At 66.7% G+C, this 57,671-nt stretch carries 48 protein-coding genes (1 of these 48 only partly in view); 22 read left to right on the top strand and 26 right to left on the bottom strand.

Features of this window, described 5'->3' with window-relative positions; genetic code table 11:
• From AC1DX5_RS10095 to AC1DX5_RS10075, 5 genes are all read left to right on the top strand, one after another.
• On the top strand, nucleotides 1-795 hold the 3' portion of the coding sequence (locus AC1DX5_RS10095) for an FAD-binding oxidoreductase (RefSeq protein WP_478015212.1). Its footprint begins 288 nt before the window's first position; 795 of the gene's 1,083 nt are visible here — the last part of the coding sequence; its start codon lies beyond the left edge, outside the window; it ends in the stop codon at nucleotides 793-795.
• A gap of 96 nt (nucleotides 796-891) precedes the next feature.
• On the top strand, nucleotides 892-1,152 hold the full coding sequence (locus tag AC1DX5_RS10090) for a hypothetical protein (protein ID WP_478015210.1): 261 nt from the start codon (nucleotides 892-894) through the stop codon (nucleotides 1,150-1,152).
• Nucleotides 1,153-1,244: 92 nt separating this feature from the next.
• Nucleotides 1,245-2,318, top strand: coding sequence for a winged helix-turn-helix domain-containing protein (locus tag AC1DX5_RS10085; protein ID WP_478015208.1), 1,074 nt, complete (start codon nucleotides 1,245-1,247; stop codon nucleotides 2,316-2,318).
• Between the two features lie 170 nt (nucleotides 2,319-2,488).
• Nucleotides 2,489-2,779 (top strand): UvrB/UvrC motif-containing protein, encoded by a 291-nt coding sequence (locus AC1DX5_RS10080; protein WP_465170767.1) that lies wholly within the window; start codon nucleotides 2,489-2,491, stop codon nucleotides 2,777-2,779.
• Nucleotides 2,776-4,038 (top strand): NRAMP family divalent metal transporter, encoded by a 1,263-nt coding sequence (locus tag AC1DX5_RS10075; protein ID WP_465174918.1) that lies wholly within the window; start codon nucleotides 2,776-2,778, stop codon nucleotides 4,036-4,038. The genes AC1DX5_RS10080 and AC1DX5_RS10075 overlap by 4 nt, the downstream gene beginning before the upstream one ends.
• A 3-nt stretch (nucleotides 4,039-4,041) precedes the next feature.
• On the opposite strand, the gene AC1DX5_RS10070 is transcribed toward AC1DX5_RS10075, so the two are convergent.
• The 3 genes from AC1DX5_RS10070 to AC1DX5_RS10060 all read right to left on the bottom strand — a co-directional run bounded on the left by AC1DX5_RS10070 (nucleotide 4,042) and on the right by AC1DX5_RS10060 (nucleotide 6,648).
• A complete protein-coding gene (locus AC1DX5_RS10070) occupies nucleotides 4,042-5,145 on the bottom strand; it encodes an NADH:flavin oxidoreductase/NADH oxidase (protein ID WP_478015226.1) in 1,104 nt (367 codons plus the stop codon).
• A 253-nt stretch (nucleotides 5,146-5,398) separates the two neighbouring features.
• Nucleotides 5,399-6,220, bottom strand: coding sequence for a ferredoxin--NADP reductase (locus AC1DX5_RS10065; RefSeq protein ID WP_478015224.1), 822 nt, complete (start codon nucleotides 6,218-6,220; stop codon nucleotides 5,399-5,401).
• Between the two features lie 2 nt (nucleotides 6,221-6,222).
• Entirely contained in the window at nucleotides 6,223-6,648 is a 426-nt protein-coding gene (locus AC1DX5_RS10060; protein ID WP_478015206.1) for a hypothetical protein, read from the bottom strand.
• 147 nt (nucleotides 6,649-6,795) lie between these two features.
• On the opposite strand from AC1DX5_RS10060, the gene AC1DX5_RS10055 reads away from it, so the two are divergent.
• The 4 genes from AC1DX5_RS10055 (at nucleotide 6,796) to AC1DX5_RS10040 (ending at nucleotide 9,947) form a co-directional block, all read left to right on the top strand.
• Nucleotides 6,796-7,842: an acyltransferase family protein gene (locus AC1DX5_RS10055; RefSeq protein WP_478015204.1), complete on the top strand. Its 1,047-nt coding sequence runs from the start codon at nucleotides 6,796-6,798 to the stop codon at nucleotides 7,840-7,842.
• A 63-nt stretch (nucleotides 7,843-7,905) separates the two neighbouring features.
• Complete coding sequence (locus AC1DX5_RS10050; RefSeq protein ID WP_478015202.1) at nucleotides 7,906-8,628, top strand: hypothetical protein; 723 nt, start codon at nucleotides 7,906-7,908, stop codon at nucleotides 8,626-8,628.
• A 39-nt stretch (nucleotides 8,629-8,667) separates the two neighbouring features.
• A complete protein-coding gene (trxC, locus tag AC1DX5_RS10045) occupies nucleotides 8,668-9,111 on the top strand; it encodes a thioredoxin TrxC (RefSeq protein WP_478015200.1) in 444 nt (147 codons plus the stop codon).
• Between the two features lie 2 nt (nucleotides 9,112-9,113).
• The gene (locus tag AC1DX5_RS10040) at nucleotides 9,114-9,947 is read left to right on the top strand and encodes an aldo/keto reductase (RefSeq protein WP_478015198.1); all 834 of its coding nucleotides are present in this window, start codon (nucleotides 9,114-9,116) and stop codon (nucleotides 9,945-9,947) included.
• A gap of 4 nt (nucleotides 9,948-9,951) precedes the next feature.
• On the opposite strand, the gene AC1DX5_RS10035 is transcribed toward AC1DX5_RS10040, so the two are convergent.
• Complete coding sequence (locus tag AC1DX5_RS10035) at nucleotides 9,952-10,359, bottom strand: MerR family transcriptional regulator (protein ID WP_478015197.1); 408 nt, start codon at nucleotides 10,357-10,359, stop codon at nucleotides 9,952-9,954.
• 68 nt (nucleotides 10,360-10,427) lie between these two features.
• On the opposite strand from AC1DX5_RS10035, the gene AC1DX5_RS10030 reads away from it, so the two are divergent.
• Nucleotides 10,428-11,069, top strand: a complete 642-nt coding sequence (locus AC1DX5_RS10030) for a cation efflux transmembrane domain-containing protein (protein ID WP_478015195.1) — start codon at nucleotides 10,428-10,430, stop codon at nucleotides 11,067-11,069.
• Nucleotides 11,070-11,117: 48 nt separating this feature from the next.
• Nucleotides 11,118-11,504, top strand: coding sequence for a VOC family protein (locus AC1DX5_RS10025; protein ID WP_465174913.1), 387 nt, complete (start codon nucleotides 11,118-11,120; stop codon nucleotides 11,502-11,504).
• Between the two features lie 151 nt (nucleotides 11,505-11,655).
• On the opposite strand, the gene AC1DX5_RS10020 is transcribed toward AC1DX5_RS10025, so the two are convergent.
• The 7 genes from AC1DX5_RS10020 to AC1DX5_RS09990 form a co-directional block, all read right to left on the bottom strand.
• Entirely contained in the window at nucleotides 11,656-12,699 is a 1,044-nt protein-coding gene (locus AC1DX5_RS10020) for a rod shape-determining protein (RefSeq protein WP_465170756.1), read from the bottom strand.
• 535 nt (nucleotides 12,700-13,234) lie between these two features.
• Nucleotides 13,235-15,841: a glycoside hydrolase family 3 C-terminal domain-containing protein gene (locus AC1DX5_RS10015; RefSeq protein ID WP_478015193.1), complete on the bottom strand. Its 2,607-nt coding sequence runs from the start codon at nucleotides 15,839-15,841 to the stop codon at nucleotides 13,235-13,237.
• Nucleotides 15,842-15,972: 131 nt separating this feature from the next.
• Nucleotides 15,973-16,926, bottom strand: a complete 954-nt coding sequence (locus AC1DX5_RS10010; protein ID WP_478015190.1) for an alpha/beta hydrolase — start codon at nucleotides 16,924-16,926, stop codon at nucleotides 15,973-15,975.
• 234 nt (nucleotides 16,927-17,160) lie between these two features.
• On the bottom strand, nucleotides 17,161-18,534 hold the full coding sequence (locus AC1DX5_RS10005) for a Gfo/Idh/MocA family protein (protein WP_478015189.1): 1,374 nt from the start codon (nucleotides 18,532-18,534) through the stop codon (nucleotides 17,161-17,163).
• Between the two features lie 15 nt (nucleotides 18,535-18,549).
• Nucleotides 18,550-19,713, bottom strand: a complete 1,164-nt coding sequence (locus tag AC1DX5_RS10000) for a Gfo/Idh/MocA family protein (protein WP_478015187.1) — start codon at nucleotides 19,711-19,713, stop codon at nucleotides 18,550-18,552.
• Nucleotides 19,714-19,737: 24 nt separating this feature from the next.
• Entirely contained in the window at nucleotides 19,738-20,187 is a 450-nt protein-coding gene (locus AC1DX5_RS09995) for a cupin domain-containing protein (RefSeq protein ID WP_478015185.1), read from the bottom strand.
• A gap of 105 nt (nucleotides 20,188-20,292) precedes the next feature.
• Nucleotides 20,293-21,663 (bottom strand): MFS transporter, encoded by a 1,371-nt coding sequence (locus tag AC1DX5_RS09990; protein WP_465174907.1) that lies wholly within the window; start codon nucleotides 21,661-21,663, stop codon nucleotides 20,293-20,295.
• 145 nt (nucleotides 21,664-21,808) lie between these two features.
• Here AC1DX5_RS09990 and AC1DX5_RS09985 point away from each other — a divergent pair, with 145 nt between their 5' ends.
• Nucleotides 21,809-23,413 (top strand): alpha-glucosidase family protein, encoded by a 1,605-nt coding sequence (locus tag AC1DX5_RS09985; RefSeq protein WP_465174906.1) that lies wholly within the window; start codon nucleotides 21,809-21,811, stop codon nucleotides 23,411-23,413.
• Nucleotides 23,414-23,534: 121 nt separating this feature from the next.
• Here the strand turns inward: AC1DX5_RS09985 and AC1DX5_RS09980 are convergent, their stop codons facing one another.
• On the bottom strand, nucleotides 23,535-24,452 hold the full coding sequence (locus AC1DX5_RS09980) for a Gfo/Idh/MocA family protein (protein WP_478015183.1): 918 nt from the start codon (nucleotides 24,450-24,452) through the stop codon (nucleotides 23,535-23,537).
• Nucleotides 24,453-24,461: 9 nt separating this feature from the next.
• Nucleotides 24,462-26,024, bottom strand: coding sequence for an alpha-N-arabinofuranosidase (locus AC1DX5_RS09975; RefSeq protein ID WP_478015181.1), 1,563 nt, complete (start codon nucleotides 26,022-26,024; stop codon nucleotides 24,462-24,464).
• Nucleotides 26,025-26,117: 93 nt separating this feature from the next.
• On the opposite strand from AC1DX5_RS09975, the gene araD1 reads away from it, so the two are divergent.
• The 4 genes from araD1 (at nucleotide 26,118) to AC1DX5_RS09955 (ending at nucleotide 34,004) form a co-directional block, all read left to right on the top strand.
• Entirely contained in the window at nucleotides 26,118-27,101 is a 984-nt protein-coding gene (gene araD1, locus AC1DX5_RS09970; RefSeq protein ID WP_478015180.1) for an AraD1 family protein, read from the top strand.
• 68 nt (nucleotides 27,102-27,169) lie between these two features.
• The gene (locus tag AC1DX5_RS09965; RefSeq protein WP_465174902.1) at nucleotides 27,170-27,892 is read left to right on the top strand and encodes a FadR/GntR family transcriptional regulator; all 723 of its coding nucleotides are present in this window, start codon (nucleotides 27,170-27,172) and stop codon (nucleotides 27,890-27,892) included.
• 244 nt (nucleotides 27,893-28,136) lie between these two features.
• Complete coding sequence (galB, locus tag AC1DX5_RS09960; RefSeq protein ID WP_478015178.1) at nucleotides 28,137-30,836, top strand: beta-galactosidase GalB; 2,700 nt, start codon at nucleotides 28,137-28,139, stop codon at nucleotides 30,834-30,836.
• Between the two features lie 222 nt (nucleotides 30,837-31,058).
• Entirely contained in the window at nucleotides 31,059-34,004 is a 2,946-nt protein-coding gene (locus AC1DX5_RS09955; RefSeq protein WP_478015176.1) for a TonB-dependent receptor, read from the top strand.
• A 312-nt stretch (nucleotides 34,005-34,316) separates the two neighbouring features.
• Here AC1DX5_RS09955 and AC1DX5_RS09950 read toward each other — a convergent pair whose 3' ends face one another.
• A complete protein-coding gene (locus tag AC1DX5_RS09950; RefSeq protein ID WP_465170741.1) occupies nucleotides 34,317-36,113 on the bottom strand; it encodes an IlvD/Edd family dehydratase in 1,797 nt (598 codons plus the stop codon).
• Nucleotides 36,113-37,249 carry an aldose epimerase family protein gene (locus AC1DX5_RS09945; RefSeq protein ID WP_478015174.1) on the bottom strand — a complete coding sequence of 379 codons (1,137 nt, stop codon included), beginning with the start codon at nucleotides 37,247-37,249 and terminating at the stop codon, nucleotides 36,113-36,115. The genes AC1DX5_RS09950 and AC1DX5_RS09945 overlap by 1 nt, the downstream gene beginning before the upstream one ends.
• A 104-nt stretch (nucleotides 37,250-37,353) precedes the next feature.
• Between AC1DX5_RS09945 and AC1DX5_RS09940 the strand changes: the two genes are divergently transcribed.
• The gene (locus AC1DX5_RS09940) at nucleotides 37,354-38,649 is read left to right on the top strand and encodes a sugar MFS transporter (protein ID WP_478015172.1); all 1,296 of its coding nucleotides are present in this window, start codon (nucleotides 37,354-37,356) and stop codon (nucleotides 38,647-38,649) included.
• Between the two features lie 222 nt (nucleotides 38,650-38,871).
• On the opposite strand, the gene AC1DX5_RS09935 is transcribed toward AC1DX5_RS09940, so the two are convergent.
• The 7 genes from AC1DX5_RS09935 to AC1DX5_RS09905 all read right to left on the bottom strand — a co-directional run bounded on the left by AC1DX5_RS09935 (nucleotide 38,872) and on the right by AC1DX5_RS09905 (nucleotide 46,416).
• Nucleotides 38,872-40,590 carry a cation acetate symporter gene (locus AC1DX5_RS09935; protein ID WP_478015171.1) on the bottom strand — a complete coding sequence of 573 codons (1,719 nt, stop codon included), beginning with the start codon at nucleotides 40,588-40,590 and terminating at the stop codon, nucleotides 38,872-38,874.
• On the bottom strand, nucleotides 40,587-40,898 hold the full coding sequence (locus tag AC1DX5_RS09930; protein WP_465170737.1) for a DUF485 domain-containing protein: 312 nt from the start codon (nucleotides 40,896-40,898) through the stop codon (nucleotides 40,587-40,589). The genes AC1DX5_RS09935 and AC1DX5_RS09930 overlap by 4 nt, the downstream gene beginning before the upstream one ends.
• A 230-nt stretch (nucleotides 40,899-41,128) precedes the next feature.
• Nucleotides 41,129-42,022: a hypothetical protein gene (locus tag AC1DX5_RS09925; protein WP_478015169.1), complete on the bottom strand. Its 894-nt coding sequence runs from the start codon at nucleotides 42,020-42,022 to the stop codon at nucleotides 41,129-41,131.
• 21 nt (nucleotides 42,023-42,043) lie between these two features.
• Nucleotides 42,044-43,081: a DUF1176 domain-containing protein gene (locus tag AC1DX5_RS09920; RefSeq protein ID WP_478015167.1), complete on the bottom strand. Its 1,038-nt coding sequence runs from the start codon at nucleotides 43,079-43,081 to the stop codon at nucleotides 42,044-42,046.
• A gap of 78 nt (nucleotides 43,082-43,159) precedes the next feature.
• On the bottom strand, nucleotides 43,160-44,038 hold the full coding sequence (locus AC1DX5_RS09915; RefSeq protein ID WP_478015166.1) for a Nif3-like dinuclear metal center hexameric protein: 879 nt from the start codon (nucleotides 44,036-44,038) through the stop codon (nucleotides 43,160-43,162).
• A 6-nt stretch (nucleotides 44,039-44,044) separates the two neighbouring features.
• Nucleotides 44,045-44,962 carry a Nif3-like dinuclear metal center hexameric protein gene (locus AC1DX5_RS09910; RefSeq protein WP_478015164.1) on the bottom strand — a complete coding sequence of 306 codons (918 nt, stop codon included), beginning with the start codon at nucleotides 44,960-44,962 and terminating at the stop codon, nucleotides 44,045-44,047.
• Nucleotides 44,959-46,416, bottom strand: a complete 1,458-nt coding sequence (locus AC1DX5_RS09905) for an alpha/beta hydrolase family protein (protein ID WP_478015162.1) — start codon at nucleotides 46,414-46,416, stop codon at nucleotides 44,959-44,961. The genes AC1DX5_RS09910 and AC1DX5_RS09905 overlap by 4 nt, the downstream gene beginning before the upstream one ends.
• 234 nt (nucleotides 46,417-46,650) lie before the next feature.
• On the opposite strand from AC1DX5_RS09905, the gene AC1DX5_RS09900 reads away from it, so the two are divergent.
• The 4 genes from AC1DX5_RS09900 to AC1DX5_RS09885 all read left to right on the top strand — a co-directional run bounded on the left by AC1DX5_RS09900 (nucleotide 46,651) and on the right by AC1DX5_RS09885 (nucleotide 51,232).
• Nucleotides 46,651-47,916 (top strand): SGNH/GDSL hydrolase family protein, encoded by a 1,266-nt coding sequence (locus AC1DX5_RS09900; protein WP_478015160.1) that lies wholly within the window; start codon nucleotides 46,651-46,653, stop codon nucleotides 47,914-47,916.
• A gap of 8 nt (nucleotides 47,917-47,924) precedes the next feature.
• Nucleotides 47,925-48,836: a polysaccharide deacetylase family protein gene (locus AC1DX5_RS09895; protein ID WP_478015159.1), complete on the top strand. Its 912-nt coding sequence runs from the start codon at nucleotides 47,925-47,927 to the stop codon at nucleotides 48,834-48,836.
• A gap of 232 nt (nucleotides 48,837-49,068) precedes the next feature.
• Nucleotides 49,069-51,015: a sialate O-acetylesterase gene (locus AC1DX5_RS09890; protein WP_478015157.1), complete on the top strand. Its 1,947-nt coding sequence runs from the start codon at nucleotides 49,069-49,071 to the stop codon at nucleotides 51,013-51,015.
• A gap of 28 nt (nucleotides 51,016-51,043) precedes the next feature.
• A complete protein-coding gene (locus AC1DX5_RS09885; RefSeq protein WP_465170728.1) occupies nucleotides 51,044-51,232 on the top strand; it encodes a hypothetical protein in 189 nt (62 codons plus the stop codon).
• Between the two features lie 21 nt (nucleotides 51,233-51,253).
• On the opposite strand, the gene AC1DX5_RS09880 is transcribed toward AC1DX5_RS09885, so the two are convergent.
• From AC1DX5_RS09880 to AC1DX5_RS09865, 4 genes are all read right to left on the bottom strand, one after another.
• Complete coding sequence (locus AC1DX5_RS09880; RefSeq protein WP_478015155.1) at nucleotides 51,254-52,333, bottom strand: sensor histidine kinase; 1,080 nt, start codon at nucleotides 52,331-52,333, stop codon at nucleotides 51,254-51,256.
• Between the two features lie 74 nt (nucleotides 52,334-52,407).
• On the bottom strand, nucleotides 52,408-52,557 hold the full coding sequence (locus tag AC1DX5_RS09875) for a lmo0937 family membrane protein (RefSeq protein ID WP_465170726.1): 150 nt from the start codon (nucleotides 52,555-52,557) through the stop codon (nucleotides 52,408-52,410).
• Between the two features lie 62 nt (nucleotides 52,558-52,619).
• Nucleotides 52,620-54,704 carry a catalase gene (locus AC1DX5_RS09870; RefSeq protein ID WP_478015153.1) on the bottom strand — a complete coding sequence of 695 codons (2,085 nt, stop codon included), beginning with the start codon at nucleotides 54,702-54,704 and terminating at the stop codon, nucleotides 52,620-52,622.
• Between the two features lie 588 nt (nucleotides 54,705-55,292).
• Entirely contained in the window at nucleotides 55,293-56,261 is a 969-nt protein-coding gene (locus AC1DX5_RS09865; RefSeq protein WP_478015151.1) for an SDR family oxidoreductase, read from the bottom strand.
• A gap of 117 nt (nucleotides 56,262-56,378) precedes the next feature.
• On the opposite strand from AC1DX5_RS09865, the gene AC1DX5_RS09860 reads away from it, so the two are divergent.
• Nucleotides 56,379-57,644, top strand: a complete 1,266-nt coding sequence (locus tag AC1DX5_RS09860) for a DUF763 domain-containing protein (RefSeq protein ID WP_478015149.1) — start codon at nucleotides 56,379-56,381, stop codon at nucleotides 57,642-57,644.
• Nucleotides 57,645-57,671 lie beyond the last annotated feature (27 nt).

Raw genomic sequence — 57,671 nt, 5'->3', positions numbered from 1 at the left:
CAGCGGCTGCTCGCGCCGCTCGGCTATGAGCTGCCTGTCCTGAACGACGGCAATGCGCCTTCCTCCACCGTGGGCGGCTTTGTTTCGGCCGGGGGCTTCGGTGCGGAAAGCCGGCGGCATGGCGGCTTCTGGGAATGCGTCGAGAGTATCGACGTGGTGACGCTCGACGGCGCGGTGCGCACGGTCGGCCGGTCCGATCCGCTCTTTCCCTGGCTGTTCGGGTCGATGGGGCAGCTCTGCATCATCGTCGCGGTGACCATGGCCGTGCGGCCGCGCGACGGGGAAGATGCGGCCTTGCCGCTCGGCAAGCGGGGCCGCGTGCCGGCGAGCCGCCACCATTGGGAAAAGGCGATCTGGTTCTGCGCCTTCGTGCCGCGCCCTGCCTGGAGCCAGGCCCGGCGCGAGCTCGTAGCGATCGCCGAACGGCACCAGCATGCCTGGCAGGCGCGGCCGGCCTATGCCTATTCCCTGCCGTTCGGGCGCTTCACGCCGCCGCTGATCCATCCCGCCCAGCAGGATCTGGTCGCGGTCGGCATCTGGGGCGAGGAGCCTGAGGCGGGCTTCGATCACGCGGCGATCCGTGCGCTCGAAGCGGATTTCACCCTGTGGCTGCGCGCCCATCCGGACTTCCGCCGCTATGCCCAGGCCGAGCTTCTCTATCCCGGCTTCGATATCGCCGCCCATTTCGGCGCCGAATGCTTTGCCGGCTTTCGCAAATGGAAGCAGCAGCTCGATCCCTCGGGTCGGCTCGCGCCGGGCCTGCTCGATCTGCCGGCCCGCCGGGCAAGTGCGTGACGGGCTGATCGGATCGGCCGAAGCACGCTTGGCGGCGCGCCCGGAGCAGGGCATGGTTTACCCGCCGCCGCTCCGGCGGTGCTGAGGGGAACGGGTTTGGATCTCGACGCGCTGCTCCATCATTATTTCGGCACGACGGCGATCGAGACGCTCGACGACGCGGCGATCGAGCTGGGCATCGAGAGGCTCGGCACGGCCTTCTGGACCGAGGCCGAGCCCGGCCGCCGCTTCGCGCTCTGGGCGTTGCTGCACTCGCTCGGCGACGCGCCCGATCCGGAGACTGCGTTCAAGACGGCGCGCGAGCGCGAGGCGGCCCATGCCTATGCCCGCGCCGCCTATCGGGCCGAACAGCCCTGACCGAGAGTCTTTCGCTCGCACAGGCGCGGCGGATCGCGCTCGCCGCGCAGGGTTTCGGCGCCGCGCATCCCGCGCGCGCCGATCAGGGTCATTTGCGCCGCACGCTCGACCGGCTCGCGCTGCACCAGATCGACAGCGTCAACGTGCTGGTCCGCGCGCATTATCTGCCTGCCTTCTCCCGGCTCGGCGGCTATGACCGCACCCTGCTCGACGCCGCCGCCTGGGGCCGCAAGGCGGAACGGCGGCTGTTCGAATATTGGGCGCACGAGGCGTCGCTGCTGCCGCTGTCGCTTCACCCCCTGCTGCGCTGGCGCATGGCGCGCGCGGATTCGGGCGTGGCCGGCTGGAAGAGCATGCGCGCCTTTGCCGGGGAGCGCCGGGCCGAGGCCGAGGCGATCCTTGCCCGCATCCGCGCCGAAGGGCCGCTCGCCGCCTCGGATTTCGAGGAGGGCAGGAGCAGCACCGGCTGGTGGGCATGGGGCGCGACCAAGCATGCGCTCGAATGGCTGTTCTGGGCCGGGCACATCACCACCGCGACCCGGCGGCGCAGCTTCGAGCGCGTCTATGACCTGACCGAGCGCGTCATCCCGCAGCGCATCCTGTCGTTGCCGACACCGCCCGAGGCGGACGCGCACCGCGCCCTGATCGAGATCGCCGCCCGCGCGCACGGCATCGCCACCACGACCGATCTGCGCGACTATTTCCGCCAGACGCCGGATGATGCGAGCCGGGCGGTCGCCGAGCTGGCGGAGCAGGGCGTGCTGGTCCCGGTCGCGGTCAGGGGCTGGACGCACCAGGCCTGGCTTCACCGCGACGCGAAGCGCCCGCGCCGGGTGCAGGCGGCGGCCTTGCTCGCCCCGTTCGATCCGCTGGTGTGGGAACGCGCCCGCACTGAACGCCTGTTCGATTTCCGCTACCGCATCGAGATCTACACGCCGGCGGAGAAGCGCATCCATGGCTATTATGTCCTGCCTTTCCTGCTCGACGACCGCCTTGTCGCGCGCGTGGATCTGAAGGCCGATCGCCAGGCCTCGCGCCTGCTGGCGCACCGAGTCACGCTCGAGCCCGGCGCACCGGCCGGGACGATGGAGCGGCTGACCTTGGAGCTGCGGCGCATGGCGGATTGGCTGGCGCTGGACGATGTCGTGGTCGGGCCAGTGGTGTGACGCACTTTCTTCCAACCCTTCCCCGGCGGAGGCCGGGGCCCAGTCGGGAAGGCTGATGTAATGATGCGCAGCGCTCGTCCATTATCGTCCCCCAACTGGGCCCCGGCCTTCGCCGGGGAAGAGGACGTGTTTCGCCCGGGACCATTCCTCTCGCTGGTCGTTATGCGGCCATGAGCGCCGAGATCGAAGAGCTGCAAAAGCGCATGGAGGCCGCCGCCGCAGCACTGGATTTCGAGGAAGCGAAGCGCCTGCGCGACCAGCTCAATCTGTTGCGTGGCGGTGCCTCGGCCGAGGAGGCCGCGGCCGCCGACACCTCGGGGCTGATCCGCCAGCAGCCGGGCCGCATGGGCCTCGGCACCAGCCAGCAGCGCATGACCCCGCCGCCCGGCTGGACGCCGCCGAAGAAACCTGATCCGATGACTCGCGCGACCGGCCGGCGTCGCGCCAAGGATCCTTCATGATTCCCGAAAAAATCGCCCGCAGACCCGGCCTGATCAAACAGCTCGGCCCCGGCCTCATCACCGGCGCGGCGGACGACGATCCCAGCGGCATCGCCACCTATTCCCAGGCCGGTGCGCAGTTCGGTTTCGGCCTGCTCTGGACCTTGGTGCTGACCTATCCGCTGATGACCGCGGTGCAGCTGGTCAGCGCACGGATCGGCCGGGTCACCGATGCCGGCCTTGCCCGCAACATGGCCAAGGTGCTGCCGCGCTGGGCCGTGACCGGGCTGGTGCTGCTGCTGTTCGTCGCCAATACGATCAACATCGGTGCCGATCTCGCCGCGATGGGCGCGGCGGCCGAACTCGTCGCCGGGGCGGGCGGCCATCTGTTCACCGCTGCCTTCGCCATCGTTTCGCTGCTGCTCCAGGTCTTCGTGCCCTATCACCGCTATGCCGCCATCCTGAAATGGCTGACCCTGGTGCTGCTCGCCTATGTCGCCCTGATTCTGATGGTCCATGTCGACTGGGCGGCGGTCGGCTGGGGCCTGGTCTGGCCGAGCGTCGCGGGCGTCGGCGCGGTCACCACGATCGTCGCGGTCTTCGGCACCACGATCAGCCCCTATCTCTTCTTCTGGCAAAGCTCGCAGGAGGTCGAGGAAGTCGACCGGGACATCGCCAAGCACGCGCTCAACGACGCGCCGGACGAGGCGGCGGGCGAATTCCGCCGGATCAGCTTCGACACGTTCAGCGGCATGGCGGTGTCGAACCTCGTCGCGCTGGCGATCATGATCGGCACGGCGGCGACGCTCCACGCCTCGGGCAAGACGGACATCGCCAGCGCCGCCGATGCGGCCAGCGCGCTTCGGCCGGTCGCCGGGCAGTTCGCCTTCCTGCTGTTCAGCCTCGGTATTATCGGCACCGGTATGCTCGCCATCCCGGTGCTGGCCGGCTCGACGGCCTATGCGATCGCGGAATCGCGCGGCTGGAACACCGGCCTCGAACGCAAACCGCTCGAGGCGAAGGGTTTCTACGCGGTCATCGCGATCTCGACCCTGCTCGGTATCGGCATCGACTGGTCGCCGATCGACCCGATCAAGGCGCTGTTCTGGAGCGCGGTGATCAATGGCGTGGTCGCCGTGCCGATCATGGCGGCGATGATGATCGTCGTCTCGCTGAAGTCGACCATGGGGGATTATACCGCCCACAAGGCGCTGCTCTTCTTCGGCTGGGTCGCCACGGCGGTGATGGCCGCCGCGGCGGTGGCGATGGTAGTGATGTAGCGCTCAGCCCTTGAATAGGTCGCGAAACTGCCGCGGCTGCGACCGGAGATACTGGTCGGGCGCCTTGACCTGCCCCCCGAGATGCGCCGCCGCGTGCCACGGCCAGCGCGGGTCGTAGAGAATGCCCCGGGCCAGTGCGACAAGGTCCGCATCGCCGGTGCCAATGATCGCCTCGGCCTGTTCGTACTCGGTGATCATGCCCACGGCCACAACCGGCATGCCGGTCGCCTGCTTCACCGCGCGCGCCAGCGGTACCTGATAGCTCGGGCCAGTCGGGATATGCTGCCGCGGGTCGAGCCCGCCACTCGACACATGCACCGCGCTGCATCCCCGTGCCTCCAGCGCCCGGGCAAAGGCAATGGTCTGCTCGACGTCCCAGCCGCCCTCGACCCAGTCGGTCCCGGACACCCGCATCGTCACCGGCTTGTCGGCCGGGAAGGCCGCGCGCACGGCATCGAACACTTCCAGTGGAAAGCGCATCCGGTTTTCCAGGCTGCCGCCATAATCGTCGTCGCGCCGGTTCGACAGCGGGGACAGGAACTGGTGGAGCAGATAGCCATGCGCGCCGTGCAGCTGCACCGCGTCGAGCCCGAGCCGCGCCGCGCGCTGCGCCGAGGCGACAAAGGCGTCGCGCACCCGGTCCAGCCCGACCTTGTCGAGCCCGAGCGGCGCATGATCCTTGTGGTGGAAGCCGATCGGCGAGGGCGCGACCGTCTGCCAGCCATGCGGATTGCCGGGCGCGATCTGCGCGCCGCCCTTCCATGGCACTTCAGTCGATGCCTTGCGGCCGGCATGAGCCAGCTGGATCGCGATCGGCATGTCCGACCAGCGCCGCACGCTCTCGATCGTCCGCGCGATCGCCGCTTCGGTCGCGTCGTCATACAGCCCGACATCGGCATAAGTGATCCGCCCTTCGGGCAGCACCGCGCTTGCCTCGATCGTCAGCAGCGCCGCGCCCGACAGGGCAAGCGAGCCGAGATGCATCAGGTGCCAGTCGGTCATGCATCCGTCGATCGCCGAATATTGGCACATCGGCGCGATCACGATCCGGTTGGACAGCGCGAGCGTGCCGATCGACAGGGGTTCGAACAGCCTGGGTCCTGCCATCTTCATGTCTCCGCCATCGCAACCGGGGCAACATGCCGCCGCGCCGTGCAGATCGGGATGGCGCATCCGACAATCAACCGCACCCCCTATCTAAGGGTGAGTTGGCAAAATGGCGGCTACCCAAACCTCCCGTCACCCCGGACTTGTTCCGGGGTCCATCGGGCGGCACACGCAGCGCTCAATGTCCGGACGCAGCGCTTGCGGAAACATGGATGCCGGAACGAGTCCGGCATGACGGATGGAGGCCGTCGCCTTACCCAACAAACGCCCGTTCGATCACATAATGTCCGGGCTTCGCATTCGACCCCTCCTCGAACCCGCACGCCTCCAGCATCGCCGCGGTGTCGCGGATCATCGCGGTGCTGCCGCACAGCATCACGCGGTCATGCTCCGGATCGAACGCCTTCGCGCCGGCCAGCGGCGGGCCGAACAATTGCCCGGTCTCCACCAGCGCATCGATCCGCCCGCTGGTGTGGAACGTCTCGCGCGTCACGGTCGGCACATAATGGAATTGCAGCAATGCCTGGTCGCCCACCAGCGGATCGCCTGCCAGCTGCGCGGTCAGCTCGTCATGATAGGCAAGGTCGCTCACGCGCCGCACTGAATGGACGATCACCACCTGCCCGAACCGGTCATAGACATCGGGGTCGCGCGCCACGCTCAGGAACGGGGCGAGCCCGGTGCCGGTCGACAGCAGGAACAGCCTTTTCCCGCCGAGCAGCGCGTCGAGCACCAGCGTGCCGGTGGGCTTTTTGCCCAGATAGAGCTGGTCGTCAGGCCGGATCGTCTGCAGCCGCGAGGTGAGGGGGCCGTCGGGTACCTTGATCGACAGGAATTCGAGCTCGTCCGACCAGGCCGGGCTGGCGATCGAATAGGCACGCATCAGCGGACGGCCGCCGGCATCGTCGTCGCCGGGCAGCCCGATCATGACGAATTCGCCCGACCGGAAACGGAAGCTCGCGGGCCGCTCGATCGCGAAGCTGAACAGATGCTCGTTCCAGTGCCGCACCCAGCGCACCGGCACGGTCTGGAAAGCGGCATGGTCGGCAATGGTGCGCGGCGCGCGGACGGGCATGTTCATGGGTGCCCGGTGCCGGTGGCTGTGTCGCTGGCCATGGCGGTCGCGACAAAATCCGCCGCCTGGGCCAGTCGCGCCACCGCATCCTCGACCACCAGACCGGCGGCCACCCGCTTGAGCCGTGCGATCGGCCCCTGCTGCGCGACCTCGAACAGCGCGAGCATGCGCGCCTCGTCGTCGGTCACCCGGGCCGATCCGGCGGCGCCGAAGCGGATCTGGCCGAAGCCGTCCTGGTCGAGCGTCGCCATCATCATGTTGAAATCCGGCAGCGCCTCGGCGATGCCGCGCCGCGCGAAGCCGGCATGGAGCGCATGGCAGCAGCACCGCCCGGCGCGCGCCGCGCCGACCCAGGTCCGCATCGCGACGAGCAGGAACTGCTCCGGTTCGTCGAGCCGGCGGATCGCACGGTCGAGATAGCGGTACATGACGACTCCTTATTGCGAGTGCGTCGCATTATTGTGAAGCTGGACATGCGTCAATGCCGTAATGCCCCAAAGCGGGAGTGGGAAGGCCCAACCGCTTGAGGACGCGCCGATCGCGCTTTATCGTCCGGTGAAAAGGGGGAAGGCGGCGTGACGATCGACCAGCCGGGCGCGCCCGAACGCCCTTCGCAAAGCCCGCCAGAGCGTCCCCCCCAACGCCCCCCCGAACGGCGGCGCCTGATCGGCCTGCAATATCTGCGCGGCATTGCCGCGACCGGCGTGGTCCTCTTCCATGTGACCGAGGCGGCGGGCGTGCCCTGGCGCTATGGTGCCTGGGGCGTCGACCTGTTCTTCGTGCTCAGCGGTTTCCTGATGATCGCGATCACGGATGGCGGGGCGCGGCCCTGGGCCTTTTTCAAGGATCGCCTGCTCCGCGTCGCGCCGCTCTACTGGATCGCGACGTCGGCGATGGTGGTGGCCGCGCTGATCGGCATCGCCCCCAATGTCGCGATCGATCCGGTGCGGGTGTTCACCTCCTTTGCCTTCATTCCCTATGGCCCGCAGACCATGCGGAACATCGCCTCGCCGATCCTCGCGGTCGGCTGGACGCTCAACGTGGAGATGCTGTTCTACACGCTCTTCACCCTGATCCTGTTCCTGCCGCGCTACCGCCTGGCAGTGCTGACCTGTATCCTCTGCGGGCTCGTGCTGCTCGGCAGGATCTTTGGTCCGAGCGGCCCGATCCTCGCCTTGTGGACTCTCCCGATACTCCTCGAATTCGTGGTCGGCGGCTGGGTCGCCATGATGTGGCTTCGGCCGGCGCTGCGCCGTCCGCGCGTCGCGCTGGCGGCGGTCGTGATCTTCGCGTTGCTGGCCCGCCCTGCGATGGTCCTGGTGACGGCATTGCTGGTCGGCACTTTGATTCTGGAGGCGCGCGGCAGAGTCCCGACATGGCGGCCGTTCCTGCTGCTCGGCGAGGCGAGCTATTCGATCTATCTGTGGCAGATCTTCCCGCTGCAATGCTGCTTCGTCCTCGCCCGGCTGCTGCACCTGCCGATGGCGCCGATGGCGGTGGTCGCGTTCTTCGGCGCGATCGGTGGCGGGATCATTGCCTATCTCCTGATCGAGCGACCGCTGCTGAAATTCTTCCATCGCCGCCGTACGCGGCGCGGCATCACCATCCCGTCCGGCCCATGATGACACTGGTGAGCGCCGCCGGTTTTTGATACCCTGCCGCAACGTTTTGCGGGGGCGGGCGATATGGCGACATTGGCGGGCGGTTTCGGGCGCGACAGCGTCTCCAGGGACCGCGGTTTCTTCCTGATCATGGCGCTGGTGATCTCGGCCACCGTGGTCGCCGGCTTCAGCCTCCAGCTCGTCGCCGGCCGGTCGAGCTTCGGCGCGCCCTGGTGGGTGCATGTCCACGGCATCACCTTCATGGGCTGGCTCGGCATCTATGTGACGCAGAATCTGCTCGTCTATCAGGGCAATCTCGCGCTGCATCGCAGGCTGGGGCGGCTCGCTGCGGTCTATGTCGGCTGGATGGTGCTGGTCGGGGTCAGCGTGAACACCCTGGCGGCGATCCATCACCGCATCCCGCCCTTCTTCGAACCCAATGTCTTTCTCGTGATGGACTGGCTGACCGTGCTGGTCTTTGCCGGCCTCACCTGGGCGGGCGTGCAGATGCGCGCGCGTACCGACTGGCACCGCCGGCTGATGCTCTGCGCCGCGATCCAGATCATGACGCCCGGCGTCGGCCGGCTGCTGCCGCTGCCGCTGCTCGGCACCTGGATCATCTGGACGATCTGGTTCATCATGCTGGTCTTCATCGGCATCGCGATGACCTATGATCTGTTCACGCGGCGCAAGGTGCATCCCGCCTATCTCTGGGGTTTCGGCGTCATCACCCTGGCGGTCGCGCTGACGCGCCCGCTTGCCTTCACCCCGCCGATGCTCGCGCTCACCGCTGCGCTGACGGGCTGATCCGGGAACCGCAAGCGCCGGGCAGGGTTGGAGACGCGCATGCCGAATACGGAAACCCTGCTGGTCGCCTGCCCGCATGACGGTGCGCTCAACCGCGTGCCGCGTGCCCGGCTCGACCAGAACCCGACCTGCGGCAAATGCCACCGGCCGCTTTTCGCGGGCAAGCCGGTCGACCTCACGTCGGCCACCTTCGACCGGCAGGTGGCGCAGGGCGACCTGCCCGTCGTGATCGATTTCTGGGCGGCCTGGTGCGGCCCCTGCCGCATGATGAGCCCCGCCTTCGAAGCGGCGGCGGCGCAGCTCGAACCCCGGGTCCGGCTCGCCAAGCTCGATACCGAGGCCGAATCCGCCATCGCCGCGCGCTACGGCATTCAGGGCATCCCCAGCATGATCCTGTTCCGCAAGGGGCGCGAGATCGCCCGGACCTCGGGCGCGATGCCGACGCAGCGGATTGTCGCCTGGATCGAACAGGCGCTCGGCTGATCATGCGCCTTCGCCCCTTCGGCAGCACCGCGCGCGACGTCGCGATCATCGGCCAGGGCAGCTGGCGCATGGACGGCGGCAACCGCGCCGCTTCCGTCACGGCGCTCCGCCGCGGCCTCGATACCGGCATGACGCATATCGACACCGCCGAAATGTACGGCGATGCCGAACCGATCGTCGGCGAAGCGATCGCCGGCCGCCGCGACGAGGTCTTTCTCGTCTCCAAGGTCCTGCCGCACAACGCCTCGCGCGCCGGCACGATCATCGCCTGCGACCGCTCGCTCGCGCGGCTCGGCACTGACCGGCTCGATTGTTACCTGCTCCACTGGCGCGGCAGCTATCCGCTCGAGGAAACCATCGCCGGCTTCGAACGGCTCGTGCGGGACGGCAAGATCCTGTCCTGGGGCGTCAGCAATTTCGACGAGGACGATCTCGACGAAGCGCTCGCCATCGCCGGTCCGGGCCGCATCGCCTGCAACCAGGTGCTCTATCACCTGGAGGAACGCGCCATCGAGCACGCCGTGGTCCCGTGGTGCGACCGCAACGGCGTGGCGGTGGTCGGCTACAGCCCGTTCGGCAGCGGCGCCTTCCCCGCACCATCGAGCCCGGGCGGCCGCGTGCTCGCCGGCATCGCGGCGGAGCATGGTGCAACCGCCCGGCAGGTTGCGCTCGCGGCGCTCGCCCGCCATGCCTTCGTCATCCCCAAGGCGTCCTCGCCGGACCACGCCACCGACAATGCCGGTGCGGGCGACCTCCTCCTCGACGAAGCGGCGCTCGCCCGGATCGACGCTGCCTTCCCGCTGGGACGGAAACCCCGCAGCCTGCCGATGATCTGACTCCTCAACCCGTGCGCGGTGCCAGCGCCTCGAGGATCCGGCAGTCGGATATGGCCCCGCCCCGGCACGACGAGATCAGCGTGCTCAACTCCCGCCGCAATGCGGCCAGGTCGGCCAGCTTGCGGTCGATCTCGGCAAGATGCCCGGTCGCCATCGCATCCACCGACCCGCAATCGCGTTGCCCCTGCGCGGCCAGATCGAGCAGCTCGCGTACCTGGTCGATCGAGAAACCCAGGTCGCGCGCGCGCCGGATGAAGCTCAGCCGCGACAGTGCCTCGGTCCCATACGCGCGGTAATTGCCCTGCGTCCGCCCCGGCGCGGCGAGCAGCCCGATCCGCTCATAATAGCGCACCGTCTCCACCTTGGTCGCGGTCGCCCTGGCGAGATGCCCGATCGTGAATGCGTCAGCCATGGCTTGACCCTGTAGTTGCTACAGGGTGCATATGCCCATCCGACTCCTGATCTGTCGAGGGAATGACGATGGCCTGCAGCAGCTGCGCGAGCGAGACGACACCGACCAATGATTCGCGCTGGCGCCGCATCCTGTGGATCGCGCTCGCGGTCAACGCGGCGATGTTTGTGGGCGAGATGGGCGCGGGCGTCGCGGGCGGCTCCCGCGCGCTCCAGGCCGACGCGCTCGACTTCCTCGGCGATGCGGCCAATTATGCGATCAGCCTCGGCGTTGCCGGCATGGCGCTGGCCTGGCGTGCCCGCGCCGCGCTGGTGAAGGGCGGCACGATCTTCGCCTTCGGCCTGGCCGTGCTCGCCGCCACCTTCTGGGCCGCGCTCCACGGTGCCACGCCCAGGGCCGAGGTGATGGGCGTGGTCGGCTTCATCGCGCTCGTCGCCAATGCCGCGGTCGCGGCCCTGCTGTTCCGCTACCGCACCGGCGATGCGAACATGCGCTCGGTCTGGATCTGCTCGCGCAACGACGCGATCGGCAATCTCGCGGTGATGTTCGCGGCAATCGGTGTGTTCGGCACCGGCACGGCCTGGCCGGACCTGATCGTCGCGAGCGTCATGGCCGGGCTCGGCCTGTGGGGCGGCGCCCAGATCATCGGCCACGCCCGCGCCGAGCTGCGCGCCCGGCCCACCGGCGTCAAGCCCGCCACGGCGTCTTGACGCGCCCTCCCGCCGGGGCGAGAATCCCGGCGCTAGGGGAGAAACGCGATGTTCAGTCACATGACGGTCGGCAGCAACGATATTGCCCGGTCCAGGACCTTCTACGATGCGCTGTTCGGCGCGATCGGCGGCAAGCCCGCCTTCGAAGACGATAGAGGCCGGCTCATCTACCGGCACAATGGCGGCACCTTCCTCGTCACCACGCCGATCGACGGCAAGGAAGCGTGCTGCGCCAATGGCGGTACGATCGGCTTCACGATGAGCGGCCCGGAAGAAACAGACGCCTGGCACAAGGCCGGCGTCGAGCATGGCGGCACCTCGATCGAGGACCCGCCCGGCATTCGCGCAGGCGGCTTCGGCAAGCTCTACCTCGCCTATCTGCGCGATCCCGACGGCAACAAGCTCTGCGGCGCGTACCGGGTGCCGGCGGCGTAAAGCGACGGGGTAGATTTCGCCCCCCGCCCTGGCAGTTCCCCGGCGGAGTACCGGGTCGGATCGTCCGCCGGACAACCCGGTGCTGGTCCAGTCGGGGGGCATATATTGGCTGTGATCGGATCCGACGCAGCGGCGGGTTCCGGCTCGCCCCTCACGCCTCCACCATCACCCCGCTCAGCACCGGGTCCTCCAGCGCCCGCCCGGCGCCCATCGCCACGCAGATCAGCGCATTCTCCGCGACGATCACCGGCAGGCCGGTGGCCTTGGCCAGCGCCTCGTCGATGCCCGCCAGCAGCGATCCGCCCCCGGTCATCACGATGCCCTGGTCGTAGAGATCGGCGGCCAGTTCCGGCTCGGTCCGCTCGAGCGCGCCGAGGACGGTCTCGACCACCTGGCCGACCAGGTCGGCCAGCGATCCGGCGATCTCGGCCTGGCTGACCTCGACTTCCTTGGGTACGCCGGCGACCAGGTCGCGGCCCTTCACGCGCATGATCAGGCTGGTCGATGCGGATTCCTCGCACGCCTTGCCGATTTCGATCTTCACCCGCTCGGCGGTGGATTCGCCGATCATGAGATTGTGCTTGCGCCGGATATAGGAGGCGATGGCATCGTCCATCCGGTCGCCGCCGACCCGCGCCGAAGTGCTATAGGCGAGCCCGCGCAGCGACAGCACCGCCACTTCGGTGGTGCCGCCGCCGATATCGACCACCATCGCCCCGATCGGCTCGGTCACCGGCAGACCGGCACCGATCGCCGCGGCCATCGGCTCCTCGATCAGATGGACCTTGCGCGCGCCGGCATTCTGCGCCGCCTGGCGGATCGCGCGGCGCTCGACCGGGGTCGCGCCCGAGGGGATGCAGATCGCGATCTCCGGATTGCGCGGCAGCCGGCTCTTCCCGCCATGCGCCTTGTCGATGAAATGCTTGATCATCTGTTCGGCGACATCGATGTCGGCGATCACCCCGTCGCGCATCGGCCGGATCGCGCGAATGCTCTCGGGGGTCTTGCCCATCATCAGCTTGGCCTCCGCCCCCACCGCGCGCACGCGCTGGACGCCGTTCAGCGTTTCGAGGGCGACGACTGAGGGCTCGTTGAGCACGATGCCGCGGTCGCGCAGATAGACGACGGTATTGGCAGTCCCGAGATCGATCGCCATGTCATTGGACGATCGGCTGAACAGGCGAGGAATTCGCATTTAAAATCAATCACTCGAAAGGCGGCCAGGATACGCGGCACGCCTGTATTGGGGTAAAGAGCGGCGGCGTGGGCGCGTCGGCCGAACGCGTCAAGGGTCCGAAGCGGACCCGTGCGCCCGACCGGCCTGTGCGGGCGACGAAGGGACCGGCCATTTCCGCGCGCGCCGATTCAAGTCGGTGCCCTTTCGTGCTGAACTCCCCGAACCCGGCCCGTGGAGGCCGTACGGACTATTGGCGTTCAGCCCGAAGAAAAGCGTCATGATAAACCGATACCCCTCGCGTAATTCGGGAAATAATCCGTCCCTATCGCGGCAATACCGTCATGCGCCCGAATCGCATGATTCAGCTATTTCTGCGCCTCTCCAACCGCCCCGCTCCCTATTCGCCGCGCAGCGCTCAAGAATCGCTCGATTTCGCCCCGCTCGGAGGTGCCTCGCGAAATTCGGCGACTATTCGACCGGATCGCGCAACGCCGCGCCTTCTCCAAGACCTGTTGCAGGCGTTTACTGTGCCGGTCCGATCCGGGGCGGCGTTTTATTCGGCGAGGGCGCTCGTTCCCGTCACCCGAAAGCCGGCGGCCATGGTCGCGGCCCCGGTCCCCGGCTGCCCGCCGCCGACCGTCAGCCCATAGGCCCCCGGCGCGACGATCCGCTTGCCCGCCTCGGTCACGCTCGACAGCCCGCGCGCATCCAGGTCGAAATGCACCCTGGTCGCGGCGCCCGCGGCCAGATGCACCCGCGAAAAGCCGCGCAGCGCCCGGACCGGCATGCCCGGCGCCTGCGGGAAGCTCAGATAGAGCTGCACCACTTCGTCGCCGGCGAGTTTGCCCGTGTTGCGCACCGTCACGTCGACGCCGAGCGCATCGCCCGCCTTCACCGTCGCGGCGGAGAGCAAGGGCTTGCCATAAGCGAAGCTGGTATAGCTCAGCCCGTGCCCGAACGGGTACAGGGGCTTGCCGGTGAAGTAGCGATAGGTCCGCTCCTTCATCGCATATTCCTTGAACGGCGGCAGCTGGTCGACTCCGGTATAGAAGGTCACCGGCAGGCGCCCCGCCGGGTTGTTCGCGCCCGACAGCGTCTCGCCGATCGCGGTGCCGCCGGCCTGGCCCGGATACCATGCCTCGAGGATCGCATCGGCATTGGCCGCCGCCCAGTTCACCGACAGCGCCGATCCGTTCATCAGTACCACGGCCAGCGGCTTGCCCGTCGCCTTGACGGCCTTCAGCACCTCTTCCTCGGGCGCGGGCAGGTCCAGGCTGGTGCGGTCGCCGCCGACGAAGCCCGGCACGTTCACCGTCATCTCCTCGCCCTCCAGCGCGGAAGTGATGCCCACCACGCCGATGACGAGGTCCGCGCCCTTGGCCGCCGCGACGGCACGCGCGAGCGCGTCGGTGCGCACCTCGTTCCACACGAAGCGCGGCGGGAAACGGCTCGGCGTCTGCTCGATCAGCACCTTGTGTTTCACGCCCTTCTCGAAGCGCATCTCGACCAGGTTGGCGCCGCGCTGCTGCGGGTTCATGTTGTCCGCGACGAGCTTGTCGTCGATCCACAATTTGGCGGATCGTCCGTTGATGCCGATCTTGTACAGCCCGTCGTCCGGCGCCGCCACGAAGCCGCTCCACCGCGCGGAGGTCACCGCCGCATCCGGAATCACCGCGGGCGTGTTGCGGCTATAGGCGATGATCGCATCGGTCCGGCTCACCGCCGGCGCGCCCGCGAAATCCGCGCCGCGCCAGAATTCGGCCTTGAGCCCCGGCGCTCCATCGGGCGTCGAGAGCGACGCCGTCGGCACCGGCTCGGCCGCGCGCAGGAAGTCGGTGCCCGGCTCGAACAGGATCTCCGCACCGGGAAAGGCCTTGCGGATACCCTCCAGCGCGCTCACCGGCGCGACCGGCGTGCCGTTGTAATTGCCGTTCAGCACATCGACCTGATCCGCCAGCGGACCGACCACGGCGATCCGCTTCACGCCAGGCTTCACCGGCAGCACGCCATTGTTCTTGAGCAGCACCATCGCCTCGCGCGCCAGCGTCGTGGCGAGCGCGCCATGCTTGGGCGAATTGAGCGCGCTGTCCGGAATGGCGTTGAACGGCACCATTGCCGGCGGGTCGAACAGCCCCAGCCGCATGCGCGCCGTGAACAGCCGGCGCAGCGAGGTGTCGACCACCGCCTGGCTCACCAGCCCCTGCTTCATCGCATCGACATAGCGATCGTAATCGGAAGTCGCGCCTGCGCTGCGGCCATATTCGGCGCAATCATTGTCGACGCCCAGCTTGAGCGAGATCGCCGCCGCCTCGGCCACCGTCTTCGTATAATGATGCCCGCGCTCGATATCGGCGATGGAGTCGCAGTCCGACACCACATGCCCCTTGAAGCCCCAAGCGTCGCGCAGCCTGTCCTTGAGCAGGAATTCATTGGCGCAGGCGGGCTGGCCGTTGATCGCGTTGTACGCGCACATCACGGACTCGACCTTGCCGTCCACCACCAGCGCGCGGAACGCAGGCAGATAGGTGTCTTCCTCGTCGTGCAGGCTCACCGGGATATTGTCGCTGTGCCGCCCCGGCTCGGGGCCGCTGTGCACCGCATAATGTTTGGCGGTGGAGGACACGCGATAATAATGCGCATCGTCGCCCTGCATGCCGCGCACGAAGTTCACGCCCAGCGTGGCGGTCAGATAGGGGTCCTCGCCATAGGTCTCCTGGCCCCGGCCCCAGCGCGGATCGCGGAAGATGTTGATGTTGGGCGACCAGAAGGTCAGGCCCTGCATGATGCGGTGCTCGCCCCCGGCCTTCTCGATCAAATTCCATTTCACCCGGCCCTCGGTGCCGATCGCCTCGCCCATCGTTTTGATCGCGGGGGCATCGAAGGTCGCGGCGAGCCCGATCGGCTCGGGAAACACGGTGGCGAAGCCGTTGTTCGCCACGCCGTGCAGCGCCTCGCTCCACCAGTCATAGGAAGGCACCCCGAGCCGCGGAATCGCCCGCGCCTGGTTGACCAGCTGCGACGCCTTCTCCTCGATCGTCATCTGCGCGATCAGCGCATCGACGCGCTGCTCGGTGGGCAAGGCAGGGTTGCGCCAGGGCTGAGGAGTGGTCTGCGCGACGGCGGTGCCGGACAGCAGCAAAGCCGCCAGCGACACGCCCATTCCCAACCTCTTGAGCTCCCCGGCGAAGGCCGGGGCCCAGTTGGGGGACATATCTCGGCAGGCGCTGCGCTTCGTTACTCCAACCTTCCCAACTGGACCCCGGCCTTCGCCGGGGAACAACCGATCAACCATCATTTCCGATACCCCTGCCAAAGCCATTCGATCGCCCCCGGCAAGGTCTGCCCGACCACCCGCTGGTCGACATGAACCGAGTCCCTCGCGAACACGTAATGATAGGAATAGCCCTTCGCCTTCAGCGCGGCGGCCATGCGCTGGTTGGCCATCGGCCAGTTGTGGAAGGTCGATTCCGGATCGTCGAAATGCAGGTCCTTCTCGCCGACATGCATCCAGATGCGGATCGGTTTCCGGAGGCTCTCGGGGATCAAATGCGCGTGATAGTCCCAGGCGCCCTCGGGCGTCGCAGGATCGGGCGGGCTCTGCTGGTTCACGAAGGTGCCCGAATAGGACAGCACCCGGCGATACCATTCGGGGTGGAACCACGCCATGCTGAACGCCGCCGCCGCGCCGGAGCTTGCGCCCATCGTAGCGCGCCCTTCCGGGTTTTTGGTGAAGTTGACGCGGTAGTTGCGCGCCACCAGCGGCAGTACTTCGCGCTCGACGAACTCGGCATAACGGCCCGAGACCGTGTCATACTCGAGCCCCCGCTCGGAGCCCTGCGCATCGCCGCCGCCCGACTGGATCATCACCGCGACCATCGGCGGCACGCGTTTCTGCGCAATCAACGTGTCGAGCGCGAGCGCCACCCGTGTCGCATAATCGCGCCCGTCCTGGACGACCATGAACGGCGTCTCGGTCCCGGCTTTATAGCCTGCCGGGATGTAGACGATCACTTCGCGGCGATACGGCGCCGGTTCGGACTGCAACTCGGCCTTCGCCGCGATCCGGTTGCCAAAGGGATCGCGCTTCGCCGTGGTCTCGTTCTGCAGCTGCCGGATGCCGGGATAGATTTTGGAATCCTGCGACAGCATCACGAAGCCGTGCAGCGTGCCCATCGGCTGGCCCGGGTTGACCGCCATTTCGGGTGCATCGGTGTAGGTAGGGCCGATCACTTCCTGGGCCGTCACGTCCTGGGCGGGTGCGCCAGTAGCCAGCAGAAGCGCCCCAACTGTTCCTCCCCACGCAGTGGGGAGGGGGACCGCCCGCTTCTTCAGCGGGTGGTGGAGGGGACTTGGAGCAAGGCCACGTCGCCGCGCTCCAAGTCCCCTCCACCGCGCAAGCGCGGTCCCCCTGCCCATCTGCGATGAAGAGGAAAAGAAGTTGTCACCAAATCCCATCGCGTTAGCCCCTCCGGCCGGTCGTCAGATCGCATAACCCTTGCGCTGCGGCCGGCTGAGCATCGCGTTCGCCGCATCGTCGCCGATGAAGCGCTCCTTGACCGGGTCCCAGTGCAGCCGCCGTTCGGTGCGCATCGCGGTCCAGTGCAGCAGGCAGGTCGAGCAGGCCCGGTGCCCCAGCTCCGCCGGCGAGATGTTGGGTTTGCGCGTCCGGATCGAATCGATCCAGTTGCGATGCTGTTCGGGGCTGCGCGGCAGGTGGATCTCGTTCGGCCCGATCACGCTGTCGAGGATCTTGGGGTTGCTCGCCAGCAACCCGCTCGTCCCCGCCGCGGCGATCGCCGGATCGCTCGCCGTCACCCCGCCGCCGGTGCGCGTCACGAAGATCGAACCCTCCGTGCCGATGAACTTCACGCCATTGGGCAAGGCGCCGGAGATCTTCATCTCCACCCCGTTCGCATATTTGCCATAGGTCTCGAACGGCCCATGCACGTTCCACAACCCGCTCTTGGGGAACTCGGCCTTGCCCCAGATCTCGACCGGGCCGCTATGTTCGGTGTCCATGCCCCAATGCGCGATGTCGACATGGTGCGCGCCCCAGCCGGTGATCATGCCCGCGCCGAACTGTTCGCAGCGCAGCCAGCCCGGCCGGCTGAACGTGCCGTCCTGCGGATGCACGCGGATTTCGGTATAATAGACCTCGGGCGTCGTCCCGAGCCACGCGTCGTAATTCAGGTTGGCGGGGATCGGCATCGGCGGCGCCTCGGGCCCGGAAGGATCGCCCGGCAGGCCGATCTCGACATGCGTCAGCTTGCCGATCCGCCCGTTGCGCACCAGCTCGCACGCGCGGTGGAATTGCGGCCACGGGTCCTGCGATCGTTGCTGCGATCCGATCTGCAGGATGCGGTCGGTCTTCGCCACGGCGTCGGCCATCTGCCGCCCCTCGGCGATCGTCAGCGATGCGGGCTTCTGGCAATAGACATCCTTGCCCGCCCGCACCGCATGGATCGAATTCGGCGCATGCTGATGGTCGGGCGTCGAGATGATGACCGCGTCGATGTCCTTGTTGGCCAGCAGCTCGTGATAGTCGGCATAGCCGCGCGTGCCCGAATAGGGCTTGCCCGCCTTCTCGCCGTACGTCTTGTCGACCAGCTCGATGCCCTGCTGCACGCGCCGCGTGTCGAGGTCGCACACCGCGACGATATGCGCGTCGTCGAACTTGAAGACCTCGGCCATGTCATGGATGCGCGAGATGCGCCCAACGCCGATCGCGCCGATATTGACGCGCTTGCTCGGGGCATTCGCGCCGAACACGCTGGCCGGCACGATCGACGGAAAGCCGACCGCGGCCACTGCCCCGGTCCTGATCAGGTCGCGCCGCGAGAAACCTTTGGTCATGACAATGTCTCTCCGTCAGGCCGTGATCGGCCGGGTGGCGTTCTTCTGGGCCTTGAGTACGAGTTCGGCCGCCAGCAGTGCCTGCTCCTGGTCCTGCGCGATCGAGGTGCGCTCGACGATATCGGTCACGAATTGCGGGCCGAACGGCAGATAGACCTTGCTGCAATCCAGATAGCGCGCGCTCTTGCCGTCGACGACGAACAGATGGTTGCCGCCGGGCTTGCCGGTCGGGTCGGCATATTTGCGCAGCTCGATATAGCCCTCGGTGCCCAGCACGAAGAGCCGCCCGTCGCCCCACGTGCCGAGCCCCTTGGGCGTGAACCAGTCGACCCGGAGATAGCCGGTGCCGCCATTCCCGCGCATCGTCATGTCGCCGAAATCCTCGAACAGCGGCTTGTCGGGATGGTTGATGTTGCCGGTCTGCGACGCGACGACCTCGGCGCGGTTGCTCCTGGTGAAGAACAGGAACTGCTCGGCCTGGTGGCTGCCGATATCGGTCAGGATGCCGCCGTACCGCGCCTTGTCCCAGAACCAGTCGGGCCGGCTCGCCGGGTTCACCTGGTGCGGGGCGATGTTGATCGTCTGGACGACGCGGCCGATCACGCCTTGATCGATAAGCTCGCCCGCCTTGATCGCGGCGGGCACTTCCAGCCGCTCGGAATACATGATCGCGAACTTGCGCCCCGTCGCCTTGATCGCCGCGCGCACATCGGCGAGCTGCTTCAGGCTGGTGATCGCCGGCTTGTCGCCGAGATAATCCTTGCCCGCCTTCATCGCGCGGATGCCCAGCGGCGCGCGCAAATCGGGGATCGGCGCGCCGGCGATCAGCTGGATCGATCTGTCCTCGAGGATCTCCGCCTCGCTCCGCGCCAGCTTGGCGCTCGGGAAGAGCTTCTGGAAAGCGGCGAGCTGCTTGGCATCGGTGGCATAGACCCAGGCCAGCTCACCGCCGCCGCGGATTACCGCCGCGGTCATCGAATAGATATGGTTGTGGTCGAGCCCGATCACCGCGAACTTGATGTGGTGCTTCGGCCGGGGATCGGTCGGCGCGCCGGTATTGACCGTCTCGGGGACGGCATTGCCGCTCAGCGCCTGCGCCATCACCTCGCCCGGCAGCGCGGCGGCAAGCCCGGCAACGCCGGCGCCGGTCAGCATCGAGCGGCGGTCGATCGAATTCATGTCGTCTCTCCTGGTGGCCGGCGCTCAGTTCTTCGGCGTCGCCGGCGTCGACCAGTTTATCACATGATAGGTCGTGTTGGTCGTGCCGACATTGCGCAGCCCGTGCAGCGAATTGGACGCGTTGAAGATCACCGATCCCGGCCCGAGCCTTTTCCACACGCCGTCGGACAGGGTCTCGACCGTGCCTTCGCGGATGATCACCAGCTCCTCGTTCGGGTGCTTGTGCGGCGCGTGGGACGTCTGGCCGGGCTTGAGCGTGGTGACGTGCATCTCGAGATCGTCGAGCGTCGCGGTCGGCCCATTGCCCAGGCTGCGCACTTCGCCGACATCGGTCGGGGTGACCTTCATCGCGTTCCAGTCCCACACCGACGGGCCGATGATCTTCCTGGTCTGGGTTTGCGCCATCAGGCCGGCGGAACAGGTGACCGCTACCGACGCCAGCGCCACGACCAGGTCCCTACGCGTGATGCGCATCGCGATAATCCTCTCCTGGCCGGTGCGCCCGTGCTTCTCGGACGTCAGCGGAATCGCGCCGGTGGTAGCGCTAACCGGGTAGGTATCGTGTATCCTATAGGATTGTCAAAGCGCCATCTTCGGATCCGCGCTGATTCCGGTGGCTTCTTGCGGCTGGTCGCTCAGGCGCAGCATCGCCACGGCGGCGAACGCCATCAGCATGGCCGCGATCGCGATCGTCCAGATCGGCTCGGTCGGGAAGAATCGGTGGATCACCGGACCCATCACGAGCGCGATGAACAGCTGCGGCAGCACGATGAAGAAATTGAAGATGCCCATATAGACGCCGAGCTTGCCCGTTGGCAGCGCGTTCGCCAGCATCGCATAGGGCATGGTCAGGATCGACGCCCAGGCCACGCCGATCGCGATCATCGGCAGGATCAGCATCTGCGCGTCGTGGATGCCCAGCATCGCGGTATAGCCGGCCGCGCCGATCAGCAGGCAGATCATGTGAGTCCGCGCGCAGCCGATGCGTCGCACCAGCAGCGGCAGCAGAAAGGCGGCGGGCACCGCCACACCATTATAGACGGAGAACAGGATGCCGACCCAGTCGGCGCCGTCATTATAGGCTTTCGACGATGGATCGGTCGATCCGAAGACGTATCGGGTCACCACCGGCGTGGTGTAGACCCACATGATGAACAGCGCCGACCAGGAGAAGAGCTGGACGACCGCCAGCCGCTTCATCTCTCCGGGCATGTGCACGATATCGCGCAGGATCTGCGCCACGGCATTGCCCGCTTTCCCGTCATCGCCCGCTTTCCCGTCATCGGGCGCCGGCGTCGCATCCTCCCCGGCAAAGACACGCAGCGCCTCGGGCGGATATTCGCGCGTGGCGGTCACGGTCCACAGCACGGCGGAGAGGATCGCCGCCGCGCCGAGATAAAAGGCGTAGCGCACCGCATCGGGGATCACGCCGGGCGGCGCGACATTGCTTGCCCCGAGCGCGGTGATCGCGAAGGGCGCGAGCGAGCCGAGCACGGCGCCCGCGCCGATAAACGCGGTCTGAAAGGCATAGCCCATGGTGCGCTGCGCCGGGCCGACCATGTCGCCGACAAAGGCGCGGAACGGCTCCATCGACACGTTGATCGCGGCGTCGAGCACCCAGAGCAGCAATGCCGCGGCGAGCAGCACCGGCGCATGCGGCATGCCGATCAGCGCCAGCGCGGCGAGCAGCGCCCCGACCAGGAAATAGGGCCGCCGCCGCCCGAACCGCCCCCAGGTGCGGTCGCTGAAATGCCCGATCAGCGGCTGAACGATCAGGCCGGTGATCGGCCCGGCGATCCAGAACAGGGCAAGGCTGTCGACATCGCTGCCGAGCGACTGGAAGATGCGGCTGATATTCGCGTTCTGCAGGCCGAACGCGACCTGGATCCCGAAGAATCCGAACGAAATATTCCACAGTCCGGCCAAGGACTGGCGCGGCCGTCCGGTCACTCTGTCCACCCCTGCATGTCTATTTTTTGTTTTCTGCCGGTCAGGATGTCAGTGACTTGGCGTCGCGGCAATCCCCGTTCGCGTATGGCCGTTGCTTTCAGCCCGGGGCGGCGCGCAAAAGGACGGAAACCGTAGGGGAGGGGCTGTGACGCGATCGGACGAGACGAGCGCATGGTGGCGCGGCGCAGCGATCTACCAGATCTATCCGCGCAGCTTCGCCGATTCGAACGGCGACGGCGTGGGCGATCTTGCCGGCATCACTGCGCATCTGGGTCATGTCGCATCGCTGGGCGTCGATGCAGTGTGGCTGTCGCCCTTCTACCCGTCGCCGATGAAGGATTTCGGTTACGACATATCCGATTATTGCGGCGTCGATCCGCTGTTCGGCACGCTGGCCGACTTCGACGCGCTGGTCGCCCGCGCCCATGGCCTCGGGCTTAAGGTGATCGTCGACCAGGTCTATGCCCACACCTCCGACGAGCATGCATGGTTCGCCGAGAGCCGGTCCGACCGCACCAACCCGCGCCACGACTGGTATGTCTGGGCCGATGCCAGGGCCGACGGGACGCCGCCCAACAACTGGCAATCCGTGTTCGGTGGTCCGGCCTGGACCTGGGACGCACGGCGCGGCCAATATTACATGCACAATTTCCTCAGCAGCCAGCCGCAGCTCAACGTGCATCTGCCTGCCGTGCAGGACGCATTGCTCGACGTCGCGCGCTTCTGGCTCGAGCGCGGGGTGGACGGCTTTCGGCTCGACGCGATCAGCTGCGCGATGGTCGATCCCGCGCTGCGCGACAACCCCGCGCGTCTCGGCAACAGCCGCCGCACCCGCTCGTTCGATTTCCAGTTCCATATCCACAACCAGTCGCACCCGGATATTCCGCTGTTCCTCGAACGCGTCCGCGCGCTGACCGATCGCTATCCGGATCGCTTCACCGTGGCGGAGGTCGGCGGCCCCGATGTCGAGCCCGAGATGCAGAGCTTCACGCAAGGCGATCACCGGTTGAACACGGCCTACGGTTTCAACTTCCTCTATGCGAAGACGCTGACGCCGGCGCTGGTCCGCGACGTGCTGGAACGCTGGCCCGATACGCCCGGCATGGGCTGGCCGAGCTGGGCGTTCGAAAATCACGACGCGCCCCGCGCGGTCTCGCGCTGGGCGCCGCCGGGGCATGAGGCGGCGTTCGCGCGGATGAAGATGCTGCTGCTCGTGGCGCTGCGCGGCAACATCTTCCTGTATCAGGGCGAGGAGCTCGGTCTCACCCAGGTCGACATTCCGTTCGACCGCCTGCGCGATCCCGAAGCGATCGCCAACTGGCCCCTGACCCTCGGCCGCGACGGCGCCCGCACGCCGATACCCTGGGCGGCCGGGGAAGCGGGGCGGGGCTTCTCGGCGGTGGAGCCATGGCTTCCCTTCGGCCCGGACCATGCGGCGCTGGCGGTCGACCGGCAGGAAAGGGACGGGGCGTCGATGCTGGCACTCACCCGGCGGCTGCTGGCGATGCGTAAGGCGAATGAGGCACTGCGGACCGGGGCGATCCGGTTCGTCGAGGCATCGGAGACGCTACTCGCGTTCGAGCGGGAGTCGGACGGGCAACGGCTGTTGTGCGTGTTCAACTTCTCGGCGGAAGCGCGGGGGTGGGCGCCTGAGGATGCGGACTCATGGAAGGTGATCGAGCAAGTGGGCAACATTGATGGCTGGGCATTCGGCCCATTCGGAGGATTGATTGCAGAACGCGCCGCCTAACCCCTCACCGTCATCCCGGACTTGTTCCGGGGGCCATCGTGGTTCGGGCGCTTCGCTCCACGATGTGGGCTGCGCCCCGCCGCAGAATGGATGCCGGAACAAGTCCAGCATGACGGTAAGGTCAGGCGAACGCGAACGCCTCAACCTCACGCCGCACTCCAACCTCGAGCGCCTCCGCCACCAGCCGCAACGGCGCCAGATCCACATCGCTCTCCCCCCGCGCCACCAGCTCGGCGAAGCGCGCATAAAGCCGCGGATATTCCACATTCGCCCCCACCGGAATCGCCTCGCCCGCAATGGTCAGCTCTGCGCCACCCATCGCCAGCTTCAGCATGCCGTCGGGCGTATCGATCTCGATGTCCCAGCGCTGCACGCCCTCATGCAGGAAATCGAGCGTGACCGAGACCGGCACCGCGCCGCTGCGCAGCGCCAGCGTCCCGGCGATCGGCTGCGACCGACCCGCCGGCACGTCCAGCCCGGCCGACTCCACCGTCAGCGGTGCTGGCAGGATATCGGTCAGGATCGACAGCGCGTTGATCCCCGGATCGAACACGCCGAAGCCGCCCGCTTCCAGGATCCATTCCTGCCCGGGATGCCAGACGCGGATGTCTTCCTTCCAGGTCACCCGAACCGCGTCGATCGTCCGCCCCGCCAGCCAGGCGCGCGCCGGGTCGACCCCGGCCGCTTCCTGCGAATGCCAGGCGGTGAACAGGGTGAGGCCCGCGTCGCGCGCCAGCGCCTCCAGCCCGGTCACCTCGTCGACGGTCAGCCCGGGCGGCTTTTCCAGCAGCACGTGCAGCCCCGCCGCGATCGCCTCTCGCGCCGCCGTAACGCGGGCGAAGGGCGGGGTGCAGATCGCCACCGCGGCCGGCGCATTGGCCGCGAGCAGCGCGGGCAGATCGGGATAGATCCGCACCTCGCCGGGCGGTGCATGCGGATCGACCGCCCCGACAAGCTGGAAGCGGGCGTCGGCACGGATCGCCGGGACATGCTGATCCCGGGCGATCTTGCCCAATCCGACAATGGCGATCGGCAGCATCAACGCTCCTTACTTCAGCGCCACGACGGTCACCGATTTGGCCGGCAGGGTCAGCACTGCCTTGCCGCCCGTCACCGTTACCGGCGCGATGTCGCGCGGCGCAACCGCCAGCGGCTCGCCGATGCGATTATGCGCGTCGATCCGGTCGGCGGTCAGCACGCTGCCGGTCACGGTCGATGCCGTGCTGCCATCGACGTTCAGGGTCACGGTCAGCGCATTCACCGGATCGAGATTGGCCAGCGAGACATGCACCACGCCGTCCGCACCGCGTACCGCCGAACTGCTCAGCGAGGGCATCGCCCACTGGTCCTTGTTGTACCAGGGGCTGGTCAGGTCGACGGGTAATTGCGTCGCGTCCTGCCACGGCACGTACATGCCGAATATCTGATAGGTCGGCGTCACCACCATCTTGTCGCCGTCGGTCAGGATCATCGCCTGCAGCACGTTGATCATCTGGGCGATATTGGCCATCTTCACGCGGTCCGCATGGCGGGTGAAGATATTGAGGTTGATCGCCGCGACCAGCGCATCGCGCAGGCTATTCTGCTGCTGCAGGAATCCGGGATTGCTGCCCGGCGTCGGATCGTACCAGGTGCCCCATTCGTCGACCGCCAGCCAGACGCGCTTTGCAGGATCGTACTTGTCCATGATCGCGCTGTGCTTGGTGACATACTCGTCCATCAGCAGCGTCTTGGACAGGGTCTTCGCCCAGTCCGCTTCGTCGAATCCGGTCGCCGAACCCTTTTTCTGCCAGGTGTCCGGCACGGTGTAATAATGCACCCCGATGCCGTCGATGGTGCGCCCCGTCTCGCGCATCATCACTTCGGTCCAGTCGTAATTGGAGTCGCTGGCGCCGCTGGCGATCTTCAGCGTCTTCGTCCCTTGCGGGACTTTGACGAAGGTCGAATAGCGCTTGGTCACGTCGGCGGCATATTGCGGGCTCATATTGCCGCCACAGCCCCACAGCTCGTTGCCCAGCCCGAAATAGGGGAGCTTCCACGGCTCCTTGCGGCCGTTCGCGCGGCGTTCGTTGGCGAGCGTCGAACTGGTCGGCGAGGTCATATATTCGACCCAGTCGGCCATTTCCTGCGGCGTGCCGCTGCCGACATTGCCGGAGACATAAGCCTCCGCGCCGACCGCTTCGGTGAAGTTCATGAACTCGTGCGTGCCGACCGCATTGGGCTCGGTCACGCCGCCCCAATGGGTGTTGACCTTCACGGGACGCTTCGTGCCGACGCCCTCGCGCCAATGATATTCGTCGGCGAAACAGCCGCCCGGCCAGCGGATCAGCGGCACCTTGATCGCACGGAGCGCCGCGATCACGTCGTTGCGAAAACCATCGGTATTGGGGATGCGCGAGTTCCTGCCGACCCACAGTCCGCCATAAATGCCGGTGCCGAGATGCTCGGCGAACTGGCCGAAAATCTCGCGCTGCACCTTCGGGCCGGGCTTGTCGGCATGCACGGTGATGCTCGCCTCTTTCGCCTGTGCCCAGGCAGTGCCCGATCCGAGCGCCAGCGCCGCCGCCAGCGCGATCCGCGCAACCCTTTTCAACCGTCCCATCGCCGCCATCGCCCCGATCCTCTCAAAGATGCCGTTTAAGACGGCTGGCTTTAGCTTATTGTCTGAGTATATGATTACGCAAGCGCTAATCAGGAGAGGGTCATGCGAACGTCGCTCGTGCAGTTCATCAATGGCAGAGGCACGCGTGGCGTGGCCGTGCTGCGCGGCACGGAATCGCCGCGGCAACTGGCCGGGGTCGAGAGCATCCGTGCGCTGGCCGAGGCGGCGCTCGCGGCGGGCGTGACGCTCGCCGAGCAGGCGGCACAGACGGGCGACGCGGGCGTGGTCGATCTCGACTCGGTCACTTTGTTGTCACCGATCGACCACCAGGATCCGGCGCATCTGCTGCTCACCGGCACCGGCCTCACCCATCTCGGCTCGGCCGAGGGGCGCGACAAGATGCACCGGTCGATGACCGAGGCAGCGCAGCAGACCGATTCGATGCGCATGTTCCTGATGGGCGTCGAGGGCGGCAAACCTGCCGCCGGCGAGACGGGCGCGCAGCCCGAATGGTTCTATAAGGGCAATGGCGAGCAACTGACGGCACCCGGCGCGCCGCTTCGCTCCCCCGCCTTCGCGCTCGACGCGGGCGAGGAGCCGGAGATCGCCGGCATCTATCTGATCGATGCGGACGGCAATCCGGTCCGGCTCGGCTTCGCGATCGGCAATGAATTCTCCGATCACGTCACCGAGCGCGGCAATTATCTGTGGCTCGCCCATTCGAAGCTGCGCGCGGCGGCGCTCGGCCCGGAATTGCTGCTCGGCGGCCTGCCCGAGGATATCCGCGGCACCAGCCGCATCGTGCGGAACGGCGAGACCCTGTGGGAACGCCCCTTCGTGACGGGCGAGGCGAACATGTCGCACAGCATCGCCAATCTCGAGCACCATCATTTCAAATATGACCTGTTCCGCCATCCCGGCGACGTGCATGTCCATTTCTTCGGCACGGCGACCCTGTCCTTCTCGGAAGGGATCCGCACCGAGCCGGGCGATGTCTTCGAGGTCGAGGCGCCGCCTTTCCGCCTGCCGGCGCGTAATCCGATCGCGATCGAGCCGGCACGTGATGTTCGGATACGAATGCTATAGGCTATCGACGGACGAGCCTTTCTGCGACGACGGAAGGGCCGGACAGGGAGAAGGTGGATGGGGGACAGGTGACGCCGGGAAAGCAACCAAAAGGGCGCCGGATCCACGGCACGATCGCGCATGATCTCGGCGTCCAGATCGTCACGGGCGTGTACAAGCCGGGCGACGTGCTGCCGGGCGAGATCGAATTCGCCGAGCAGCTCCAGGTATCGCGCAGCGTGTACCGCGAGGCAGTGCGCATGCTGATGGCCAAGGGACTGGTCGAAAGCCGCCCCAAGGCAGGCACCAGCGTCAGCCCGCGCAGCCGATGGAACCTGCTCGACCCCGATGTGCTTGCCTGGATGTTCGAGGGCGAACCGAGCGAGGGCTTCATCCGTAGCCTGTTCGAGCTGCGCATGATCGTCGAGCCTGCTGCGGCCGCCGTCGCGGCGGAACGCCGCACGGGCCGCGAGCTGGCGCAGATGGGCCATGCGCTGGAAGAGATGGGGCGCTACGGCCTCGCCACGCCCGAGGGCCGCGCGGCGGACCAGCAATTCCATCATCTGGTCCTCGAGGCGACGCGCAACGAGCCGCTGACCACGCTCTCCAGCACCATTGCGGCGGCGGTCGGCTGGACCACCATCTTCAAGCAGCGCAACCGCAAGCTGCCGCGCGATCCCTTGCCCGAGCATCAGGCGCTGTACGACGCGATCGCCGATGCGAACCCGGATGCGGCCCGCGCCGCGATGGCGGAGCTGATCCGCCGCGCGCTGGAGGATACGGAATTGTCGATGGAGCCGGGTGGGGCGTGAGGCCTTCCTTTCTTCCTTTTTCTTCCCCGGCGAAGGCCGGGGCCCAGTTGGGAAAGCGCTTGTGACGACGCGCAGCATCCGTTTATCGACGTCCCCTATCTGGGCCCGCACCTCCGCCTAGGAAGGCAAATAGGGGAAGAATAACTCCTACAAATTTCTTGACCCGTTCGCGTCGCGCGCCATAGCGTCCCGCCGTTCCGGGAAGGGCGCGACCGCCAGGGTCGCCGTGCGTGGAGAAGATGTCGTGGCAAATCTGGCTCGAACCCTGGCGCGGCTGTCCACGCTGATGGTCACGGCAACGCTCGCGCTGTCGGGCGCCCAGGCCCAGACCGCCCCGCGCGAGCGCGTCCCGATCAACAGCGGCTGGCGTTTCCATATGGGCGACCCCGCAGGCGTCACCGGCCTGTCCTATGACGTGCGGCCCGAGATCGGGAAGAGCGAGGACGGCAAGGCAGCCGATGCGAAGCCCGACGAAGCCAGGGCCGTCACCGCCGTCGCCCAGTCCGTGCTCAAGCCCTGGATCCTGCCCAGCGCCAATGCCTTTATCCGCGATCCGGCGAAGCGCCACGTTCGGCCCGCGGGCAACCCCGGCAGCGACGTCTCCTTCGTCCAGGCTGGCTTCGACGACAGCGCCTGGCAGAAAGTGACGCTCCCGCATGACTGGGCGATCGAGCGGCCTTTCCTGAAGACCGGTCCCTATGGCGGCATGGGCCGGCTGGAGAGCTGGGGCATTGGCTGGTACCGCAAGGCGCTCGATATTCCCGCGCGCGACAAGGGCAAGTCGGTGTTCCTCGATGTCGAGGGCGCCATGTCCTATTCGGCGGTCTGGCTGAACGGCAAGCTCGTCGGCGGCTGGCCCTATGGCTATAATGGCTGGCGGCTCGACCTGACACCCTATCTCGCCTTCGGCGGCAGGAACGAACTGGTCATCCGCCTCGACAATCCGCCCGAATCGGCGCGCTGGTATCCCGGCGGCGGGCTCTACCGGAATGTGTGGCTGACCAAGGCGAATCCCGTCCATGTCGGCCAATGGGGCACGCGCGTGACCACGCCCGACGTCGCGAAGGACAAGGCGATAATCGCGCTCGACGTCTCGCTCGACAATGAGTCCCGCGTCGAGGCGAATGCGAGCGTGCGCACCGACATTTATGCGCTCGATGCCGCCGGCCGGAAGACGGGCGCCGTCGTCGCCCGCATCGCGCCCGCCAACACGCGCATCGCCGCAGGCGGCAGCGCCAGGATCGCGGGCGCGACCAGCCTCGCCAATCCGCGCCTCTGGGGCCCGCCGCCGACGCAGCAGCCCAACCGCTATGTCGCCGTCACCACCGTGACGCTGGGCGGCAAGCCGGTCGATCGTTACGAGACTCCGTTCGGCATTCGCGCCGTCACTTTCGACGCGAACAAGGGCGTGTTCGTCAATGGCGAGCGTATCGAGCTGAAGGGCGTCAACAATCATCACGATCTCGGCGCGCTCGGCGCGGCGTTCAACGTGCGCGCGGCGGAGCGGCAGCTCGAACTGCTGCAGGAGATGGGCGTCAACGCGGTCCGCATGAGCCACAATCCGCCCGCGCCCGAACTGCTCAAGCTGACCGATCGCATGGGCCTGCTGGTGATAGACGAAGTGTTCGACGTGTGGGAGCGCAAGAAGACCCCGCTCGATTTCCACCTGATCTTCCCCGACTGGCACGAGGCGGACCTGCGCGCGATGCTGCGCCGCGACCGCAACAATCCGTCGGTCGTCCTGTGGAGCGTCGGCAACGAAGTCGGTGAGCAATATACCGCGGAGGAGGGCGCCGCGATCTCGCGCGGGCTGGTCCAGATCGTCCGCGAGGAGGATCCGACTCGCCCGACCACCACCGCGATGAACTATGCCAAGCCGGACATGGCGCTGCCCGGGACGGTCGACGTGATCGGCCTCAACTATCAGGGCACCGGCGTCCGCGCCTATCCCGGCCAGTTCGCGGCCTTTCATGCGAAATATCCCGACAAGGTGATCCTGAGCACCGAAAGCGCCTCCGCGCTCAGCAGCCGCGGCGAATATCTCTTCCCGGTGGCCGGTGCGATCAGCGGCCCGGTGCGGCCGGGCTCGGGCGGCGACCCGGACCGGATGCAGGTCAGCGCCTATGAGCTGCATGCCGCCGATTTCGGCTCCTCGCCCGACCGCGTCTTCGCCTCGAACGACCAGAACCCGTTCGTCGCGGGCGAATTTGTCTGGACCGGCTTCGACTATCTCGGCGAGCCGACGCCCTATTATGCCGCGCGCAGCTCCTATTCGGGCATCATCGATCTGGCGGGTTTCAAGAAGGATCGCTTCTGGCTCTATCAGGCGCGCTGGCGCCCGGAACTGAAGTTCGCGCATGTCCTGCCGCATTGGACCTGGCCCGGTCGCGAAGGGCAGGTGACGCCGGTCCATGTGTTCAGCTCGGCCGACGAAGCGGAATTGTTCGTCAACGGCAAGTCGCAGGGCAAGAAGACCCGCGCGCCCTATGAATATCGTTTCCGCTGGGACTATGTCACCTATGCGCCCGGCGAGTTGAAGGTCGTCACCTGGAAGGGCGGCAAGCCCTGGGCGACCGAGGTGGTGAAGACCGCGGGCGCGCCCGCCGCGCTCGAGGCGACGCCCGACCGCGCGCAGATCGACGCCGATGGCCGCGATCTGTCCTTCGTCACCGTGCGCATCACCGACAAGGACGGGCTCACCGTGCCGCGCGCCGACGATCCGGTGACCTTCACGGTCGAAGGGCCGGGCGAGATCGTCGCGACTGACAATGGCGATCCGACCAGCTTCGAGTCGTTCCAGTCGCCGACCCGCAAGGCGTTCAACGGCCTCGCGCTGGTGGTGGTGCGGGCCAGGGTCGGCAAGACCGGGACGATCACCCTGCGTGCCCGGTCCGGGGCGCTCAAGGACGCCACGATCGTGCTGAAGAGCATGGCCTCGAGGTAACGCTATCGCTATTGCCCGCGCTCCGGGCGGCCTCTTGCCGGAGGTCGCGACGGCGCTGCATCGCGCAAAGAGACGATGCGTTCCGGTTCTGCGCTCAACCGAACATCGCTGCTTGACAGATTTTACCCAGACAATTAGCGGCCCGGATTGGTAGCGCTACCAGCGCTTTGTGCAATCAGGCGATCCGTCGACGAGCGGGCGCCTTCGGAGAGGTAAATCATTATGTTCCTGCGTAATCAGTCCCTGCGGACCGCCCTGCTGGCCGCCACCGGTATCGGTGCCCTGACGATCGCTGGAACTGCCTCGGCACAGGAAACGGCCGCTCCGGTCGTAAATACTCAGAGTATAAATACTGCGCCCGACGCTGCCGCGTCGCAAGAAACCAATCCGACGAACCCCGACGACGCAACGGGGGACGACATCGTCGTCACCGGCATCCGCGCCTCGCTGCGCAGCGCGACCAACGCCAAGAAGAACGCCGTCGCCTTCGGCGATTCGATCTTCGCCGAGGACATCGGCAAACTGCCCGCGACCAACCTGGCCGAAACGCTGAACCGCATGCCAGGTGTGAAGCTCAACCGCGACATCAACGGCGAGGGCCTGCAGGTCTCGATCCGCGGCCTCGGCCCCAGCTTCTCCAAGGTGCTGCTCAACAACACGCAGATCGCGATCGCCTCGGACGGCGGCACCAATGGCGGCAATTCGAACCGCGAGGTCGATCTCGACTTCTTCCCGTCGGAGCTGTTCACCCGCCTCGACGTGGCGAAGAGCCCGGTCGCCTCGACGCTCGAGGGCGGCATCGCCGGCACCGTCAACCTGCGCAACGCGCGCCCGTTCGACAATCCCGGCCAGCACGTCACCGTGATCGCGCAGGGCCAATATACCGATAGCAACCAGCAGGTCAGCCCGCGCGGCGCGATCGTCGCCAGCAAGACCTGGGACAATTTCGGCGTGCTGATCGGCGTCTCGGGCGTGCAGACCAAGACGCGGATCGACGGCTTCGAAACGATCGGCTGGACCGATGCCAATCTCACCTGCCCGACCGCCAGCTGCAATGCAGGCGGCAACGGGTTCTCCTATGCGTCGGTCACGCCGAACAATGTCGGCCACGGCCTGACCCCGGGCACCCCGCTCGATCTCGCCGCGACCTCGGGCCTGTCGCTCGACCAGCTTTCCAAGGCGATCATCCCGCGGCTCGGCCGCAACAGCTTCACTGACGGCACGCGCTCGCGCATCTCGGCGCTGGCGTCGGTCGAATGGCGGCCGAGCGACACGCTCAGCTTCGCCGTCGACGCCATCTACGCCAAGTCGATCCGCGATTATTACCGGCTCAACATGAACTGGTATGTCCGCAACTCCGGGCCCGGCACCTCGCCGACCTCGACCGGCGGCATGGTCCCGATCGGCCTGACGGTCGATCAGAACAATGTCGTGACCAAGGGCACCTTCGCCAACTCCAGCTTCTTCCTGGAGAATGACGTGTTCCACCAGACCACCGAGTTCTGGAACGTGAACCCGAACGTCTCGTGGCAGCCGGCCGATAACGTGAAGATCGACGCGCAGCTCAATTACGGCCATTCGACCTTCTTCCGCGAACAGCCCCAGTTCGATTTCCAGACGCCGCGCGAATCCGGCCTGGAGGTCACCTATGACAACAGCACCGGCGCCGCGCAGCCGATCATCACCACCAACCGCGACCTGGGCGATCCCAATCTCGGCTGGCAATGGTACCGCGTGAACGTGCAGAATGTCCGCCGCGAGACGACCACCAAGGGGGCGCATCTCGACACGACGATCGGCGACAAGACGACCAACTTCAAGTTCGGCCTGGCCTATGACGAGGCCTCGCGCTCGATCCGCGCCTATGACAACAGCATCGCCTTCCAGACCTCGGTGTGCGGCGCGACCTGCAACGGCCTGACCGGCTCGGTGCCGAATTCGGCGGTGGCGCAATATCTGTCGCGCTGGAGCGTCGACAATTTCGGCCATCTCGCCGATGGCAGCGTCGGCTATACCAGCATGATCATCCCCAATCTGGCGGCGCTGGAAAAGGCCACCAACTATGCGTCCTTCCGCGACAGCGCGCCGGAGAGCAGCGGCGCGGTGACCGGCGGCGCGACCGGCGACATCGCGGAAAAGACCTTCGGCGCCTATGCCGAGACCAATGCCGTCGCGACGGTCGCGGGCAATGATCTGCACATCAATGCCGGCATCCGCTACGTCCACACCAACCAGACGGTGGTCGGCCCGACCCAGACCGCGACGGGCCTGGTCGATGTCACACTGAAGACCGGCTATGACGAGTTCCTGCCCTCATTCAACGCGACCTATGACCTGACCAGCCGGATCAAGCTGCGCGTCGCCGCCTCGCGCAGCATGACGCGTGCCGATGCCAGCCAGTTGCTGCCGGGCCTGACCTTCTCCGATCCGTCGGCGCAGATCGCGACCGCGGGCAACCCGGATCTGAAGCCCTACACCTCGAACAATATCGATATCGGCGGCGAATATTATACCGGCGGCATCGGCTATGTCGGCTTCGCGGCGTTCCACAAGAATGTCGACGGCTTCACCGTGACGCAGCAGTCGACCGTGCCGTTCACCTCGCTCGGCATCAACTATAGCGACCTCAACACCACGCAGCAGCAGGCGATCGACCTGCGCGGCGGCCCGAATGTCGCGACGGTGACGGTCAACCGGCCGGTCAATCTGCAGAATCTGGTGCTCGACGGCATCGAGGGCACCTGGGTCCAGCCGCTCGACTTCGCGGTGAAGGGTCTCGGTGCCTCAGCCAACGTGACCTATATCAAGCAGAGCTCGTCGAGCGGCCTGTTCGCGCCGGGCGTGGCGCCGTGGAGCTACAACCTCCAGGGCTTCTACGAAGGGCACGGCGTCTCGATCAGCGTCAACTATGTCTGGAACGACAAGACGGTGGCGGCGAACGGCCCGCAGAACAATCTGCCGGTCGGCCTGATCAGCGATGCGCGCGGCCAGCTCGATCTGTCCGCCGGGTACGAACTGCCGTTCCTGAACAAGGCGTTCCGCCTGACGCTCGACGTGCTGAACATCACCAACGCGCCGCTCCGCACGACCTTCGGCTACGAAAACGCGACCTACAGCGTCTATTATCCCGGCCGCCAGGTCCTGTTCGGCGTCCGCTCCAAATTCTGAACCCTTTCCTCTCCTCCCCCCTCCGGGCCGGCCTTCGCGCCGGCCCTTTTTTTGGGTTGGAAAGGCGTCTTAGCCTCAGTCAATACCGTCACCGCGGACGTGTTCCGGGGGCCATCGGCCCGCAAACGCAAACGCAAGGGCTGCGGCGCCGATGGGGTCATGGATGGACAAGTCGGCATGACGGTTCGGTGGATTGACCTCAACACCGTTCGTTTCGAGCGAAGTCGAGAAACCTGCGCAATGCCCAGCCAATGTGTCTCGACTTCGCTCGACACGAACGGAGAATGGTCGGCTGGACTCCCAACCGGATGGTTAGTGATTATCCCGCGGCAACCCGCGCGTCTGGGCGATCCGCTGATATTGATCAGCCCCTTCCAGGATCGCGCCGCTATCCAGCTGGCCGACGATCGCACGCTGGATCTCCTGCCACGGCGTCTGCGAGGCGGGATAGGCATAGCCGCCCGCCGCCATCAGCGCGCGGCGGCGCTCGGCCAGCTCCGCATCGTCGATCAGTACATTGGCCGTGCCGGCGCGCAGGTCGATGCGCACCCGGTCGCCGGTGCGGATCAGCGCCAGGCCGCCATTGGCCGCCGCCTCGGGTGAGGCGTTGAGGATCGAGGGCGAGCCCGACGTGCCCGATTGCCGCCCGTCGCCGATGCAGGGCAGGGCGTGCACGCCTTCGCGGATCAGATAGGCGGGCGGGCGCATGTTCACGACTTCCGCCGCACCCGGATACCCGATCGGCCCGGCGCCGCGCATGAACAACAGCGTCCGGTCCGTGATGCCGGTCGCCGGATCGTCGATGCGCGCGTGATAATCCTCGGGCCCGTCGAACACGACCGCGGGGCCTTCGAACGCGTCGGGATCGTTCGGGTCGGACAGGTAGCGCGCGCGGAATTCGGGGCTGATCACGCTGGTCTTCATGATCGCCGCGTCGAACAGATTGCCCTTGAGCACGACAAAGCCCGCATCCGCCATCAGCGGCTCGGCGAAGGGGCGGATCACATCGGCGTCCTCGATCGTCGCGTCACGGCAATTGTCGCCGATCGTCCTGCCATTGGCGGTGATCGCGTCCTCGCGGATCAGCCCCTGCTTCATCAGCTCGGCCACCACCGCGGGCACGCCGCCCGCATGATAGAAATCCTCGCCGAGATATTCGCCCGCCGGTTGCAGGTTGACCATCAGCGGCACCTTGTGGCCGTGCGTCTGCCAGTCGTCGAGCGGCAGGTCGACGCCGATATGGCGCGCGATCGCGGCGAGATGGATCGGCGCATTGGTCGATCCGCCGATCGCGGAATTGACCACGATCGCGTTGGTGAAGGCGTCGCGCGTCAGGATGTCGCTGGGTTTCAGATCCTCGGCGACCATCTCGACGATGCGCTTGCCGGTGCGCCACGCCACTTCCTGCCGGTCGCGATAGGGGGCGGGGATCGCCGCCGATCCGGGCAGCTGCATGCCGAGCGCCTCGGCCAGCGAGTTCATCGTCGTCGCCGTGCCCATGGTGTTGCAATAGCCGGTCGAGGGGGCCGACGAGGCGACGAGCTTGACGAAGCCGGCATGGTCGATCTCGCCCGCCGCGAGCAGCTCGCGCGCCTTCCACACGATCGTGCCGGATCCAGTGCGTTCGCCCTTGTGCCAGCCGTTGAGCATCGGCCCGACCGACAGCGCGATGGCGGGGATGTTCACCGTCGCCGCCGCCATCAGGCAGGCCGGCGTGGTCTTGTCGCARCCGATSGTCAGCACSACGCCGTCGAGCGGATAGCCGTATAGCACCTCGACCAGCGCCAGATAAGCGAGGTTGCGGTCCAGCCCCGCGGTCGGGCGCTTGCCCGTCTCCTGGATCGGATGGACCGGGAATTCGATCGCGATGCCGCCCGCTTCGCGAATGCCTTCGCGCAGCCGCTCGGCCAGCACGAGGTGATGGCGGTTGCAGGGGGAAAGGTCTGACCCGGTCTGGGCGATGCCGATGATCGGCTTGCCCGATTGCAGCTCCTCCTGCGACAGGCCGAAATTCATGTAGCGCTCGATATAGAGCGACGTCATGTCGATGTTCGCGGGGTTGTCGAACCAGGCGCGCGAACGCAGCCCAGAAGGTGGTGGTGTCGTCATCAGCGTGGCGCCACCGAGACGCGGTAGATCATCAGGTGGCGATAAGGCTTGCCCGGATCGACCCGTGCCGAGCCGAAGGCCGGCTGGTTGGGCGTATCGGGGAATTTCTGCGGCTCCATCGCGACGCCGTCACCCATGCGATAGACATGGCCGTGCTTGCCGACCAGCGTGCCGTCGAGGAAATTGCCGGTATAGAGTTGCAGTCCGGGCTCGGTGCTGAGCACTTCGAGCACCCGGCCGGAGACGGGGTCCTCGAGCCGCGCGGCCAGCTTGGGCTCGGCGGTCAGCCCGGCATCGATCGCGAAATTATGGTCGTAGCCGCGGCCCGCGACGATCTGCGTGTCGCGCCCGTCACGCAGGCCCTCGGCCAGCACGCGCGGCTTGCGGAAATCGAAGACACTGCCCTGGACCGGGCGCAGCTCGCCGGTCGGGATCAGGGTGGCGTCGACCGGGGTATAGGCTTTTGCCGGCATGGTCAGCCTGTGACCCATCGCGCCCATCGGCGACCCTTCGCCGCCCAGATCGAAGATCGCGTGGTTGGTCATGTTGACGATGGTCGGCTTGTCGCTCGACGCCCTGTACTCGATCGACAGCGATCCCTTCTCGTCGAGGCCGTAAGTGACGGTCACGTCGAGCTTGCCGGGATAGCCCTGGTCGCCGTCCGGGCTGACATAGCCGAAGGTCACGCGCGCCACGGGCCCGTTCTCGACCGAGACGACGCGCCACACCACCTTGTCGAAGCCCTTGGTCCCGCCGTGCAGCGAATTGGGCGCATTGTTGATCGGCAACTGATAGGTCTTGCCGTCGATCGCGAACTGCCCCCTGGCGATGCGGTTGGCATAGCGGCCGACGGTCACGCCGAAATAATTGGGCTTGTCGACATAGCCGGCGAGATCGTCGTAACCGAGCACCACATCGGCCGGCTTGCCGTCGCGGTCGGGCGCGACCAGCGATTGCAGCGTGGCGCCATAGCTCAGGATGCGCGCCGTCACGCCCTTGGCATTGGACAGGGTGATCGCCTCGACCTTCGCGCCGCCGACCTCGCCTACGGTCTCGCGCGCCGCGGAGGCGGCATGGGCCTCGGCGGCCACGCCAAGGGTTCCAATCGCCGCCAGCATGATCAAAACCTTCTGCATGAAAAATCGCCCTCCACCACGGCTGCTCGAACCGGCGCCGTTGACCGCGATTTTGCTTACATATACTCAGACAAAAAACAAGCGATGCAGCAGAGGACGTGAAAATGGCGGGACCGATACTCAATACGACGGCGCCGCTGGGGGCAGGCGCCGGCGCGGGCCCCGGCTACCGGGCAACGCTCAGCCTGCTCGCCACCCTGTTCTTCATGTGGGGGTTCATCACCGTGATCAACGGCACGCTGCTGCCGCATCTGCGCAGCGTGTTCGATCTCAATTATACCCAGACAACCCTGATCGAATCGGTCTGGTTCATCGCCTATTTCTTCGCTTCGATCCCCTCGGCGATGCTGATCGAGCGGATCGGATACAAGCGCTCGATCGTCGCCGGCCTGATCATCATGGCCTTCGGCGCGGTGCTGATGGTCCCCGCCTCGATGATCCCCTCCTATGGCGTCGTGCTCGCGGCCCTGTTCATCATCGCCGCCGGCATCACCTTGCTGCAGGTCGCGGCCAACCCCTATGTTGCGGTGATCGGATCGCCCGAAACCTCCTCGTCGCGCTTGAACCTGGTCCAGGCGTTCAACTCGATGGGCACGACCTTGGCGCCCCTGTTCGGCGGCTATCTGATCCTCGGGCGCAGCACCTCGGGCACTGCGGCAGCGGGCGCGGTGCTGACCCCGGCGGAGCGGCTGGCCGACGCGCAATCGGTGCAGCTGCCCTATCTGATTGTCGCCGCGGTGCTGGTCGTGCTCGCGGTGGTGATCGCGCGCTTCAAACTCCCCGACATGAACGCCTCGACCCGCGGCCAGGCGCGCGAGGCACGGCACGGCCACAGCCTGTGGCGTCACCGCAACCTGGTGTTCGGCGTACCGGCGATCTTCATCTACCTGATCGCCGAGATCGGCGTCGGCAATTTGTTCATCAACTTCGTCTCCGCGCCGGAGATCGGCAATCTGACGCACGAACAGGCCTCGCATTATCTCTTCCTGCTATGGGGCGGGATGATGGTCGGGCGTTTCCTCGGCAGCTATCTGATGCAGCGTATCCCGGCCGAAACCGTGCTCGCGGCGTTCAGCGTGGGAGCGCTGGTCGTGATGCTCATCGCGACCTTCACCACCGGTCCGATTGCGATGTGGGCGCTGATCTCGGTCGGGCTGTTCCACTCGATCATGTTCCCCACGATCTTCACCCTCGGCATCCGCGGCCTCGGCCCGCTGACCGAGGAAGGATCGGGCCTGCTGATCATGGCCATCGCCGGCGGCGCGCTGGTGATCGTGCATGGCTGGCTGGCCGATGCGTACGGCCTGCAACTGTCCTTCCTGCTGACCGCGGCGTGTGAGCTCTATGTGCTCTTCTATGCGCTGTGGGGGGCGAAGTCGGTCGAGGCGGCGGCGGACTGATCCGCCGCCTGCGCCACGCCGTCAACTCGGACCTGTTCGGTGGCGGTCCCGCTGAAGCATGTACCTACTCGTTCCCCGGCGAAGGCCGGGGCCCAGTCGGGAAGGCTATCGTTGTGAAGCGGGGCGCCAGTTTATAGGCGTCCCCCAACTGGGCCCCGGCCTTCGCCGGGGAACAAGTAAAGTAGGTACCACCGGACAAGTCCGGCACGACGGAGGGAGCGGTCAGTGGCTGGAAGCCCCGGCCGCCCCGATTCCCGTCTCCGACCGCACCCGCTGCTCGAGATACGCCCCTCGATCCACCGCCGCCCGCGCGGACGTATCGAGCACCGACACCAGCCAGATCGTGAAGAACGCCAGCGGCACCGTGAAGATCGCCGGCGACGAATAAGGGAAGATCGCCTTGTCGTGATGCAGGATCGCGACCCAGATCGCCGGCGACAGGATCGTCAGCACCAGCGCCGTCACCAGCCCGACCGATCCGCCGACCACCACGCCCCGCGTCGTGCAGCCCTTCCACAGCAGCGAGAGCAACAGCACCGGGAAATTGCCCGATGCCGCCAGCGCGAAGGCCAGGCTCACCATGAACGCGACATTCTGCTTCTCGAACAAGATGCCGAGCAGGATCGCGACCACCGCCAGCACCAGCACCGTCCGCCGCGACACGCGCAGCTCGGCCGCTGAATCGGCCGCACCTTTCCGGAACACCGTCGCGTAGAGATCGTGGCTCACCGCCGAGGCGCCCGACAGGGTCAGCCCCGCGACCACCGCCAGGATCGTCGCGAACGCCACGGCCGAGACGAAGCCGAGAAAGATGTTGCCCCCGATCGCCTGCGCCAGATGGATCGCCGCCATGTTGCTGCCGCCGCGCAAGGCCCCGGTCGCGTCGAGATAGCCGGGATCGGTCGCCACCAGCACGATCGCGCCGAAACCGATGATGAAGGTCAGCAGGTAGAAATAGCCGATCCACCCCGTCGCCCACAGCACCGAGCTGCGCGCCGCCCGGGCATCGGGCACGGTGAAGAAGCGCATCAATATGTGTGGCAGGCCGGCGGTGCCGAACATCAGCGCCATGCCGAACGAGATCGCCGAGACCGGATCCTTGATGAAATTGCCCGGCCCCATGATCGATCGCCCGCGCGTCGCCGCTTCCGCGCCCGACAGGCCGGTCGCCACGGCGAGATCGGTCTTCACCTGCACGGCGCGCGCGAACAGCGCCTCGGGCGAGAAGCCGAACTGGGCCAGCACCATGAACGCCATGAAGCTCGCGCTGCCGAGCAGCAGCACCGCCTTGATGATCTGCACCCAGGTCGTCGCGGTCATGCCGCCGAACAGCACGTACAGCGTCATCATCACGCCGACGATGACGACGGCATATTCGTAGCGCAGGCCGAACAGCAATTTGATCAGCTGCCCCGCGCCGACCATCTGCGCGATCAAATAGAACAGCACGACGACCAGTGTGCTCAGCGCCGCGAAGGTCCTGACCGGCGTCTGCGCGAAGCGGAACGAGGCGACATCGGCAAAGGTATAGCGCCCGAGATTGCGGAGCCGCTCCGCCATCAGGAACAGGATGATCGGCCAGCCGACGAGGAAACCGATCGAATAGATCAGCCCGTCATAGCCATCCGCGAAGATCTGCGCCGAGATGCCGAGGAAGCTCGCCGCCGACATGTAGTCGCCGGCAATGGCCAGCCCGTTCTGGAACCCGGTGATGCCGCCGCCGGCAGTGTAGAAATCGGACGCGGTGCGCGTGCGCCGCGCCGCCCAGCGGGTGATGCCGAGCGTCAGGATCGCGAAGGCCGCGAACATGGTGATCGCGGTCCAGTTGGTCGCCTGCTGCACCGTCTGGCCCGCCACGCCGTCCGCCAGGGCAGGAGTGGCGATCAGCAGGGCGGCGGAGGCGATAGCGACAATGGGCGCGGCGGCGCGGGCGAGGGTCATTCGCCCTTGCTCTCGACCAGGCTCTGCACCAGCGCGTCGTAGTCGCGATTGGCGCGGCGCACATACAGCCCGGTCAGCCCGATCGCGAGCAGGATCACGCCGAGCCCGACCGGAATGCCGACCGATGTCACGCCCGATCCGATCGGCGCGGCAAGCGCGCTCTTGTCGAAGGCGATGAGCAAGATGAAGCCGAAATAGGCAGCGAGCATCACGCAGGTCAGCGTCCAGGTGAACCGGCCGCGCTGTCGCGTCAGCGCCAGGTATCGGGGGTCCGCCGCAATGCGCGCCAGACGTTCTGAATCAGCCATCCCCACTCTCCCTGCCGCTCGTTGGCGGTATCGCTACCATGCCGCAACCGGGCATCGATGCAAGCCTCGTTTCTCCCCTTTCTACCTTCCCCGGCGGAGAGTACCGGGTCGGATCGTCCCCCGGACGATCCTTGAACATGCGGGGCATGTTCAACCCGGTACTGGGTCCAGTTGGGAAGGCAGCAATGAGACGCGTTGCGGGTAGTTGGGTGGAAACGACGAGCGCTTCGTTATCGCTCGCCGGGGCCGGTGCCGGACCCGCTATCGATCGTGACGCTGTAGGTAATCCGGTCCGGCAGTGCCTTCTCGATCGTGAACGCCAGGTCGCGAATATGGACCTGCCCTGTGCCCAGCCTGAAGGTCTCGGTCTGCCCCGATCCGGGATGCACCAGATCATCGATCGAATAGCCGCGGACCTCGAACTGCATCTCGCCGTTCTTGATGCCCTGATAGGCGATGTCGTAGATTCGCCCGACCTCGATCGCGTCATGGTCCCTGGGATCGGGCACCTGCGGCCCTCTGGCATAGTCGCGTGGCGGCACCATCGGCTGCCCCATCGGGACCGTCTGCTTCTTCCCGAAGCTGGCCGGCGGCGGCGCGGAGGAGCGAACGACCGGCACGGTGCCGTCGGCGGCCAGGCGATCGTGCACGGCGCGCGGGGACTGGCCCGCATTGGCCTCGTCGAGGACCGCCGCGGTAAATGCCGCATCGTCGATGGTCAGGGGGAAATAGCCGGCCGCTTCCCGTGCGGCTGCGTCGGAACAGGCAAAATCCAGCTCGGCCTGCGCTATCGGGCCGTCGGGCTTCGCCATCTCCGGGGCGCGGCGGGTCGAGGTGTCGATCACTGCCTCGTCATGGCCGAAGCGCTGGACGCCTACCCAGCCCAGGACGCGGCCGGCGCAGTCCGCGCGCATGAACTTGACCCGCATCGCGACGGGATCGCCTTGGCGGCGGATCACCTCCTTCGACGCGAAGTCGACCCTCTGCCCATCGCGCTCGACCGATCCCGCATCGACGAACACCGCCCGGTCTCCGGCATGGCCGGCATACCACCAGGGCGCCGCCGTTGCCGGCGCGCCAGCGACGGTCGCAAGCATTGCAAGAAGCTTCCATGAAATACGCATCGATCGTCCTTTGTCTGACTGCTAACGGGTCGATCGAAACAGCGTCGGCCAGTCCCCCGGCGCGGTGCCCCCACAGGATTGCTGGAGCGTCATCTCGGAGAGGCGGAACGTCTCACCGTCCCAGATCCAGCTCGCCGACATGCCGCAATCGGCAAGTCCGCGGCCCTTGGCCGCCATGCTCAGCGTGCCCGTCTTCGGATCGAACGCGCTTTCGGTGAAATAGGCCGCGCCCGATCCGCCGGATCCAGCGCCGCGATACGGGGTCGGCGCAATAAGCCGATGCGCGGCGCCACCCGCACGGGGGGCGATGAAGGCAAGGGAGGACCCCTGATACGCGCCCATGATGCAGGGGATCAGGACGAGCGCCCGGCCCTCGTCCAGGGCATGTGCCTCGGGCAATTCCGGCGTCTCCCCGCATTCCTCCTTGTCGAATTCGGCCTTCTCGCTGGCACGAACCGAGGCGATCAGCCGCGCTTCCTCAGCCGCGGCCAATTGCGCTTGGATCGGATGACTGGAAATCCTGGGCAGCATCGGCGCCGCGGGCACCCGTGCTGCGGGCAGCGGACCCGGCTTCAGCAGGGCGGTAACGCCGCCCACTCTGCCCTGACGATCGTCGAGGCGCAGAACAGCCGCAGCGAAGCCGTCCAGCGGCACCGCAACATCTCCGCCCAGCGTCAGCTTCGAGGCCATGCGGAGGCGCTGCACGATCGCCCGCACCGCGCCGGGATCATCGCTCGTCGCCGAGGTCTCTCCATCGGACGTCGTCAATTGCCAGGCCGGCGCCGTCAGGCCTGCCGGCCGGCCGTCGATCGCGACATCGCCAAGTGCAAAGCCGTGATTGGCGCTGATCGAGACGATCGCCTCGCCGTTCGGCCCTGCATCCCGCTCGATCCGGATCTCGGCGCCCGCGTCGCTGTCGCTGAACCCCTTCGCGACACAGGCGAGTGTGTTGTCGCACGCAACAAACCAGGATCGGTAGCTGTCGTAAGACTGCACGGGCTCGGGAACTGGGTCGGAAGCCGAAGCTGCCGCAGCCAGCAGGAGAAGGATTTTGGCCATTGCTCGCACAATCCCGGGCACCGTTGTTCGTTCCGACGCTTCCGCGCCAACCCGGAAAAGTGCGCTACCGATCGAAAATCAAACTCGCATATTGCTCCCGAACACCGGCTCATCCGGATTCCAGTAAGGCTCGACCTCGGGAATGAACGCGACCGGCACTTCGTCGATGATCGTCGTCAGCCACTCCGCGCAATAGCGCATCCCGCCCGCGACCGACTTCGCCTGGCCGAGCAGGATCAGCGCCTTTTTCCTGCCCGCTGCGATCAGGTCCTGGGCATATTCCACCGCTTCCCATTCGCGCGTGTAGCCGCACACCACCACATCGACCGCGCTGTTGAACAGGGCAATGGTCGGCAGCTGAGAGGCATTGCCCCAGCTCGTCGCGACGGTTGTCACCGGCAGCTTCGGATCGCCGACGATGCGCATGGTGCGGTCGCCGAGCTTGTCGTGAAGCTGCTGCGCCAGGCCGAGCAAGGTCGTCGGCGCCAGCTTGAACAGGTTGAGATTGGCCGGATCGGCGAGATTGCCCGACCAGCCCAGCTCCTTCGCCATGCCGGTCGCAATCCCGTCGGGCGTACGGTCGCGCCAGTGATCGTGGAAGTTGAAGATCACGAGGTTGTGCGTGCGGATGAAGTCTCGCTTGGCCTTGAACAGATCGTCGCCCTCAAGCCGGTCGAGATTGTCGCTCTCGGACCAGAAGGGTGAATCGAAGGTGACGATCAGATTGGCGCCCTTGGCCGCCGCGGCCCTCAGGCAATCGAACGTCGCCATGGCGGTGGTGGCGATGCCGGTGACGGCGGTAGTCGGGTCGCCCGCGACGATCCGGTCGACCGTCTGCGGCCGGCCCGGCGCGCCGGACTTGGCGATGATGCGGTCGACCAGTTGCAGCGCGGTCACCGGTCCGGTGTGGAGCGGGGGGCGGGCAGGGGCGGCGGGTCGGGCGGTGGCTYGAGTCATGGCGCTTCAGATCCTCGTATCGATCTCGAACACCGGGCGGCGCACGTTCCAATAGGGCTCGATGATCGGCACGAACCTGACCGGCACTTCCTTCACGAACCCGCCGAGCCATTCGGCACAGGCCTTCATGCCCCATTGCTCCGACTTCACATGGCCGAGCACGATCAGCGCCTTTTTCCGGCCCGACGATACCAGGTCCTGGGCATAGGCGATCAGGTCCCAGTCCTGCGTCTCGCCGATCACCAGCACGTCCGCCTCGCTGTTGAGGAAGTTGATGCCGGGAAAGGCGCTGCAATTGCCCCAGCTTTCATAGACGATCGACACCGGCAGCGCCGGATCGCCGATCACCCGGATGGTGTTCGCGCCCATGTGTTTCTGGAAATCCTTCGACAGTGCGAGCAGGCTCGTTTTCGGAATGGTGAACAGCCGCTGGTTGTCGGCATGCATGAACTTGGTCCAGCCCATCAGCTGCATCGTGCCGAGATTGATCCCGTCGACCGGGCGCAGCGCATGCCAGTGATCGTGCAGATGGTACGACACCAGATTGTGCGTCTTGGTATAGGCCAGCTTGGTCCGGTACAGCGGATCGTCCTCGATCCCGCTCAGCCGGTCCTGATGCGAAAACCAGGTCGATTCATGCGTGATGATCATGTTGAGGCCTTGGCGCGCCGCCGCCTTCATCGCGTCGAACGTTGCCATCATCGTGGTGGCGATGCCGGTCACGACCGTGTCGGGCCCGCCGGCCTTGAAGCCGTCCACCCCGCCGTCACGCCACGGACCGCCGATCTGCAGCTTCATCCGCTCGATCACCTCGCCGGCGGTAAGCTTGCCCGCGGCGAGGGCAGGGCCGGCGCTCGCGGTCAGCGCCGCACCCGCGCCCAGCGCGAGCACGCCGCGGCGCGACAAGTCGAGCTCGCGCATCATTTGAGTTCCTTCTGCGCGAACTGGATGAAATAGTGCCAGTTGGGGTTGGGCGTATGGCCCCAGGGATGCTGGCGGAACGCAACGTCTCCGCTGTCGATCAGCGTCTCGACCTTGGGGAAGGTCGAGGTGCCGATGCCCTTCCTGCCCAGCACTTCCCAGGCCGGGCTGGCTGCGACCGCCGCCATGAACATGCCCTGCGCGTCCTGCCACGCATCGCCCGGAATGGCGCAGGGCGGATCCATGATCAGCCCGCCGCCGCCGATGAAGATCGGGCGCGGCGCGACCAGGGCGACGAACTCATGCGCGTCGACCGGCATCTCGTCGGCGGTGTGGCCGACCGCGGCATATTTCAGGAAATTGCCCGCCATCCAGTGGAATTCGTTCGGCGCCGCGACATTCTCCAGCGCCTCGCCATAATTGCGCCGGTACAAATTCGCGCCGCCCGCGCCCGAGGAGGAGATGAAACCGATCGCGAAGCGCGGATCGTCGACCAGCGCCACCAAAGCCGCCTTGCCGCCGCGCGAATGGCCCATCACGCCGACCTTGCTGCCGTCGACATCGGGGTCGGTCAGCAGATAGTCCATCGTCCGGCTGGCGCCCCAAGCCCAGGCACGCAGCACGCCCCAATCGTCCATCGATCGCGGCTGGCCCTTGTTGACCAGGCCGATGATGCCCTTGGTCAGGCCGGCCCCGTTGTCCGCCTGCACCGCATTATTGTCGACCGAGACGAAGCCCCAGCCTTTCTCGAGCAACTGCTTGCCCGAGGAATCGACCACCGGGCCGCTCAGCATGCACATGCCGGTGGTGGCGCGGGTCGGCGGGGCGAGCGGCATCGGCCGTGGGCGCAGCGATCCGCCGCCGATGATCACCGGCACTTTCCTGCCCTTGGCGGAGGCGGGGGTGACGATGTCGGCCGCGATCTCGACGCTGATCGCCGGATAGGCCGCATTGTCGACATGGCCGACGACATGCTTGACGATCACGGGGATGCCCTCGAAATCCTGCTCCGCCGTGCTGGCAATGGTCCAGGTCACCTTGGGCAGACGCGCCGGATATTTGCCGTAGACCTGCGTGTCGAACAGCGCCTTGATCTCGTCGCGGCGCTTCGCCCATCCCGCCGGCGTCGTCACCCTGGTCCCATCGCGCAGCGTCATCAGCGGCGGCAGGTTCGGATAGGGATTGGCCTTGGCCTCGTCGTAATTGGCGAAGTCCGGCCGGCCGGGGATCACCGCGTTTTTCGGAATGCGCAACGCCGTGATGCCCTGCGCCTTCATCTCGCGCACCAGCTCGACGGTCGAGGCATCGAGCACCGCCTGCGCCTCGGGCGATCGCGGCCGCGCGGCGGAGTCGCTCGGAATCACTGGCGTCACGACGTCCTGGCCCGCGGCCGTGGCGACGCCGCCGGCCGCCATGGCACTCAGCAGCACACCGCACAACAAAGGCGATTTCTTCATGCTTCCTCTCCCCGACTCGGACATATCCGATATTCTATATGATTCTTGGCGCGGTTATCCCGCTGTCCGGGGTCGCTGGCAAGGGGCAGGTGAGCCCGATCATTTCTGTCGCGAAATGCCCGATTCGGGCCAGTTGGAGTCGCGGATAACGCCCGCTATGGTACCGCTATCGCGGCACCGGCCGAGGGTAGGGAATGACCGTCACAAGGCGGCGAAACGATAAAAAAGGAGAAGATGGTGAGAAGCTTCCGTCCCTATCTGTCCCTCGCCGCATTGGCGCTGGTGTGTCAGCCGATCGCCGCCACCGCCCAGTCGAAGGTCTGGACGAGGAGCTGGCAGGCTGTGCCGATGGAGCGGCCCGGCCAACGTCCCCCGCCGCCAGTGCAGCCGGGCCAGCCCACGCCGCCACCGCCCCAGCCGCAACAAGGCCCCGCCGCCCCCATTTCGGACGTCACCTATCGCATGGTCGCGCATCTCTCGGCCGGCGGCTCGACCCTGCGTCTGCGCCTGTCCAACGAGACGGCCACTGAACCGCGTCCGATCGGCGCCGTCCATGTCGGGCTCGCCGGCCCCAATGGTGAGGTCGTCCCCGGCAGCGACCGAATCGTCACCTTCGACGGCGACGCCTCGCCCGTCATCCCGGCCGGCGCCCCCATGGTCAGCGACCCCGTCGCGCTCAAGACCGACCCGCTCGCCAATGTCGTAGTTAGCATCCATGTGCCCGGCGACACGACCTCGCTCAGCGTCCACGCCCTGGGCGTCGCGACTACGCAGATCGCCCCGGGCGACCAGACCGCCGCCGCCAGCTTCCCGCCCGGCGGCCCCACCAACACGATGCGTGTCATCCTCACCGGCATCGACGTCTCGGGCGGCCCCGCCACCGCGACCATCGTCACCATCGGCGATTCGATCACGGACGGCGCGCAATCGAGCCGCGACACCAATAATCGCTGGCCCGATATCCTGGCCGCTCGGCTGGCCAAGGCAGGCAAGACCGGCTTCGCGGTCGCCAATGCCGGCATTTCGGGCAATCGCCTGCTCGCCACCGGCGCAGGCCCGGCCGCGCTCGCCCGCTTCGACCGCGACGTGCTGTCGGTGCCCGGCGTGCGCTATGTCGTGATCCTCGAAGGCATCAACGACATCGGCAGCGCGACCCGCGCCAAGACCGCGCTGCCCAGCGTCGCCGACATCACCGGCGCCTACCGCCAGATGATCGCCCGCGCGCATGATCGCGGCGTGAAGGTGATCGGCGCGACCATCCTGCCGTACAAGGGCGCCGGCTATTACGGACCGGAGGGCGATGCCGTGCGCACCGCGGTCAATGCCTGGATCCGCACGCCCGGCAATGTCGACGGCGTGATCGATTTCGACAAGGCCATCGCCGACCCGGCCGATCCGCTGCGCATGGCCAAGGCCTATGACAGCGGCGACGCGCTGCATCCCGGCGATGCCGGCTACCGCGCGATGGGTGAGTCCATCGACCTCGCCCTGTTCCGCTGATCCGGAGAATGACGATGCTGCGCAGCATGATGATCGCCGCCACCCTGACGATCGCGGCAAGCGGAACCGCGACCGCGCAGGAGATCGCTTTCACCTGGGACGATCTTCCCTCGCACAGCGCGCTGCCCGAGGGCACGACGCGGGTCGAGATCGGCGACAAGATCATCGCCGCGTGGAAGGCGGCGAAACTCCCGCCGGTCTATGGCTTCGTCAACGGCGTGCGCACCGAGGAGGAGCCGGCCTCGACCGCGATGCTCGACCACTGGCGCGCCGCCGGCCTGCCGCTCGGCAACCATGCCTGGTCGCATATGAACCTCGCGACGCACACCGCTGCCGAGTTCGAGCAGGACGTGATCAGGGGCGAAGGCGTCGTCGCCGACCGGATGAAGGGCCAGAACTGGCACTGGTTCCGCTATCCCAACCTCTCGGAAGGCGACACGCCGGAGAAGAAGGCGGCGGTGCGCAAGCTGCTCGCCGATCGCGGCTACCGCATTGCCGGCGTCACGATGAGCTTCGGCGATTATATGTGGAACGCGCCCTATGCCCGCTGCGTCGCGAAGAAGGACGCGCACGCGATCGCCTGGCTGAAGAAGAGCTATCTCGACGCGGCGGACGAGAGCATCACTTATGGCCGCGGCGTCTTCAAATCGCTGCTCGGCCGCGACATCCCCTATGTCCTGCTGATGCATGTCGGCGGGTTGGATGCGGAGATGCTGCCGCAACTTCTCGACCTCTACAAGAGCCGCGGCTTCAAGTTCGTCACGCTGGAAGAGGCGCAGCGCGATCCCTGGTACAAGGGCTATATGGACCCACGCGAACCCGACGCCCCGGGCCGCCCGGAATCCCAGCTCCAGGCAAAAGGCCTGCCGGTACCCGAGCGCCACAATTACGGCCCGGAGCTGGAAAAGATCTGCGCCTAGTTCCTCCCCGGAACGGGGAGGGGGACCATTCGCTTCTTCAGCGAATGGTGGAGGGGCTTGGAGCGCGTAACATCTGCCCCGCACGCCAGCCCCTCCACCCCGCGCTGAAGAAGCGCGCGGTCCCCCTCCCCGAGCAAGCTCGGGGAGGAATGAGGAGTCACTGGACAACCCCCTCAAACACTGCTCCTATATCCTATACGATCCGCGCGAGAGCGGACGGGGGAGAGCGACGATGAAGGGCCCATTCCGCGCATTGATCCTGGCCAGCCTCGGCCTCGCGACACCCGCCATCGCAGCCGAAACCCCGCTCCTCCACACGATGTTCCAGGACCACGCCGTCCTCCAGCGCGACAGGCCGATCCCGGTCTATGGCCAGGCCGCGCCGAACACGACCGTCACCGTCAAACTCGGCACCGCCACCGCCACCGCCAAGGCCGACAAGGCCGGCCAATGGCGCACCACGCTCCCGGCGCTCCCCTCCGGCGGCCCCTACATTCTGGAGGCGCGCAACGGCGCCGCAACCCAGTCCGTCCAGGACGTGCTGCTCGGCGACGTCTTCCTCTGCACCGGCCAGTCCAACATGCAGCTCGCGGTCCGCGCCGCGGGCAATGCGGCGTTCGAGATGCGCGCCGCGACCGACGGCCAGATCCGCCAGCTCGGCATCGCGACGAAGGACAGCCTGACCCCGCTTTCCACCTTCGCCACGCCCGTGTCCTGGACGGTCGGTTCCCCCGACACGGTCGGCAATTTCTCGGCGAGCTGCTATTATTTCGCCCGCGAGATCAAAAAGACCACCAACGCCCCGGTCGGCCTCGTCGTCTCCGCCTGGGGCGGCAGCCGGGTGCGCGACTGGGTAAGCGAGCCGAATCTGCGCAGGCTCGGCCAGTACAACGCCGATCTCGACATGCTCGCGCTCTACCGCACCGACCCCCAGGCCGCGCAGCGCCGCTGGGACGCAAGCTGGGAAAGTTGGTGGAAAGCGAACGGTGCCGCAGCCGCCAGGGGCAATCCCTGGGAGCCCGCCTATCCCGTCACCGACTGGAAAACCGCCCCTGCCGCGCTCGGCCCCTGGGCGCTGTGGACCGGCAATTCGCCCGACGGTTTCGTCGGTCAGATGTGGTTGCGCACCAGCGTCGATCTCACCGCGGCGCAGGCAGCGCAAGCCGCGACGCTCGATCTCGGCTCGGTCAATGAGGAGGACCAGAGCTGGATCAACGGCAAGGGCGTCGGCGGCACCAGCTGGTCGAAACAGGCGCTGCACGAGATCCCTGCGGGCGTGCTTCATGCGGGCGCCAACATCATCGTCACCAACATCTTCTGCAGCTGGCGCAATTGCGGGATGAGCGGCCAGGCCGAGACGCGCGCGATCCGCCTGAAGGACGGCACCGCCGTGCCGCTGTCCAGTCCATGGCGCTATGCGGAAGTGCCGAACGGCCTCATCGCGCCGCAGCTTCCCTGGGGCCCGACGCACGGCGTCACCCAGCTCTATAACGGCATGATCGCCCCGATCGGCGGCTACGGGTTCAAGGCCGCGATCTGGTATCAGGGCGAATCCGACATCTATTTCAGCAGCCGGTATCAGGCGACGCTGGCGGCGATGATGGGCGACTGGCGCGGCCGCTTCGGCGCGGACTTGCCGTTCCTCATCGTGCAAATCCCCAATTACGGCCCGCGCCCGACCGCGCCGGTGGAATCGGTCTGGTCCGAAGTCCGCGAGGCGCAGCGCCGCGCGGCGATGGCGGATGCGAAGGCCGCCTCGATCGTCACCGTCGATATCGGCGACGCGACCAATCTCCACCCCTCGAACAAGCAGGACATCGGCCGCCGCCTTGCCATCGCCGCGCGCCATATCGTCTATGGCGATGCGATCCCGCCCGCCGGCGCGGTGCCGGGCACGGCATGGCCCACGGCCGATGGCGTCGTCATCCCGTTCGGCCAGATCACCGGCACGCTGGGGGCCTGGAGCGGCCAGCCCAACGCGTTCGAACTATGCGGCCCGGCGGCCGGATCGTGCCGCTACGCCGACGCCCGCATCGACGGCACGACCGTGGTGGTGAAGGCTGATGCCATGGATGCGACGCGTATCCGCTATTGCTGGGGCGACAGCCCGACCTGTACCCTCACCGACACGAGCGGTCTGCCGGTCACGCCGTTCGAGCTGGCGATCCCGCCGCGCTGAGCGCCGGGACGGGGCAGGGGGAAGGTTGATGTGGTTCTGGTTTCTCGGGCTGCCGGTGGTGGCGGTCTATTGCATCTGCCAGGCCGTCCGCGATTTCCGTCGCGGCGAGCGCGCAATGGGCTTGCTCGGCGCGGTCTGCGCCGGTCTCATCCTGCTCATGCCGATCAAGACTCATGCGGTGAAGGTCACCTTGCCGATCGGCACGCACGCCCGCTGAGCCGACAGGACGCGCCCCGTCTCAATCCTCTTTCGGCGCGGCATCGGCCCGCGCGAAAAAGATCGTGACGCGCATGCCCGTATCGGGCGCGGATTCCACCTCGACCCGCGCTTTCGCATTCTGCCGCAACGACTGGACGATCAGCGCGCCCAGCTTACCCTTCTTGGGCCAGCTGACCCCGTCCGCCAGCCCGATCCCGTCATCGGCGACGACGACGCGGCACCCGTCATCGTCGACGATGCTGTGCAAGGTGATCGTGCCGCCCTCACGCCCGGCAAAGGCATGTTTCAGCGCATTGGTCAGCAGCTCGTTGACGACCAGCCCGGCCGGCATCGCGACATTGACCGACACCGGCCAGGTATCGACCTTCAGGTCGAGCCGGATGCCCTCGACCGCGTGCGCGCGCATCACCGACGAGGCGATCTCGCTGAGATAGATGCCGAGATCGACGCTCTCGCTCACCCCTTCGTCGGACAGTGAGCGATACAGGAGCGCCAGCGCATCGATTCGCCCGGCCAGCCGGTCGAAACGCTGCTCGGTCGCATTGTCCGGCAGGTTGCGCGCTTCCAGCCGGATCAGCGCGGTGATCATCTGGAGGTTGTTCTTCACCCGGTGCTGCAGCTCGCGCAGCAACGTGTCGCTCGTCTGGAGTTTCTGCTCGAGCTCATTCTCGTCGCTGCGCTGGCCGATCTCGGCAAGCGCGACGAGGCGGAACAGCGGCGATCCGTCCTCGTCCTGGATCACGTTCGACCAGGCATCGACCGTTCGCTCCCCGCCGTCATGCGCGATGGTGAAGCTGCCGATATGCTCGTCGCCGCCGGTCGCGGCTTCGCTCAGCGCGCGCCCGTCCGCTGCGGTCGCGCTGCCCGGCAGCGCCTCCCAGCTTTTCCCCTGCAACCAGCCCGCCGACTGCCCGGTCAGCCGCTCGAACTCGAGATTGGCATAGGTGATGCGCTCGACATTGCCCAGCTCGGCGACCGCGATCGCCACCGGCATATGGTCGAGGAACTGCTTGAACCGGTCGCTTTCCAGCGCATCGGCAAGGATGGGCGACTCGAGCAATTGCTCGACCTGCCGCGCATTGTCGCCATTGTCACTCATGATAACGCGCCATTCCCGATTAGCTGGAGCGCGTGCGCTACCAGATAATCGGGCGTCGCGTCGAAAAGACTTGCCTATACCGTGCGGCGGCCAGTCACGAAGTGAAGGATGATCATCACCACCGCGATGACCAGCAGCAGATGGATCAGCCCGCCCGCGACATGAAAGGCAAAGAAGCCGAGCAGCCAGAGCACCACCAGGATTGCGGCAATAGTTCCCAACATCATACTATCCTTTTCGTTGAACCCGCGAAACGACTTGGAAGGCCTTGTGGTTCCGCCGTCGATCAGGCGAGCGTGCGCACGCCCGGCTCGCGGTCCCAGAAACGCTTCGCCGCCGCCGCGGTGAAGCCCTTGTCCGCCGGCACCACGCCCTCGTCCGGCACCACCCCGGCCTTGTCGAGCAGCGGCTGGGCTTCGGGCGAATGGCCGATCGCCTTGAGATGACCGAACGCATCCATCGCGAACTGCACCGCCGCCGCTTCCTTCAGCAACGCCGCGCAGCCTTCCTCCGACAGGATGATCGCCACCGCATCGGCCAGTACCGAGGGATAGCCGGCGAGCTGCGCATCGGCCTTGAGCAGCTTGCCGTCGGACAGCTTGGCCCCGCCGACCTTGGGGGCGACGATCACCGCGCGGGCGCCCGCGCCGGTGATGGCGTCGACCATGCTCGCAACGGCCTTGGCGTCCGATCCGTCGGCGATCAGCACCGCGATCGACCGGCCCTTGATGTCGGCGGGCGCGCGCGGCCCCTCGACGATGCGCAACGCGGGCGAGGGATCGAGATCCTGCGGCGCCACCGCCGCTTTCGACGCCTTGGGCAGGGGCATGTTGAGCCCGTCCGCGACGCGCTTGGCCAGGTCCGGATCGACATTGACCAGGTTCGACATCATCCGCACCCGGACATGCTCCAGCCCGACCTTCGACAGCTCGAATACCAGCGCCGACGCCAGATGCGCCTGTTCCGGCGCGGCGAGCGAGCGGAAGAACAATCGCGCCTGGCTGTAATGATCGGCAAAGCTCTCGGGCCGGATGCGCAGCTTGTCGCCCTGCTCGTCCGGGCCGTCGGCCGCGGGGAAGCTGGTGAAGCCCGTCATCGGGCATTCGCGCGGGCCGCCATCCTCGCCCGCTTCGGACAGGCTGTTCGGCTCGTAATTCGCGCGGCCCTTGGGGATCGCCATCTGCATGTGCCCGTCGCGCTGGAAATTCATCACCGGGCATTTCGGCGCGTTGATCGGCAGCTGGTGGAAATTGGTCGAGCCGAGCCGCTTCAGCTGCGTGTCGAGATAGGAAAAGAGCCGCCCCTGGAGCAGGGGATCGTTGGTGAAGTCCACGCCCGGCACCACGTTCGCCGGGCAATAGGCGACCTGTTCGGTCTCGGCGAAGAAATTGTCCGGATAGCGATCGAGCACCATCCGCCCGATGATGCGCACCGGCAATATTTCCTCGGGGATGATCTTGGTCGGGTCGAGCACGTCGAACGGCAGGCTGTCGGCGAATTTCTGGTCGAACGCCTGGATACCGAGCTCCCATTCGGGGAAGTCGCCCCGGTCGATCGCTTCGAACAGGTCGCGCCGGTGGAAATCGGGGTCTGCGCCGGCGATCTTCACCGCTTCGTCCCAGCAGGTCGATTGCACGCCCTGTTTCGGTTTCCAGTGGAACTTCACGAACGTCGACTTGCCCTTGGCGTTGACCAGCCGGAAGGTGTGGATGCCGAACCCCTCCATCGTGCGCAGCGACCGCGGGATGGTCCGGTCGGACATCGCCCACATCACCATGTGCGTCGATTCCGGCATCAGGCTGATGAAGTCCCAGAAGGTGTCGTGCGCGCTGGCCGCCTGGGGATAGCCGGTCTGCGCCTCCATCTTCACCGAATGGATCAGGTCGGGAAATTTGATCGCGTCCTGGATGAAGAACACCGGGATATTGTTGCCGACCAGATCCCAATTGCCCTCCTTGGTGTAGAATTTTACCGCAAAGCCGCGCACGTCGCGCGGCGTGTCGACCGATCCGGCGCCGCCCGCCACGGTGGAGAAGCGCGTGAACAGCGGCGTGCGCTCGCCCGCGCGCTGGAACAGGTCGGCCTTGGTGATGTCGGCCAGGCTCTCATAGCATTCGAAGAAGCCGTGCGCCGCCGAGCCGCGCGCATGGACGATCCGCTCCGGGATGCGCTCATGGTCGAAATGGAAGATCTTCTCGCGAAGGACGAAATCCTCCAGCAGCACGGGGCCGCGCGGGCCGGATTTCAGCTGGTTCTGGTTGTCCGAGACGCGGATGCCCTGGTTGGTGGTCAGGCCGTTCTCCGCCTCGTTCGACACCGTCTGGTGGGTTTCGCCGCCATTGCCCGATGTCACGCCGCTTTTCGTCGCCATTGTCCGCTCCCGTCACTGTTCGCGGGGTCAACTGCAGGGCGACGGGAAAGGTCCGCGCGATCGGCGCGACTTGCTTTTGATCAACACGATTCTTCGACCCGAGCGGGATTACCGGCGACCGTCCCGCCGCTGGATGATCGCGCGCCCGCTATCGGGCCCGGGCTTCAGGTGTCAGCGCCACGACGGTGATATGTACCGGGAAACGTCGCGGTCGCAATGGCAACGGCCGCGGCGTTCGATTCAACCGGCTCCCGCCGCGTCCTATGCTGCGGTCGTCGTCGGCCCATGCCGCCGCACCGGAGCCGTCACGCCATGCCCTTATCCGATGACGAGGTGACAAATAACATCAGGAATACCGCAAATACTCCTGATCAATTCTCGAAAATGCGCAGGAAAAACGGTAATATTCATGTCGATCGAATTCGCGGCGCTCTTCCCGGAAATACGACTGAGCGGGGCATGGATAGCCTGGGCGCCATCCGTCGCCACAGTAACGCGCCGAAAATTCGGGGTCGACGTTGGCTGGCGAAAATCCCGCTTTACTGTCCGTTTTTCCGCAGGTTCCAACAGAATTACTTGGGCTGCGGATCACCCGCCGCCATAGCCCCCGATGATCGGCAATATCTCCCCCGTGATGTAGCTGGAGCATTGCGGCGAGGCGAGGAAGACATAGGCCGGGGCGATCTCCTCGGGCTGGGCCGGGCGCTTCATCGGCGTSTYGGCGCCGAAGGTCGCGACGTCGGGCGCTTCCTTGTCCGATGGGTTGAGCGGGGTCCAGACCGGCCCCGGCGCGACCGCGTTCACCCTGATGCCCTGCGGGATCAGGTGCGTCGCCAGGCTGCGGGTAAAGGCATGGATGCCGCCCTTGGTCATCGAATAATCGAGCAGATCCTTGTTGCCCATGATGCCGGTGACCGAGCCCGTGTTCACGATCGCACCGCCCGGCTTCATCTTCGCGACCGCTGCCTGCGCCATGAAGAAATAGCCGTAGAGATTGGTCTTCAGCGTCTGGTCGAAATGCTCGGCCGTCAGGTCGGCAAAGCTGGAATGGACCTGGAAGGCGGCGTTGTTGACGAGGATGTCGAGCCGCCCGAACGCCTTCGCCACCTCTTTCACCGCGGCCTTGCAGAATGCCTGGTCGCGCACGTCGCCCGCGATGACCATGGCGCGCCGGCCTTCCTGCTCGACCGCCTTTTTGGTGACCTGCGCATCCTCGTCCTCGTCGAGATGCAGGATCGCGACATCGGCGCCCTCGCGCGCGAACAGGATCGCGACCGAGCGGCCGATCCCCGAATCCCCGCCGGTGACGATCGCCGCCAGGCCCTCCAGCTTGCCCGATCCCTTGTAGAAAGGCGCATCGTACATCGGCGCCGGATCGAGTTTCGATTCCTTGCCCGGTTTCAGTTGATGCTGTTGCGGCAGCGGTGGCTCGGGATATTTTCGCGCCCCCGCCTGCATCGCGCCGCCCTTCTTTTTCGGCTTCTTGTCGGCTTTAGCCACCTGCGCCTGGATCGCGCGCTGCTCGGCGACGGTCTTTTTCGGGTTCGATTTCGCCATGGTCATCCTCGCCGGTTGAGGCGACCTCAATGCATGGGGGCGAGGGACCGTTCCCCCGTTCGTTGTGGCCAGCGCCGCGATCGCCTGCTAGCATGTTCCCAGTTCGTTCCAGAGGTGATGATGGTCAATCGCGCCGGCAGTGCCGATCTTCCCCTGCATGGCGGCCATGTGCCGCCATGGCTGAGCGCGCGCATGGCGAGCCTCGGCGCGGTCATGGCGCAGGCGATCGTGCATCATTACGGGCGGGACGAGCTGCTGCGCCGGCTTGCGCACCCCTTCTGGTTCCAGAGCTTCGGCGCGGTGATGGGCATGGACTGGCATTCCTCGGGCATCACCACCAGCGTCATCGGCGCGCTGAAACGCGGCCTCGCGCCGCTGTCGAGCGAGCTCGGCCTTCATGTCTGCGGCGGTCGCGGCAAACAGTCGCGCCGCACGCCCGGCGAACTGGTCGCCATCGGTGACCGGGTCGGGCTCGACGGCGCCGGCCTCGCGCGCACCAGCCGGCTCGTCGCCAAGGTCGACAGTGCCGCGGTGCAGGATGGGTTCGATCTCTATCTCCACGGCTTCATTATCGCCGATGACGGGCAATGGGTCGTGGTGCAGCAGGGCATGAACGGCGATCTGCGCCAGGCCCGGCGCTACCATTGGTCGTCCGAGGGGCTGGGCAGTTTCGTCGACGCGCCGCACGCCGCGATCGAGGGCAGGGGCGGCGGCGAGATCGTCAACCTCACCGATCGCCGCGCCGCCGCGTCTCGCGACGCGCAACTCGACCTGCTCCGCGATCTCGGCCCCGACCGCATCGCCCGCGAGGCCGCCGCGCTCGAACCGGTCAAGCCCGCCGCGCCGTCCGACCAGCCGATGCTCCCGCACCTGGTCCTGCCCGGCCATCACGACGTGCGCCCGTCCGACGTGATGATCCGCCGCCTCCACGGCACGCTCGCCGCCGCGGCGGAGAATGGCCCGGCCGATTTTCCCGAACTGCTGCTCGTCCCCGGCGTCGGCGCGCGCACGGTGCGCTCGCTGGCGATGGTGGCGGAAGTGATCCACGGCGCGCCCTGCCGCTTCGCCGATCCCGCCCGCTTCTCGCTCGCGCATGGCGGCAAGGATCGCCATCCCTATCCCGTGCCGATCAAGGTCTTCGACCGGACCATCGCGGTGATGAAGCAGGCGGTCGGCAAGGCGAAGCTCGGCAATGACGAAAAGCTCGCCGCGATCCAGCGCCTCGACGCCCAGGCCCGCGCCATGGAACGCCACGCGACCGGCCCGACCCTGCCCGAGTTCGTCGCGGAGGAATGCCGCAATTCGCACGACTATGGCGGCCGCAGCGTGTTCGGCTGGGAGCCGGAGGTTGCCGACGCCGAAAAGGCTGCACGGAGCCTTTAGAAGCGCAGTTAGCCCAAGACAGACGTC

The sequence above is a fragment of the Sphingomonas sp. P2_B6 genome, from assembly GCF_056404755.1.
This window is presented reverse-complemented; position numbering and strand designations above follow the sequence as displayed.

What these genes read in the sequence shown, in the direction of transcription:
- AC1DX5_RS10080 (WP_465170767.1), top strand. Translation starts at nt 2,489, where the DNA reads ATGAGCGCCGAGATCGAAGAGCTGCAAAAGCGCATGGAGGCCGCCGCC.
- AC1DX5_RS10075 (WP_465174918.1), top strand. Translation starts at nt 2,776, where the DNA reads ATGATTCCCGAAAAAATCGCCCGCAGACCCGGCCTGATCAAACAGCTC.
- AC1DX5_RS10070 (WP_478015226.1), bottom strand. Translation starts at nt 5,145, where the DNA reads ATGGCAGGACCCAGGCTGTTCGAACCCCTGTCGATCGGCACGCTCGCG.
- AC1DX5_RS10065 (WP_478015224.1), bottom strand. Translation starts at nt 6,220, where the DNA reads ATGCCCGTCCGCGCGCCGCGCACCATTGCCGACCATGCCGCTTTCCAG.
- AC1DX5_RS10060 (WP_478015206.1), bottom strand. Translation starts at nt 6,648, where the DNA reads ATGTACCGCTATCTCGACCGTGCGATCCGCCGGCTCGACGAACCGGAG.
- AC1DX5_RS10050 (WP_478015202.1), top strand. Translation starts at nt 7,906, where the DNA reads ATGGCGACATTGGCGGGCGGTTTCGGGCGCGACAGCGTCTCCAGGGAC.
- trxC (WP_478015200.1), top strand. Translation starts at nt 8,668, where the DNA reads ATGCCGAATACGGAAACCCTGCTGGTCGCCTGCCCGCATGACGGTGCG.
- AC1DX5_RS10040 (WP_478015198.1), top strand. Translation starts at nt 9,114, where the DNA reads ATGCGCCTTCGCCCCTTCGGCAGCACCGCGCGCGACGTCGCGATCATC.
- AC1DX5_RS10035 (WP_478015197.1), bottom strand. Translation starts at nt 10,359, where the DNA reads ATGGCTGACGCATTCACGATCGGGCATCTCGCCAGGGCGACCGCGACC.
- AC1DX5_RS10030 (WP_478015195.1), top strand. Translation starts at nt 10,428, where the DNA reads ATGGCCTGCAGCAGCTGCGCGAGCGAGACGACACCGACCAATGATTCG.
- AC1DX5_RS10025 (WP_465174913.1), top strand. Translation starts at nt 11,118, where the DNA reads ATGTTCAGTCACATGACGGTCGGCAGCAACGATATTGCCCGGTCCAGG.
- AC1DX5_RS10020 (WP_465170756.1), bottom strand. Translation starts at nt 12,699, where the DNA reads ATGCGAATTCCTCGCCTGTTCAGCCGATCGTCCAATGACATGGCGATC.
- AC1DX5_RS10015 (WP_478015193.1), bottom strand. Translation starts at nt 15,841, where the DNA reads ATGGGCGTGTCGCTGGCGGCTTTGCTGCTGTCCGGCACCGCCGTCGCG.
- AC1DX5_RS10005 (WP_478015189.1), bottom strand. Translation starts at nt 18,534, where the DNA reads ATGACCAAAGGTTTCTCGCGGCGCGACCTGATCAGGACCGGGGCAGTG.
- AC1DX5_RS10000 (WP_478015187.1), bottom strand. Translation starts at nt 19,713, where the DNA reads ATGAATTCGATCGACCGCCGCTCGATGCTGACCGGCGCCGGCGTTGCC.
- AC1DX5_RS09995 (WP_478015185.1), bottom strand. Translation starts at nt 20,187, where the DNA reads ATGCGCATCACGCGTAGGGACCTGGTCGTGGCGCTGGCGTCGGTAGCG.
- AC1DX5_RS09980 (WP_478015183.1), bottom strand. Translation starts at nt 24,452, where the DNA reads ATGCTGCCGATCGCCATTGTCGGATTGGGCAAGATCGCCCGGGATCAG.
- AC1DX5_RS09975 (WP_478015181.1), bottom strand. Translation starts at nt 26,024, where the DNA reads ATGGCGGCGATGGGACGGTTGAAAAGGGTTGCGCGGATCGCGCTGGCG.
- araD1 (WP_478015180.1), top strand. Translation starts at nt 26,118, where the DNA reads ATGCGAACGTCGCTCGTGCAGTTCATCAATGGCAGAGGCACGCGTGGC.
- AC1DX5_RS09955 (WP_478015176.1), top strand. Translation starts at nt 31,059, where the DNA reads ATGTTCCTGCGTAATCAGTCCCTGCGGACCGCCCTGCTGGCCGCCACC.
- AC1DX5_RS09945 (WP_478015174.1), bottom strand. Translation starts at nt 37,249, where the DNA reads ATGCAGAAGGTTTTGATCATGCTGGCGGCGATTGGAACCCTTGGCGTG.
- AC1DX5_RS09940 (WP_478015172.1), top strand. Translation starts at nt 37,354, where the DNA reads ATGGCGGGACCGATACTCAATACGACGGCGCCGCTGGGGGCAGGCGCC.
- AC1DX5_RS09935 (WP_478015171.1), bottom strand. Translation starts at nt 40,590, where the DNA reads ATGACCCTCGCCCGCGCCGCCGCGCCCATTGTCGCTATCGCCTCCGCC.
- AC1DX5_RS09930 (WP_465170737.1), bottom strand. Translation starts at nt 40,898, where the DNA reads ATGGCTGATTCAGAACGTCTGGCGCGCATTGCGGCGGACCCCCGATAC.
- AC1DX5_RS09925 (WP_478015169.1), bottom strand. Translation starts at nt 42,022, where the DNA reads ATGCGTATTTCATGGAAGCTTCTTGCAATGCTTGCGACCGTCGCTGGC.
- AC1DX5_RS09920 (WP_478015167.1), bottom strand. Translation starts at nt 43,081, where the DNA reads ATGGCCAAAATCCTTCTCCTGCTGGCTGCGGCAGCTTCGGCTTCCGAC.
- AC1DX5_RS09910 (WP_478015164.1), bottom strand. Translation starts at nt 44,962, where the DNA reads ATGATGCGCGAGCTCGACTTGTCGCGCCGCGGCGTGCTCGCGCTGGGC.
- AC1DX5_RS09905 (WP_478015162.1), bottom strand. Translation starts at nt 46,416, where the DNA reads ATGAAGAAATCGCCTTTGTTGTGCGGTGTGCTGCTGAGTGCCATGGCG.
- AC1DX5_RS09900 (WP_478015160.1), top strand. Translation starts at nt 46,651, where the DNA reads ATGGTGAGAAGCTTCCGTCCCTATCTGTCCCTCGCCGCATTGGCGCTG.
- AC1DX5_RS09895 (WP_478015159.1), top strand. Translation starts at nt 47,925, where the DNA reads ATGACGATGCTGCGCAGCATGATGATCGCCGCCACCCTGACGATCGCG.
- AC1DX5_RS09890 (WP_478015157.1), top strand. Translation starts at nt 49,069, where the DNA reads ATGAAGGGCCCATTCCGCGCATTGATCCTGGCCAGCCTCGGCCTCGCG.
- AC1DX5_RS09885 (WP_465170728.1), top strand. Translation starts at nt 51,044, where the DNA reads ATGTGGTTCTGGTTTCTCGGGCTGCCGGTGGTGGCGGTCTATTGCATC.
- AC1DX5_RS09880 (WP_478015155.1), bottom strand. Translation starts at nt 52,333, where the DNA reads ATGAGTGACAATGGCGACAATGCGCGGCAGGTCGAGCAATTGCTCGAG.
- AC1DX5_RS09875 (WP_465170726.1), bottom strand. Translation starts at nt 52,557, where the DNA reads ATGTTGGGAACTATTGCCGCAATCCTGGTGGTGCTCTGGCTGCTCGGC.
- AC1DX5_RS09870 (WP_478015153.1), bottom strand. Translation starts at nt 54,704, where the DNA reads ATGGCGACGAAAAGCGGCGTGACATCGGGCAATGGCGGCGAAACCCAC.
- AC1DX5_RS09860 (WP_478015149.1), top strand. Translation starts at nt 56,379, where the DNA reads ATGATGGTCAATCGCGCCGGCAGTGCCGATCTTCCCCTGCATGGCGGC.